General features: G+C 72.1%; 51 protein-coding genes (2 of these 51 running past the window's edge). 29 read left to right on the top strand and 22 right to left on the bottom strand.

All coding sequences use genetic code 11. From position 1 onward, the window contains the following. The 4 genes from RF644_RS04630 to dnaA all read right to left on the bottom strand — a co-directional run. On the bottom strand, window positions 1–455 hold the 5' portion of the coding sequence (locus tag RF644_RS04630) for a DUF721 domain-containing protein (protein WP_368795584.1). 211 nt of this gene lie to the left of the window's left edge; the window shows 455 of its 666 coding nt (coding positions 1–455); it begins with the start codon at window positions 453–455; its stop codon lies off the left edge, out of view. Further along, on the bottom strand, window positions 452–1672 hold the full coding sequence (gene recF / locus RF644_RS04625) for a DNA replication/repair protein RecF (protein WP_017835074.1): 1221 nt from the start codon (window positions 1670–1672) through the stop codon (window positions 452–454). Before recF ends, RF644_RS04630 begins: the two co-directional genes overlap by 4 nt. Before the next feature lie 36 nt (window positions 1673–1708). Then, window positions 1709–2833 carry a DNA polymerase III subunit beta gene (gene dnaN, locus RF644_RS04620; RefSeq protein ID WP_035924354.1) on the bottom strand — a complete coding sequence of 375 codons (1125 nt, stop codon included), beginning with the start codon at window positions 2831–2833 and terminating at the stop codon, window positions 1709–1711. A gap of 629 nt (window positions 2834–3462) precedes the next feature. After that, window positions 3463–5055, bottom strand: a complete 1593-nt coding sequence (dnaA, locus tag RF644_RS04615; RefSeq protein WP_368795803.1) for a chromosomal replication initiator protein DnaA — start codon at window positions 5053–5055, stop codon at window positions 3463–3465. 660 nt (window positions 5056–5715) lie between these two features. On the opposite strand from dnaA, the gene rpmH reads away from it, so the two are divergent. From rpmH to RF644_RS04575, 8 genes are all read left to right on the top strand, one after another. Next, on the top strand, window positions 5716–5853 hold the full coding sequence (gene rpmH, locus RF644_RS04610; protein WP_019181680.1) for a 50S ribosomal protein L34: 138 nt from the start codon (window positions 5716–5718) through the stop codon (window positions 5851–5853). A 102-nt stretch (window positions 5854–5955) separates the two neighbouring features. Further along, entirely contained in the window at window positions 5956–6369 is a 414-nt protein-coding gene (gene rnpA / locus RF644_RS04605; RefSeq protein ID WP_095650041.1) for a ribonuclease P protein component, read from the top strand. Further along, window positions 6366–6806, top strand: a complete 441-nt coding sequence (yidD, locus tag RF644_RS04600) for a membrane protein insertion efficiency factor YidD (protein ID WP_035924359.1) — start codon at window positions 6366–6368, stop codon at window positions 6804–6806. The genes rnpA and yidD overlap by 4 nt, the downstream gene beginning before the upstream one ends. After that, window positions 6803–7789: a membrane protein insertase YidC gene (yidC, locus tag RF644_RS04595; protein ID WP_095650042.1), complete on the top strand. Its 987-nt coding sequence runs from the start codon at window positions 6803–6805 to the stop codon at window positions 7787–7789. Before yidD ends, yidC begins: the two co-directional genes overlap by 4 nt. Window positions 7790–7874: 85 nt before the next feature. Beyond that, entirely contained in the window at window positions 7875–8540 is a 666-nt protein-coding gene (locus RF644_RS04590; protein ID WP_368795583.1) for a protein jag, read from the top strand. Beyond that, window positions 8540–9211, top strand: coding sequence for a 16S rRNA (guanine(527)-N(7))-methyltransferase RsmG (gene rsmG, locus RF644_RS04585; protein WP_368795582.1), 672 nt, complete (start codon window positions 8540–8542; stop codon window positions 9209–9211). The genes RF644_RS04590 and rsmG overlap by 1 nt, the downstream gene beginning before the upstream one ends. A gap of 323 nt (window positions 9212–9534) precedes the next feature. Continuing rightward, window positions 9535–10431 (top strand): ParA family protein, encoded by an 897-nt coding sequence (locus RF644_RS04580; protein ID WP_244915827.1) that lies wholly within the window; start codon window positions 9535–9537, stop codon window positions 10429–10431. Window positions 10432–11083: 652 nt separating this feature from the next. Continuing rightward, window positions 11084–12349, top strand: a complete 1266-nt coding sequence (locus RF644_RS04575; protein ID WP_368795802.1) for a ParB/RepB/Spo0J family partition protein — start codon at window positions 11084–11086, stop codon at window positions 12347–12349. Window positions 12350–12433: 84 nt separating this feature from the next. Here RF644_RS04575 and RF644_RS04570 read toward each other — a convergent pair whose 3' ends face one another. The 6 genes from RF644_RS04570 to RF644_RS04545 form a co-directional block, all read right to left on the bottom strand. After that, window positions 12434–13642, bottom strand: coding sequence for a peptidoglycan-binding protein (locus tag RF644_RS04570; protein ID WP_368795581.1), 1209 nt, complete (start codon window positions 13640–13642; stop codon window positions 12434–12436). 114 nt (window positions 13643–13756) lie between these two features. Next, a complete protein-coding gene (gene trxA, locus RF644_RS04565) occupies window positions 13757–14092 on the bottom strand; it encodes a thioredoxin (protein ID WP_058873284.1) in 336 nt (111 codons plus the stop codon). 135 nt (window positions 14093–14227) lie between these two features. Further along, the gene (trxB, locus tag RF644_RS04560; protein ID WP_229586515.1) at window positions 14228–15238 is read right to left on the bottom strand and encodes a thioredoxin-disulfide reductase; all 1011 of its coding nucleotides are present in this window, start codon (window positions 15236–15238) and stop codon (window positions 14228–14230) included. A 154-nt stretch (window positions 15239–15392) separates the two neighbouring features. Then, a complete protein-coding gene (locus RF644_RS04555) occupies window positions 15393–16844 on the bottom strand; it encodes a hypothetical protein (RefSeq protein ID WP_368795580.1) in 1452 nt (483 codons plus the stop codon). Window positions 16845–17046: 202 nt separating this feature from the next. Further along, complete coding sequence (gene murJ, locus RF644_RS04550) at window positions 17047–18669, bottom strand: murein biosynthesis integral membrane protein MurJ (protein ID WP_368795801.1); 1623 nt, start codon at window positions 18667–18669, stop codon at window positions 17047–17049. A gap of 82 nt (window positions 18670–18751) precedes the next feature. Beyond that, window positions 18752–19252 carry an NUDIX domain-containing protein gene (locus RF644_RS04545; RefSeq protein WP_017835060.1) on the bottom strand — a complete coding sequence of 167 codons (501 nt, stop codon included), beginning with the start codon at window positions 19250–19252 and terminating at the stop codon, window positions 18752–18754. Between the two features lie 124 nt (window positions 19253–19376). Between RF644_RS04545 and RF644_RS04540 the strand changes: the two genes are divergently transcribed. The 5 genes from RF644_RS04540 to RF644_RS04520 all read left to right on the top strand — a co-directional run bounded on the left by RF644_RS04540 (window position 19377) and on the right by RF644_RS04520 (window position 25532). Beyond that, window positions 19377–20789 carry a CCA tRNA nucleotidyltransferase gene (locus RF644_RS04540; protein WP_251355496.1) on the top strand — a complete coding sequence of 471 codons (1413 nt, stop codon included), beginning with the start codon at window positions 19377–19379 and terminating at the stop codon, window positions 20787–20789. Window positions 20790–20940: 151 nt separating this feature from the next. Further along, window positions 20941–22176 carry a glycosyltransferase 87 family protein gene (locus RF644_RS04535; protein WP_368795579.1) on the top strand — a complete coding sequence of 412 codons (1236 nt, stop codon included), beginning with the start codon at window positions 20941–20943 and terminating at the stop codon, window positions 22174–22176. A gap of 140 nt (window positions 22177–22316) precedes the next feature. After that, on the top strand, window positions 22317–23282 hold the full coding sequence (locus tag RF644_RS04530; RefSeq protein ID WP_115163287.1) for an ABC transporter ATP-binding protein: 966 nt from the start codon (window positions 22317–22319) through the stop codon (window positions 23280–23282). Continuing rightward, window positions 23279–24295, top strand: a complete 1017-nt coding sequence (locus RF644_RS04525; protein ID WP_368795578.1) for an ABC transporter permease subunit — start codon at window positions 23279–23281, stop codon at window positions 24293–24295. The genes RF644_RS04530 and RF644_RS04525 overlap by 4 nt, the downstream gene beginning before the upstream one ends. A gap of 121 nt (window positions 24296–24416) precedes the next feature. After that, window positions 24417–25532, top strand: a complete 1116-nt coding sequence (locus RF644_RS04520; RefSeq protein WP_368795576.1) for a hypothetical protein — start codon at window positions 24417–24419, stop codon at window positions 25530–25532. Here the strand turns inward: RF644_RS04520 and RF644_RS04515 are convergent. From RF644_RS04515 to RF644_RS04500, 4 genes are all read right to left on the bottom strand, one after another. Beyond that, a complete protein-coding gene (locus tag RF644_RS04515) occupies window positions 25513–28056 on the bottom strand; it encodes an AMP-binding protein (protein ID WP_368795575.1) in 2544 nt (847 codons plus the stop codon). The two genes, RF644_RS04520 and RF644_RS04515, sit on opposite strands and share 20 nt — an antisense overlap. Window positions 28057–28079: 23 nt before the next feature. Then, the gene (locus RF644_RS04510; protein WP_368795574.1) at window positions 28080–29264 is read right to left on the bottom strand and encodes an ABC transporter ATP-binding protein; all 1185 of its coding nucleotides are present in this window, start codon (window positions 29262–29264) and stop codon (window positions 28080–28082) included. Further along, window positions 29261–30859: an ABC transporter permease gene (locus RF644_RS04505; protein ID WP_368795573.1), complete on the bottom strand. Its 1599-nt coding sequence runs from the start codon at window positions 30857–30859 to the stop codon at window positions 29261–29263. Before RF644_RS04505 ends, RF644_RS04510 begins: the two co-directional genes overlap by 4 nt. 89 nt (window positions 30860–30948) lie before the next feature. Next, the gene (locus RF644_RS04500; protein WP_035924383.1) at window positions 30949–31977 is read right to left on the bottom strand and encodes an extracellular solute-binding protein; all 1029 of its coding nucleotides are present in this window, start codon (window positions 31975–31977) and stop codon (window positions 30949–30951) included. 257 nt (window positions 31978–32234) lie between these two features. Here RF644_RS04500 and RF644_RS04495 point away from each other — a divergent pair, with 257 nt between their 5' ends. The 5 genes from RF644_RS04495 (at window position 32235) to rplI (ending at window position 34695) form a co-directional block, all read left to right on the top strand. After that, window positions 32235–32657 (top strand): TM2 domain-containing protein, encoded by a 423-nt coding sequence (locus tag RF644_RS04495; protein ID WP_133409643.1) that lies wholly within the window; start codon window positions 32235–32237, stop codon window positions 32655–32657. A gap of 186 nt (window positions 32658–32843) precedes the next feature. Further along, window positions 32844–33149, top strand: coding sequence for a 30S ribosomal protein S6 (rpsF, locus tag RF644_RS04490; protein ID WP_035924389.1), 306 nt, complete (start codon window positions 32844–32846; stop codon window positions 33147–33149). A gap of 111 nt (window positions 33150–33260) precedes the next feature. Further along, window positions 33261–33911, top strand: a complete 651-nt coding sequence (locus tag RF644_RS04485) for a single-stranded DNA-binding protein (RefSeq protein WP_017835049.1) — start codon at window positions 33261–33263, stop codon at window positions 33909–33911. A 78-nt stretch (window positions 33912–33989) separates the two neighbouring features. Next, window positions 33990–34226, top strand: coding sequence for a 30S ribosomal protein S18 (rpsR, locus tag RF644_RS04480; RefSeq protein ID WP_017835048.1), 237 nt, complete (start codon window positions 33990–33992; stop codon window positions 34224–34226). Window positions 34227–34245: 19 nt separating this feature from the next. Next, on the top strand, window positions 34246–34695 hold the full coding sequence (gene rplI, locus RF644_RS04475) for a 50S ribosomal protein L9 (RefSeq protein ID WP_095650056.1): 450 nt from the start codon (window positions 34246–34248) through the stop codon (window positions 34693–34695). A gap of 105 nt (window positions 34696–34800) precedes the next feature. Here rplI and RF644_RS04470 read toward each other — a convergent pair whose 3' ends face one another. After that, the gene (locus RF644_RS04470) at window positions 34801–35418 is read right to left on the bottom strand and encodes a class I SAM-dependent methyltransferase (RefSeq protein ID WP_368795572.1); all 618 of its coding nucleotides are present in this window, start codon (window positions 35416–35418) and stop codon (window positions 34801–34803) included. A 98-nt stretch (window positions 35419–35516) separates the two neighbouring features. Between RF644_RS04470 and RF644_RS04465 the strand changes: the two genes are divergently transcribed. Both RF644_RS04465 and RF644_RS04460 read left to right on the top strand, forming a co-directional pair. Continuing rightward, window positions 35517–35825, top strand: a complete 309-nt coding sequence (locus RF644_RS04465) for a hypothetical protein (protein ID WP_017835045.1) — start codon at window positions 35517–35519, stop codon at window positions 35823–35825. A 470-nt stretch (window positions 35826–36295) separates the two neighbouring features. After that, a complete protein-coding gene (locus tag RF644_RS04460) occupies window positions 36296–37387 on the top strand; it encodes a patatin-like phospholipase family protein (protein WP_368795571.1) in 1092 nt (363 codons plus the stop codon). On the opposite strand, the gene RF644_RS04455 is transcribed toward RF644_RS04460, so the two are convergent. Both RF644_RS04455 and RF644_RS04450 read right to left on the bottom strand, forming a co-directional pair. After that, window positions 37384–38358 (bottom strand): ABC transporter substrate-binding protein, encoded by a 975-nt coding sequence (locus RF644_RS04455; protein WP_309055741.1) that lies wholly within the window; start codon window positions 38356–38358, stop codon window positions 37384–37386. The two genes, RF644_RS04460 and RF644_RS04455, sit on opposite strands and share 4 nt — an antisense overlap. A gap of 166 nt (window positions 38359–38524) precedes the next feature. Next, the gene (locus tag RF644_RS04450; RefSeq protein ID WP_368795570.1) at window positions 38525–39955 is read right to left on the bottom strand and encodes an amidase family protein; all 1431 of its coding nucleotides are present in this window, start codon (window positions 39953–39955) and stop codon (window positions 38525–38527) included. Window positions 39956–40105: 150 nt separating this feature from the next. Here RF644_RS04450 and dnaB point away from each other — a divergent pair, with 150 nt between their 5' ends. The 3 genes from dnaB to RF644_RS04435 all read left to right on the top strand — a co-directional run bounded on the left by dnaB (window position 40106) and on the right by RF644_RS04435 (window position 44756). Continuing rightward, complete coding sequence (gene dnaB / locus RF644_RS04445) at window positions 40106–42706, top strand: replicative DNA helicase (protein ID WP_368795800.1); 2601 nt, start codon at window positions 40106–40108, stop codon at window positions 42704–42706. Window positions 42707–42878: 172 nt separating this feature from the next. Then, window positions 42879–43619, top strand: coding sequence for an alpha/beta fold hydrolase (locus tag RF644_RS04440; protein ID WP_368795568.1), 741 nt, complete (start codon window positions 42879–42881; stop codon window positions 43617–43619). A 189-nt stretch (window positions 43620–43808) separates the two neighbouring features. Beyond that, on the top strand, window positions 43809–44756 hold the full coding sequence (locus tag RF644_RS04435; protein ID WP_368795567.1) for a helix-turn-helix transcriptional regulator: 948 nt from the start codon (window positions 43809–43811) through the stop codon (window positions 44754–44756). A gap of 192 nt (window positions 44757–44948) precedes the next feature. Here the strand turns inward: RF644_RS04435 and RF644_RS04430 are convergent, their stop codons facing one another. Together RF644_RS04430 and RF644_RS04425 are read right to left on the bottom strand one after the other, a co-directional pair. Next, window positions 44949–45155, bottom strand: a complete 207-nt coding sequence (locus RF644_RS04430) for a tautomerase family protein (protein ID WP_368795566.1) — start codon at window positions 45153–45155, stop codon at window positions 44949–44951. 66 nt (window positions 45156–45221) lie between these two features. After that, window positions 45222–46256 carry a LacI family DNA-binding transcriptional regulator gene (locus RF644_RS04425; protein ID WP_368795565.1) on the bottom strand — a complete coding sequence of 345 codons (1035 nt, stop codon included), beginning with the start codon at window positions 46254–46256 and terminating at the stop codon, window positions 45222–45224. Between the two features lie 188 nt (window positions 46257–46444). On the opposite strand from RF644_RS04425, the gene RF644_RS04420 reads away from it, so the two are divergent. The 3 genes from RF644_RS04420 to RF644_RS04410 all read left to right on the top strand — a co-directional run bounded on the left by RF644_RS04420 (window position 46445) and on the right by RF644_RS04410 (window position 49661). After that, window positions 46445–47413: a dihydrodipicolinate synthase family protein gene (locus RF644_RS04420; protein ID WP_368795564.1), complete on the top strand. Its 969-nt coding sequence runs from the start codon at window positions 46445–46447 to the stop codon at window positions 47411–47413. A 29-nt stretch (window positions 47414–47442) separates the two neighbouring features. After that, a complete protein-coding gene (locus RF644_RS04415) occupies window positions 47443–48756 on the top strand; it encodes an Nramp family divalent metal transporter (protein WP_368795563.1) in 1314 nt (437 codons plus the stop codon). Window positions 48757–48947: 191 nt separating this feature from the next. Next, window positions 48948–49661 carry a sulfite exporter TauE/SafE family protein gene (locus RF644_RS04410; RefSeq protein WP_368795562.1) on the top strand — a complete coding sequence of 238 codons (714 nt, stop codon included), beginning with the start codon at window positions 48948–48950 and terminating at the stop codon, window positions 49659–49661. Window positions 49662–49810: 149 nt separating this feature from the next. Here RF644_RS04410 and RF644_RS04405 read toward each other — a convergent pair whose 3' ends face one another. Next, entirely contained in the window at window positions 49811–50269 is a 459-nt protein-coding gene (locus tag RF644_RS04405; RefSeq protein WP_126346734.1) for a hypothetical protein, read from the bottom strand. A gap of 253 nt (window positions 50270–50522) precedes the next feature. Between RF644_RS04405 and RF644_RS04400 the strand changes: the two genes are divergently transcribed. Then, window positions 50523–51560 carry an alcohol dehydrogenase catalytic domain-containing protein gene (locus tag RF644_RS04400; RefSeq protein WP_368795561.1) on the top strand — a complete coding sequence of 346 codons (1038 nt, stop codon included), beginning with the start codon at window positions 50523–50525 and terminating at the stop codon, window positions 51558–51560. Window positions 51561–52052: 492 nt separating this feature from the next. Further along, window positions 52053–52799 (top strand): gamma-glutamyl-gamma-aminobutyrate hydrolase family protein, encoded by a 747-nt coding sequence (locus RF644_RS04395; RefSeq protein ID WP_368795560.1) that lies wholly within the window; start codon window positions 52053–52055, stop codon window positions 52797–52799. Between the two features lie 117 nt (window positions 52800–52916). On the opposite strand, the gene RF644_RS04390 is transcribed toward RF644_RS04395, so the two are convergent. Continuing rightward, entirely contained in the window at window positions 52917–53636 is a 720-nt protein-coding gene (locus RF644_RS04390; RefSeq protein ID WP_368795559.1) for an alpha/beta hydrolase, read from the bottom strand. A gap of 226 nt (window positions 53637–53862) precedes the next feature. Here RF644_RS04390 and RF644_RS04385 point away from each other — a divergent pair, with 226 nt between their 5' ends. Continuing rightward, window positions 53863–54957, top strand: coding sequence for a DUF808 domain-containing protein (locus RF644_RS04385; protein WP_368795558.1), 1095 nt, complete (start codon window positions 53863–53865; stop codon window positions 54955–54957). Window positions 54958–54978: 21 nt separating this feature from the next. Here the strand turns inward: RF644_RS04385 and RF644_RS04380 are convergent, their stop codons facing one another. Next, a protein-coding gene (locus RF644_RS04380) for a VWA domain-containing protein (RefSeq protein WP_368795557.1) crosses the window boundary here: on the bottom strand, window positions 54979–56963 show its 3' portion. It continues 4 nt past the right edge of the window; the window shows 1985 of its 1989 coding nt (coding positions 5–1989); the start codon falls outside the window, past its right edge — the gene reads right to left on this strand; it ends in the stop codon at window positions 54979–54981.

Below are 56963 nucleotides of genomic sequence, written 5' to 3'. Positions count from 1 at the left end.
CTCTCCGGCCGGCAGTGCCCGGCGATGCCCGGGCCCACGAGGTCGTCCCAGCGGGCCAGCACCGAGCCCACGGCGACCGGCGCCTTCCAGCCGCGCCCGGACACGAGCCCGTCCAGCACCGTGCCGACCCCCCGGGGGTCACGGGCGGAGCGGCCTGCCCCGGAGTACCCGCCGAGCGCCCGCGGGTCGACGTCGTTGCCGCGGCGGCCCAGGCGCTCGGCGGCCGACGCGGTGGCCGCCTCCATGGCGGCGCCGAAGCCCGTGAGGTTGCGCCGGGCGGCCGCGCCGTAGAGCCGCCCGTCCCCGCGCGCCTCCGCCGCGTGGCGCATCCGGGTGAGCAGCGCCGCCGGCGCGTCGATCTCGTCCTCGATCCGCACGACGTTCGCCTCGGGGACAGGGGGCTCCTGGGGCTCCCCGGCGGGGAGCGGGCCGTCCTCGCGCCGCGGCCCGGTCACGACGACGACGCCTCCTCCGGCTCCGGACCGGTCCCGGCGGGCGCCTGCTCGTCGTCCCGGACGGCGGTGCCCGGACCCACCCGCACCACGTCGTGCGGACCGGCCACGAGCTCGGCAGGGAGGTCCTCCTCGACCGCGGCGGTCACGAGCACCTGCTCCGCGGAGGCCACGATCGCGGCGAGACGGCTGCGGCGGCGGGCGTCGAGCTCCGCGAACACGTCGTCCAGGACGAGGATCGGCGCGGCGCCCTCCGTGGGGTCGTCCGCCAGGTGGACGTACCAGGAGCCGAGGCGGAGCGCGAGGGCGTAGGACCAGGTCTCGCCGTGGGAGGCGTAGCCCCGGGCCGGCGCCGTCCCGAGCAGCAGCTCGAGCTCGTCGCGGTGCGGGCCCACGAGGGTCAGTCCCCGCTCGAGCTCCCGCTGCTCCGAGGCCTCGCACGCGTCGAGGATCAGCTGGTGCAGGTCCGCGGGCGTGAACCCGCGCAGCCGCTCGGCGTCCCCGGCCGCGCTCTCGGGCAGCACCGAGGACACGTAGCGCAGGGTCGTCTCCTTGGTCCCGTCCGTGAGCTGGCCGTAGGCGGTCGCCACCTGGGGCGCCAGGGCGTCGATGAGCTGCAGGCGCGCGTGCAGGATGCCGGCGCCGGCGCGGGCGAACTGGTCGTTCCACGCCGCCAGGGTCGACCGGTGGGTGTCCGTGAACCGGCCGCTCCGGCGGGCCGACTTCAGCAGCGCGTTGCGCTGCCGGAGCACCTTCTCGTAGTCGGCCAGGGTGCCCGCGAGGACGGGGCGCATGGACTTCGCGAGGTCGTCGAGGAAGCGCCGCCGGTGGGAGGGGTCCCCCTTCACCAGCGCCAGGTCCTCCGGCGAGAACAGGACGGTCCGCACGATGCCGAGTGCGTCCCGGGCCCGCACCGGGGAGGCCCGGTTGATGCGCACCCGGTTGGCGCGGCCGTCGTTGAGCTCGAGCTCCAGGACGGTCTGCTGCCCGCCCCGCCGCACCCGGACGCGGACGATCGCGCGGTCGGCGCCGAAGCGGATCAGCGGGCCGTCGGAGGACACCCGGTGCGAGGACAGGCCCGCCGTGTAGTCGAGGGCCTCGACGATGTTCGTCTTGCCCACGCCGTTCGGCCCGAGGAACACGGTGGTCCCGGGAGCGAGACGTATGTCCAGATGGGCATACGTCCGGTAGTCGAGCAGGGAGAGGTGGTCGACGAACACGCCGGGATCAGCAGCTTCCGGTTCCGGGCCGGCCGGTCACTGGCTGGGGAGCCGCACCGGCATCAGCAGGTACTTGTAGTCGTCCTTGTCCTCGCCCTCGGGCTCGGCCTGGGCGGAGAGCACGGCCGGCTTGGGCGGGGCGGTGAAGGAGAACCGGACGTAGTCGGAGGCGAAGGCGTGCAGGCCCTCGGAGAGGTACGTCGGGTTGAAGGCCACCGTGATGTCGTCGCCGGTGAGGTGCGCGTCGAGGACTTCGGAGGCCTGGGCGTCCTCGCCGGTCCCGGCGTCCAGGGCCACCTGCCCCTGGGTGAAGGCCAGGCGCACGGGGGTGTTGCGCTCGGCCACGAGCGAGACGCGCCGGACGGCCTCGACGAGTTCGGTGGTCCGCACCGCCGCGGTGATCGGCGTGTGCTCCGGGAACAGCGACCGGATCTTGGGGTACTCGCCGTCGATGAGCAGGCTCGTGGTGCGGCGGCCGCCGGACTCGAAGCCGACGAGCTCTGCGGAGTCGGACAGGGCGATGTTGATGTCACCGGCCGGGCCGAGGGTCTTGGCGATGTCGTTGAGGGTGCGCGCCTTGATCAGCGCGGCCGTGGAGATGTCCTGGGTGCTGGGCCGCCAGGTGAGCTCGCGCATCGCGAGCCGGTAGCGGTCCGTGGCGAGCAGCGTCATCTTCTCGCCCTCGATCTCCACGCGGACGCCGGTGAGGATGGGCAGGGTGTCGTCCTTGCTCGCGGCGATGTTCACCTGCGCCACGGCGTGGGCGAACTCGTCGCCGGCCACCACGCCGGAGACGTCCGGCAGCGCGGGCAGCTCCGGGTAGTCGCCGACCGGCATGGCCGCGAGGTTGAAGCGCGAGGAGCGGCAGGTCAGGGTGACCTTCCCCTCGTCGGCGTGCACCTCGACCGGGGCGGAGGGCAGGGAGCGGCAGATGTCCGCGAGCAGACGGCCGGAGACGAGGGTGGTGCCCTCCTCCTGGACGTCGGCGCTGATCGACAGCCGCGCGGAGATCTCGTAGTCGAAGCTCGCGATGGACAGCTGACCGCCCTCCGCACGGATGAGCAGACCGGACAGCACGGGGACCGGGGGCCGAGGAGAGAGGGACCGAGCGGTCCAGGTGACGGCCTCGGCGAGAACATCGCGTTCGACGGAGAACTTCACGAGAGGTTGCTGCCTTTCAGTCTGAGCAAGGACGGCGGAGCCACGGTCCCGGACAGGGTCCGGTGCGGGCCGCGCCGCGGGGTGCAGCGGTGCGAACAGGGTCTTCGCCCTCTGCATCGTATCGGTCCGTTTCACGGGACGGCCATTCGGCCGCTCCGTGGCGGCGTCCGGGTGATCCGGGGCCGTGAGGGCCCGGACGGGGTCGGCGCTCCAGGATTCTTGTTGTTTGGCCAGATGTCTTTTTAAGGATGGGAGTGTTAATAACCGCTGTGGAATCTGTGGATAACTGCCCCTCGGCCAGCACCCGGGCGGTGGCGGCCTGTTGAGTTCCTGTGGTTCGGGGTCCACCGGAACGCATGCTGCCGGTGGACGAGATCCGCGTGGTTCCGCGGGTTCCACAGCCCTCCGCCGAGTTGTACCGAGGTTCTCCACCGGTCGGACGGAGAATTCCACAATTTTATCCACAGGTGTGGGTTCTGTCCTGTGCACAGGCGCTCCACAAGCGCCGACATCCTGTGCAGGAGGGCCCCTCCGGGCCCGGGATCCCGCGGGCGGAGCCTGTGGACGAACTACACGAAAAGGCCCCGGCGGAGCACCGCCGGGGCCTTCGAGGAGGGGTGGGGCCGGGCTCAGCCCTCGCGCTGCTGCTGCTTGATCCGGTTGGTGAGCTCCGTGACCTGGTTGAAGATCTGCCGGCGCTCGGCCATCAGCGTGCGGATCTTGCGGTCCGCGTGCATCACCGTGGTGTGGTCGCGGCCGCCGAGCTCCTGGCCGATCTTCGGCAGGGACATGTCGGTGAGCTCGCGCAGCAGGTACATCGCGATCTGCCGGGCGGTGACCAGGGTGCGCGTGCGGGACTTGCTCTTGAGCTCCTCGAGGCTGATGTCGAAGTAGACCGCGGTCTGGGCGAGGATCGAGGCCGCGGTGATCTCCTGCGCGCCGTCGTCGGTGATGAGGTCCTTGAGCACCAGCTCGGCCAGGGGCAGGTCCACCGACTGCTTGTTCAGGGAGGCGAACGCGGTGACCCGGATCAGGGCGCCCTCGAGCTCGCGGATGTTGGTGGAGATGTGGGAGGCGATGTACTCCAGCACGTCGTCGGGGGCGTCCATGCCCTCGCTCGTGGCCTTCTTGCGCAGGATCGCGATGCGCGTCTCCAGCTCCGGCGGCTGCACGTCGGTGATCAGACCCCACTCGAAGCGGGAGCGCATCCGCTCGGCGAAGCCGGTCAGCTGCTTGGGCGGCATGTCGGAGGTGATCACGATCTGCTTCTCGTGGTTGTGCAGCGCGTTGAAGGTGTGGAAGAACTCCTCCTGCGTGTGCTCCTTGCCCGCCAGGAACTGGATGTCGTCGATCAGCAGCATGTCCACGTTGCGGTAGATCTCCTTGAAGGAGGAGCCCTCGTCGTCGCGGATCGAGTTGATGAAGTCGTTGGTGAACTCCTCCGAGTTCACGTAGCGCACCCGCACCTGGGGGTAGAGACGCTTGGCGTAGTGGCCGATCGCGTGCAGCAGGTGCGTCTTGCCCAGCCCGGACTCCCCGTAGATGAACAGGGGGTTGTAGGCCTTGGCCGGGGTCTCGGCCACCGCGAAGGCCGCGGCGTGGGCGAACCGGTTGGACTGGCCGATCACGAAGGAGTCGAAGACGTACTTGGGGTTCAGCCGCGCGGAGCTGTCCCACTCCCCCACCACGGCGGGAGCGGTGCCGGTGTCCTGGACGGGGCGGCGGGGCGGGGCGGCCTGGGGGTCCCGCGGCGGCGGGAGGGTCCGGTCGGCCCCGCCCATCCCGGAGCGGTGCGCCGGCTCCGGGGGCGGCGCCATGAGCCCGGCGGACTGCCGGTCGAGGCCGGTCGTCCGCCGGTCGACCTCCACCGCGTCGGCGGTGTCGGCGTGGTCGACCCGCGCGGGCAGGTCGGTGCGGTTGCGCTCCGCCTCGAGCTCGCTGATCGGGGGCAGGGCCGCGGTGGGCGTCGAGGCCCCGGCCTCCGGTGCGGGAGCGGTCTCGAGGTCGGCGTCCACCACGAACGCCACGAGCGTCTCGGGGCTGAAGGCCCGGCCCACGGAGGACCGGAGCACGGACGCCATCTGGTTCTGGAAGAACTCGCGGGTGAGCTCGTTCGGGACCGCGACGAGCAGCGTGGTGCCGATGAGGCCCTGGGGCTGGGCCAGGGAGATGAACCCCCGGTAGCGCCCCGTGGTCATGGGGTCCTCGTACATGTACTGCACGCATTCGGCCCACTGCGCGCTGAGCGCCTGATTGTCCTGCGTGCCCACGCGTACTCCTGCTGTCGTCGAGATGTCATCGAGCTGTCGTCGGGATGACGAGGCGGTGGACGGATCGTCCCGGCCCCTCGCCGGGGATCTTGTCCACAGCGTTGTTCACAACGGTGGAAAAGCTGTCGGGGGCCAGCCGCGAGTGCCAGCCTAGAACATGCGCCGAACGTGTTCATAGCCGTTTTCCGGGGGCTCCGGGAACTACAGACGTGTAGTTCGACCCCCGATCCGCGTGGTTCCGCGGCTCCGGCCGGGCCGGTTTTCCACAGGATGTGATGAAGATCCGTGCACAGCTGTGGGTAGGATGTGAACTGCACAGCGGCACCGGGTCTCCCGGTGCCCGATCCAGCACTCGACCACCGTTCGACCCGGTTCCGCCCCGGCCGCCCCGCTCCCGCGCCGGCGGCACCGGGGCCCGCGGCCACCCGTCGCTGATTTGACCGTCCCCTGCCCGTTGTCTAGGGTGAAGTAGTCTTTTGTGTCCACTGTCATGCCCATCCGCATGCTCGGACGCATCCACCAGCACCGCTGTGACCGTCCCTCTCCGCCGCGCCGAACCCGGTGCGGTGAGCCCGAGGACGGGCGCACACCCTGACGCCTTTGGAGTAACCAGTGAGCAAGCGGACTTTTCAGCCGAATAACCGCCGTCGCGCCAAGAAGCACGGCTTCCGTGCCCGGATGCGCACCCGCGCCGGCCGCGCCATCCTCGCCGCCCGCCGCAGCAAGGGCCGCACCGAGCTCTCCGCCTGAGCCGGTCCGTGTCGGCGCCGGCGCTTCCGACGACCGCCCCGCGACGGGCGCTCGTCGTCGTGCCGGAGCCGCCCGAGCCGCCGACCGTGCAGGAGCGGGACCGTGCTGCCTGAACAGCACCGGATCCGGACCTCGGCCCAGTTCTCGGCCACCACGCGTTCCGGCGCCCGCAACGGGCGCCGGAACGTCGTCGTCTATGTGCGTCCCACCGGCGAAGAGCACCCGGCCCGGTTCGGCTTCGTCGTCTCGAAGGCCGTGGGCAACGCCGTGCGCCGCAACAAGGTGAAGCGACGCCTCCGGGAGCTCGCCCAGACCACGGTCAGGCAGGCCCCGTACGGTTACGACGTCGTGGTGCGCGCGCTGCCGCCCGCCTCCCGCGCGGACTGGACGGAGCTGGCCGCCGACTACGCGAAGGCGTGGCGGACGGCGTCCGCGCGGGCCGGGGCTCCCGGGACCGCCGGGACGACGACCACCGCAGCAGACCGACGACCCGCACGGGAGGAGCCGGAGTCATGAGCGAGCACGCTCACGCGCCCGAGGACCTCCTCGCGGCGGCTCCCCACGAGTTCGTCCGCCCGGCGTCCGCGTGGCAGGTCCTGTGGTTCCTGCCCCAGAACGCGCTCATCGCGGGTCTCAAGCTCTACCGGACCATCGTCTCCCCCCTGTACGGGGACGTCTGCCGGTACTTCCCCTCCTGCTCGGCCTACGCCCTCGAGTCCGTCACGGTGCACGGCGCCGTGCGCGGCCTGGGCCTCAGCGTCCGCAGGCTCCTCCGCTGCCACCCCTGGGCGGCGGGTGGGATCGACAGGGTCCCGGACGGGGGCCGGGTCTTCCCCGACTTCGCGTCCCTTCCCCGGATCGTCCTGCTGAACCATCCCACCCTTGCTGAGCGCCACCAGCACCACCCCGCCGGGGCCACCGGTCCCGCGGCCCAAGGAGAGCCTTCCCCATGAACCTGTTCGAAATGATCCTCTTCCCCTTCAGGTGGGTCGTCTCCGCCGTGCTGTGGGTGTTCCACGAGATGCTGACGGCCATCGGGATGGACCCCGCCGCGGGCATCACCTGGGTGCTGTGCATCGTGGGCCTGACCCTGGTCATGCGCACGCTGACCATCCCGCTGTTCCTCAAGCAGATCAAGTCCATGCGCGGCATGCAGGAGCTGCAGCCGGAGATGGCCAAGCTCCAGGCCAAGTACAAGGGCAAGAAGGACCAGCTGTCCCGGCAGGCCATGGCCCAGGAGCAGATGGAGCTGTACAAGAGCCACGGCTCCAACCCGTTCTCCGCCTGCCTGCCCATCCTGGTGCAGATGCCCATCTTCTTCGGGCTGTTCCAGGTCCTCAACGGCGTGCCCGGGTCCGCGGCCGCCGGCGAGGGCGTGCACGTCCTGAACGCAGCCACCGTGCAGTCCTTCAACGAGGCCACGTTCTTCGGCGCCCCGCTGTTCTCCACGCTGCTCAACCCCGGCGACGGCAACCACGTGGCCACGATCCTCCTGGCGATCGTGATGATCGTCGCGATGTCCGCCTCGCAGTTCTTCACCCAGAAGCAGCTGACGGCCAAGAACATGAGCGAGGCCGCGAAGGCCTCCCCCATGTACCGCCAGCAGCAGATGATGCTGTACCTGTTCCCCCTGGTCTTCGCGATCGGCGGCATCAACTTCCCCATCGGCGTCCTCATCTACTGGACCGTCTCCAACGTCTGGTCCATGGGCCAGCAGTGGTGGGTCATCCGCAACAACCCGACCCCGGGCTCGCAGGCCGAGCAGGAGCTCAACGAGCGCCGCGCCGCCAAGGGGCTCCCCCCGCTCGGCAAGACCGTGGAGGAGCACGAGGCCGACATCGAGGAGCAGCGTGCCCGCGCCGCCGCCGGGCAGCGTCAGCAGCCGGTCGGCAAGAAGCGCCAGAGGCAGCAGGCGAAGCGGAAACAGGCGCGATGACCGCGGCCGGCCGACCCGGCTCGACCCCCTCCCCGCACGGGGCCGGCGCGCCCGGCCCCGTGCTTCCACGGCCCCAGGAGACGACATGACCGACATCCGGCATACCACCCAGGACGCCGACGACGTGCAGCCCCCCGCGCCCCGCGCCGACGCCGACCGCGGTGCCGGGGGGGGAGTCCCCGCCGCGGAGATCCCGGCCGCGGAGACCCCGGCCGCGGAGATCCCGGCCGCGGAGACCCCGGCCGCGGAGACCCCGGCCGCGGAGACGGCCGCCGTCGATCCGCTCGAGGAGGAGGGCGAGATCGCGGCCGACTACCTCGAGGAGCTCCTGGACACGGCGGACCTCGACGGCGACATCGACATCGAGGTCCGCGACGGTCGCACCTACCTGTCGGTCGTCGCCGACGGGGACGACGTCGAAGGCCTGTCGGCGCTGGTCGGCGAGGACGGTGAGGTCCTGGAGGCCCTCCAGGAGCTCCTGCGCCTCTCCGTGCTGGCCGCCACCGACCGGCGCTCCCGCCTGGTGCTCGACATCGGGGGCTACCGGCTCCGCCGGGCCGGTGAGCTCCGGGAGCTGGCGCTGGCGGCCGTGCGCGAGGCCCAGGAGACCGGGGAGCGCGTGCACCTCGATCCCCTGTCCGCCTACGAGCGCAAGATCGTGCACGACGTGGTCGCCGAGCAGGGTCTCGTCAGCGAGTCCGAGGGCGAAGGGGCGGCACGGCACATCGTCGTGTCCGTTCCGCAGGGCTGATGGCCGAGGAGCCGCGCCCCTCCCCCGCTCCGCAGGACCCGCCGGTCCCGGACGAGCAGGAGCGGCGCGCCGCCGAGCGGCTGTTCGGCGACCGGCTGCCGCTGGCGGAGCGCTACGTGGCGCACCTGGCGTCATCCGGCATCGTCCGGGGGCTCATCGGCCCGCGGGAGGTGCCCCGGCTGTGGAGCCGGCACGTGCTCAACTGCGCCGTGGTCGAGGAGCTCATCGCGACCGGCGCCCGCGTGGCCGACGTCGGATCGGGCGCGGGTCTGCCCGGGCTGTGCCTCGCCCTGGCCCGGCCCGACCTGCGGATCACGCTCATCGAGCCGCTGGAGCGGCGCGTGCAGTGGCTGGACGAGGTCGTGGCCGACCTCGGGCTCACGAACGTGCGCGTGCTGCGGGCCCGGGCGGAGCAGGCCCGGGACGAGGTCGGCGAGGTGGACGTGGTCACCGCGCGGGCGGTCTCGGCCCTGGTGGGCCTCGTGGACATCACCCTGCCGCTGCTGCGCGGCACCGGAGTGCTGCTCGCCCTCAAGGGCCGTTCCGCGGCGGACGAGGTGCGCAAGGCGCAGAAGAAGCTGGACCGGCTCGGCGCCCGGTCCACCGAGGTCGTTCCGGCCGGGGCGGACCTGCTCGAGGAGCCCACCACGGTGGTGCGGGTCCGGCTCTGAGCACCGCCGCCTGCTCCGCGCAGTGTCGGCGGTAGGCTGGGAGGAGTGTGCCACGGTCGGTGCGCCGAGATCGGCCACGGGTCGACGGCGACCTGACCTGCGGCGCGGTCCCAGGCACTCCTCCCCCGCGGGAGGCGTGCTCCGACGGAACGAGTTCGAGACGAACCGGGAAGGTGCGCAGTCAGATGCCGATCGACGACGGCGCGGGAAGTCCGCGAGGCTTCGACGCCGAGTTCCCCCCCGATCCGCTTGATCAATCGATCAAGGTTGTTCCTGATCGGGGCACTCGTGTTTCACGTGAAACGGACGGACAGCTGCCCAAGATGACCACAACGATGGCGGAGGACACGCCGCTGGGGAGGAAGCTCGTGGAGGAGACCAGGCGACGCGCCAGGCTGAAGAAGGTCCAGCTGGAGAAGCCCGCCGCAACGCGGATCTTCACGATCAGCAACCAGAAGGGCGGCGTGGGCAAGACGAGCACGTCGGTGAACATCGCGGTGGCCCTCGCCCGACAGGGGCAGAACGTCCTCGTCATCGACAACGATCCTCAGGGCAATGCGTCAACGGCCCTCGGCGTGGAGCACCACTCCGAGGTCGACAGCACCTACGACGTGCTCATCGACGAGATGCCCATCGCCGACGCGGTGAAGCCGTCCGCCGAGGCGGACAACCTCTGGGTCGTCCCGGCCACCATCGACCTGGCCGGCGCGGAGATCGAGCTCGTGTCCATGGTGGCGCGCGAGCACCGGCTCCGCCGGGCGCTCGAGGCGTACGCGAAGCAGCGCGAGGCCGACGGGATGGAGCGGCTCGACTACGTCTTCATCGACTGCCCGCCGAGTCTCGGGCTGCTGACCCTCAACGCGTTCGTCGCGGCCACCGAGGTGCTGATCCCCATTCAGTGCGAGTACTACGCGCTCGAGGGGCTCAGCCAGCTGCTCAAGAACATCGAGATGATCCAGAAGCACCTGAACCCCGAGCTGTCGGTGTCGACGATCCTGCTCACCATGTACGACGGTCGCACCAACCTCGCGTCGCAGGTGGCCGAAGAGGTGCGCAACCACTTCCCCGCCGAGGTCCTGGAGACCATGATCCCCCGCTCGGTGCGCATCTCGGAGGCGCCGAGCTACCAGCAGAGCGTCATCAGCTATGACCCCAGTTCCACGGGGGCGCTGTCCTACCTGGAGGCGGCGGCCGAGATCGCCCAGCGCGCCCAGCGCTGACGGAGCGGCCCCGGGCCATTTCCCGGCCACTCCCCCGCCCGACGCCCGTCTCCCTCTGGAGGCGGGCGTCCTGCTGTTCCCGTCCCGCGTCGCGCGCAAGGGACCCACCGTTCCACGTGAAACGGCACGTCGGAACGCGTGGCTCGGCTAGAATTGTCCGGATTGCCGGGCGAGGGAGAGGAACATCGTGAGCGAACGACGACGTGGACTGGGCCGGGGTCTGGGAGCACTCATTCCGAGTGCACCCGCTGCCGAGGCCCCGGTGAACGAAGAACAGGGCGCGGACGTCGGCCCGGCTCCGGTGCCGTCGACGAGCGCGGAGGACACGTCCCGGAAGGACGCGGCCCGCACGGATGTTTCACGTGAAACGACGTCCGCCGAAGCCGCACCCGCACGTGCTGAGAATTCGATCGACCAGCCGGACGCAGCAACTGGTACTTCGACGCAGCGGCCCTCAACCGGCGGAGAGCCAGCCACCAGGACCCGGACCACGTCGAAGGCCGCTGCGCGTCCCGCTGGCGGGACCGCAGACGCAGATGATGTTCCCGAGCAGCCCGGGTCCGCCGAGCCGGCGAAGCGGTCGGCCGCCGGGGGGCGGAGCCGGACTGTCAGCCCTGCCGCACGGCAGAAGGCCATGAAAGCGCGGATGGACATGGGCGAGGCCCTGCGCAACACCACACTTGTCAGCCGGCCCTCCGACATGTTCTTCCTGCCATCGGCCGGTGCCCCGGACGCCGCGCCGGCGGCTGACTCCGGGGAGGCGTCCTCCAAGACGACGGAACCCGGTCCGGGGAACCGGGCCGGTGTTTCACGTGAAACAGCGAGTTCGAAGAAGACCCGCCCGTCCGCGGAGGACGTTGAGGCCCCGTCGGAGGAAGATCACGACGAGATGACCGCACCGGAGCAGCAGCGTCTCGATGTGGTCGCGACCGATGCCGCCGCCGCGGGCGATGCGCCGGAGGCGACAGATGATGCCGGCGCGGGAGAGGCGCCGGAGGCGACCGAGGCGACCGCCGTAACGGACGGTCCCCCATCCGGTGCGTCCGCGGGAGATGTTTCACGTGGAACGGACGCGGATGTTGAGGAGCTGGCGGCGGTGCCCGGTGCCACGTTCGCCGAGATCCCGGTCGCGGCCATCCACCCCAACCGCAAGCAGCCCCGTCAGGTGTTCGACGAGGAGGAGCTCGCGGAGCTCGCGTACTCGATCGGCGAGCTCGGTGTGCTGCAGCCGATCGTGGTGCGCCCCACCCGCGAGGACGGCGAAAAGGCGTACGAGCTGGTCATGGGCGAGCGGCGGTGGCGCGCGACCCAGCGCGCCGGGCTGCCGACCATCCCGGCGATCGTTCGCGAGACCGCGGACGACGACCTGCTCCGGGACGCCCTGCTCGAAAACCTGCACCGCAGCCAGCTGAACCCGCTCGAGGAGGCCGCGGCCTACCAGCAGCTGCTGGAGGAGTTCGGCGCCACCCAGGAGGAGCTGTCCCGGCGCATCGGCCGCTCCCGCCCGCAGATCAGCAACACGATCCGCCTGCTCCGCCTTCCGCCGCTCGTCCAGCGACGCGTGGCCGCCGGCGTGCTGTCCTCGGGGCACGCCCGCGCCCTGCTGTCCCTGGCCGACCCCGCGCAGATGGAACGACTCGCGCAGCGGATCGTGGCGGAGGGCCTCTCGGTCCGGGCCACTGAGGAGGCCGTGCAGCTGACGGAGACGGGGGAGCGCAAGCCGCAACGGGCGGCCGCCCCGGCCGGGCGCAACAAGGAGCGGCTCGACTACATCGCGGAGGCGTTCTCCGACCGCCTGGACACCAGCGTGCGGATCGCACTGGGGGCCCGCAAGGGCAAGATGACCATCGAGTTCGCCTCGGTGGAGGACCTCAACCGCATCATCGAGGTGCTGGACCCCGGGATGGATCGCACCTAGACGACCGATCGCACGGAAGAGCCCCGGTGTTTCACGTGAAACACCGGGGCTCTTCCGTGCACCGGGTCAGCCCGGCGGGGCGGTTCAGCGTCCGTTGTACTCGGCGACATCGTCGACGCTCATGGTGCCCGTGGGCACGTCGTCCTCCGCGAGCAGGAACATGCGCTGCAGACCGAAGACGACGGCCTCGGCCAGGTGGTTCCGGTGCTCGGGATCGGCGAGGGCGGCCCGGTCGCCAGGGCTGGACAGGTAGCCGAGGTCGAGCCAGATGGTCGGGGCGTCCTGGGAGCGCAGCAGGTCCCACTGCCGGGCGTGGGTGCCGAGGTCGAGCGCCCCGGTCCGGGCGACCATCTCCTTGAGCACGAGCACCGCGGCCCGTTCGCCGATGGGGGAGTAGATCTCCGAGCGGTCCTGCTCGCCCCAGTAGTAGGAGGCGACACCGCCGGCGGCGGGGGAGGCGTTCCAGTCGCAGTGCAGGGTGACCACCACGGAGTCCGTCCGGCTCCCGGTGACGGCCTCCCGGGTGGAGTCGGCGGTCCGCACGGGCATGCCGCGGCGGTCGTGGAGCTCCCGCCCGGGCGAGACCACCGAGGGGTCGGCGCCGATCTCGTGCAGCAGCTCGAAGGCGCGGACGGCGACGTCCCGGGTCACCTCGTCGGCGCGGTCGCGGAAGTCCGGCGCCGCCGAGGCCGGCGGCTGCTGACCTGCTGCCCCGGACGGGACCAGCACCACGGAGCGGCCGCGCAGGGCCGAGGTGGCCCGCTCCAGGCGGTGGTACTCGCGCAGCGAGAAGGCCTTGGAGGACGTGATGTTCTTGTTGATCCGGGCGAGCGCGGCGATGGTCTCGCGGTCCACCACTCCGGTGGCCCCGAGACCCAGACTCTGCTGAAGCTCCATGACCGCGTGGTGCGTGCTGCTGCCGAACACCCCGTTCAGGTGTCCGTAGTAGAAACCCAACCGGGAGAGGTTGTGCTGCAGCATGCTGACGTCGTCGCCCCGGAGCGGGTGGTCGTCGTCGGCGTAGAGCGGGCGGTCACCGAGGGCGTACTGCGCCTCGTTGAGGCACCGGTCCGTCTCCGGCCCCACCAGGCCGTCCACGATGAGCCCGCGCTCCTGCTGGAAGGCGCGCACGGCGGCGTCGACGTGGTCGTCGAAGTAGGAGGGGTTGTTGACGTCCTGCGGGGCGAGGTAGGCCACGGTGACGCCGGCCCGGAGCAGCCGCTCCCGCAGGCTGACCACCCGCCGGCTCGTCATGGTCCGGCGCAGCATCGGTTCGGTGTCGTCGTTGTTCACGGGTGTCCCACGGGTCGGAGGGGTCGGCGTGGTGCCAGGACAGCGGCTCGTCCGCCCCTCCCCGGCGGGGGAGGGGCGGACGAGCCCGGGGTGTCGCGGATGTCGGGGGTCCGCTCAGTTCCCGGCGACGAGGTAGTCGGCGAACTCCTTCTCGAGGGCGCTCTTCGGCTTCGCGCCGATGGCCTTCTTGACCACCTCGCCGCCGGAGAAGAGGTAGATGGCCGGGATGGACGTGATGCCGTACTGGGACGCCACGGCGGGGTTCTCGTCCACGTTCAGCTTCACGACCTCGACGGCGTCGGCGTGCTCGGCGGCGATCGCGTCGAGGACCGGGCCGACCATGCGGCAGGGGCCGCACCACTCGGCCCAGAAGTCCACGATGACGGGCTTGTCCGATTCGAGGACCTCGGTGCGGAAGTCGGCGTCGGTGACGTTCTTGGCGGCGCTCATGTTTCTCCTTGTCCGGGTGCCGGGCACGCGGTCGGCGTGCCCGGACCGCTCTGGGTGACGTGGTGCGGAAGGCGGATCTGGTTCGATTATGGCCCATGCCGGTCCGGGCGCCGGCGGCGCCCGGACCGGGACGGCTCAGCTGTGCAGGACCGAGCGGTCGTGCAGGGCGGCGAGGTAGTGCTCGGTGTCGACGGCGGCGACGCATCCGGAGCCCGCCGCCGTGATGGCCTGGCGGTAGGTGGCGTCCACGACGTCGCCCGCCGCGAAGACCCCGGCGAGGCTCGTGGTGGAGCTGCGGCCGTCCACGGCGATGGTGCCGTCCACGGTGAGTTCGAGCTGGTCCTTCACCAGGGCGGTGCGGGGGTCGGAGCCGATGGCGACGAACAGCCCCGTCACGGGCAGCTCCGAGGTCTGGTGGGACTCCGTGTCACGGACGGTGACGGAGCGGACCTTGTCCTCGCCGTTGATGCCCACGACCTCGGCGTTCCACAGCACCTCGATCTTGGGGTCGTCGAAGGCGCGCTGCTGCATAATCTCGGAGGCGCGGAAGCTGTCCCGCCGGTGGATGATCGTGACCTTGGAGGCGAAGCGGGAGAGGAACGTGGCCTCCTCGAGGGCGGAGTCGCCGCCGCCGACCACCGCGATGTGCTGCTCCTTGAAGAAGAAGCCGTCGCAGGTGGCGCACCAGCTCACCCCGTGGCCGGAGAGCCGCTTCTCGTCCGGCAGGCCGAGCTCCCGGTACGCGGAGCCGGTCGCGAGGATCACGGCGTGGGCGCGGTGCACGGAGCCGTCCTCGAGGGTCACGGTCTTCACCTCGCCCTCGAGCTCGAGGGCGACGACGTCCTCGTAGCGGATGTCGGCGCCGAAGCGCTCCGCCTGCTGCTGCATGTTGGACATCAGCTCCGGGCCCTGGATCCCGTCGATGAACCCGGGGTAGTTCTCCACCTCGGTCGTGTTCATCAGCTCACCGCCCGCGGTCACGGACCCGGCGAAGACGATGGGGTGGAGGTTGGCGCGCGCCGCGTAGACGGCCGCGGTGTACCCGGCGGGGCCGGATCCCACGATGATCACCTCGTGGACGGTCTCGTCGTCCGCGCCGGCCTTCGGCTCGCCGGTCGAGGGGACGAGGTTGAGGGCATTGATCACGGGACCGAAGTCGGGGCTCACTGTTCTGCAGACCTTCCGTACAGGGAGCGGCCGGGCACGCCGACCGCAGGGACCACTGGCACAACGGGGCGCGCGCGGCGGATATTCCGGTGCCGGACCCGCCCCGGCGGGCCCGGCGGGGGGAGCGGGGCCCTCAGTCGAGCTGGATCTCGCCGATCCGCAGGCCGTGGTTGAACCCGGCGATGGGGTTCGTCAGCTGCGGCAGCTGCGTCCAGTTCACGATCACGTACTGCTGGTCCTCGTCCTGGGCGGCCGCGGCGAGCGGAACCGTGATCTCCGGGCCCGTGAAGGAGCCGGAGGCCACCTGGTCGGCGCCGTCCAGGCTCGGGGCGTCGTTGACGTACACGTCGAACATCCCGCCCGAGCCGGCCGACTGGCTGAGCCTGAGCGTGTCCACGGGCGCGGGCTCCTCGAGCTGCACGGCGAGGCCGACGCTCGGCGTCCGGTTGCCGAAGTTCGGGTCGGAGAACCCGTAGCTGATCCAGTAGGTGGACGGGTTGCCGTCGACGATCTGGCTCAGCTGCGCGTCCTGGTCGGCCATGAAGCCCGGGTCGGTGGGCACCACCCGGGTGACGGCGCGGGGCTCCGGCTCGGCGGCCGGGGCCTCCGGCTCGGGGCTGGGCTGCACCTGCTCCGCCCCGGCCTGCTCCTCGGCCGGCGCGCTCACGGCGGGCTCCGGGCTCTCCGATCCGGCGAAGAGTCCGCCCAGCCGGTCGAAGCTGAACACCACGGCACCGATCAGCAGGGCCAGCAGCAGGAGCAGGAGCAGCAGCAGGCCCCGGCCGCCCTTCTGCGGCCGGTCCGCGGTCGTCTCCCGGCGCGGCGGCGCGGCCGCGGCCGCCTCCTCCGGCCCGTGGGGCGTGTCCGGGTGCCCGTCGTCGTAGTCGTCGTAGCTGTCGTAGCTGTCGTAGCGGTTGTCGCCGTCGTAGCCCGGGTCGATGTCCGTCCCGGCCGTGCGGACGGCCGAGGCCGCCGTGCCGCTCGCCGCCGCGCGGTCGAAGAGGGTCGAGCGGGTCGAGGTGGCGCTGACCCGCACCGGCCGGCCGAGACGGGTGCGCACCGAGGGGGCGGGCGCGGCGTCGTCGTACGAGTCGTCGTCCCGCCACCGGGTGACCTTGGGCTGGGGGGCCGCGCCGCCGAGGTCGTCGGAGGCCTCGGTCGCGACCACGGGGGTCGGGCTGGTGGGGTCCGGCTCGTCGTACACGTACGACCCGGGGCCGCTGCCGCGCGGGGCGCCGAAGATGTCGTCACTGAGGGACTCGTCCTCGACGTCGTCCGGCTCCACGAGCAGGGAGTCCAGCATGTCCGCGGCCGGGGTGTGCGAGGTCACGAGGTAGGTGTGCGCCTCCGCCTGGCCCAGGTCCAGGATCTGGAAGGGGGCGCCGATGCTGCCGTTGGCCATGGAGCGGGCGTTCTCCACGAGCAGGGACGTGTGCCGCTCCGCGGGCAGCAGGATCGACACGCGGCGGCCGAGGATCTGGTCCTGTCCCTCGAGCACGCGGTCGCCCTCGGCGGTGGCCAGCACGTCGGTGACGACCTTGTAGCGGCCGCCGAGGACGGAACCGAGCTTCATCGGTGCGGGCACTTTGGCTCCCTGGGGGTCGGGAATCCGCGGCGGGGGCCGGAATTCGCGGGCGGGGGTGGCCGGCGGGGCAGAAGGGGTGTTCCTGACCCACGTCACCGACCACTCAGCACTTTACCGGTCCCGGCCTCCGGCGGCCGAGAGCCTCGTCACACGGCCGGTCCGCGAGCCCGGTCCGGGCGCCCGGTCCGCCCGGTCGGCGCGGTCAGCGGCCGAGGCGGGCGAGGAGCGGGCGCACGAGGCTGTCGAGCTCCCGGACGCGGCAGAGCTTGAGGGCGCCCAGGTAGGCGATCCCCATGACGGTCCCGCCCGCGGCGACGGTCGCGATCGCCGTCAGCTGGTTGGTCCAGGGGAAGCCGGCGGGTTCGTACCCGCCGAGCAGGAACAGGGCCACGGCGCCCACCGCGCCGGCGAGCAGGGACGCCACGAGGATCCGGGCGTGGGAGTCCACGATCCGGGCCACGTCGTAGTCCCCGATCCGGCGGACCAGGACCACGTGGTAGATCAGCGCGCTCAGGACGTTCTGGGCCGCGTAGCACGCGGCGACCGCGAAGACGATGAGGTCCGGCGGGACGAACGACCAGATCAGCAGCGCCGAGACCACGGTGAAGAGGGCGACGCCGACCTGCACGAGGAACGGGGTGCGGGCGTCCTCCTGCGCGTAGAACGCCCGGCCGAGCATGAAGGACACCGACATGAAGGGCGCGCCGATCGCGATCACCGTGATCACCTGGCCGACCACGGCTCCCGCGGAGGGGACGCCGCCGCTGAAGAGCATGCCGAGGGGGCCGGCGAAGACCACGAGGGCGACGGTGGCGAAGACCGTCGCCACACCGGTGATGCGCAGGCTCGAGGACAGGGACGCGACCATCCCGGCCCGGTCCCCGTCCGTCGAGGCGGCGGCCATCCGGTTGAACAGCACCGTGGCGATGGACAGCCCGATCACCCCGTGCGGGAGGGAGTACAGCATCGAGGCCTGGTTGAGGGCGGCCACGCCCGCGATTTGCTGCGGCGGGTCCATCGCGAGGTACTCCGGGCGGTAGCCGGTGGGGATCGCAGCGACCTTGGTCAGGGTCAGGAACGCGAGGTTGGCGAGGACCCCGGTGGCGAGGGTCCAGCCCGCGAGCCGCGCCGCGGTGGAGAGGCCGATGCCGCGCCAGCCGAACTTCGGGCGCAGTCCCAGCCCGAGCCGGCGCAGCGGCCAGAACAGCACGAGGGCCTGGGCCGCGACGCCCACCGTGGCCATGGCCGCCAGCCAGAAGGTCTTGGCCGGGGACCAGTTCTCGAGGCTGTGCACCGTCTCGGCGTACGCCCCGAACTGCTGGACGAACACGAGCAGCGCGGCGATGGCCACCACGTTGTTGACCACCGGCGCCCACATGTACCAGCCGAAGGCGCCGCGGGCGTTCAGGACCTGTCCCACCACGGTGTAGAGGCCGTAGAAGAAGATCTGCGGGAACGTGAACAGCGCGAACGTCAGCCCGAGCGAGAGCTGCTCCTCGGTCCAGGCGGTGCCCATGGTCCGGATGATGGGTCCCGCCAGCAGCACCACGACCGCCGTGACCCCCAGCAGGGCGAGCACGGCGAGGGTGAGCAGGCGGGCGATGTAGTCGGCCCCGCCGTCGTCGGCGGTCCTGGAGGCCTTGATGATCTGCGGCACCAGGACGGCGTTGAAGATGCCGCCCGCCACGAGGACGTAGATCAGGTTCGGCAGCGTGTTCGCGAGCTCGAAGACGTCGGAGACGGTCGTGATGGAGCCGATCGCCACCGTGATGAGGACCGTCTTGACGAATCCCAGCGCGCGGGAGACGAGCGTGCCCGAGGCCATGATGGCGCTGGAGGCCGCGCCCGAGCGGCGGGCCGGGGCCGCCGGGGTGCCCTTCCCGGCCGGCTCGGAGGGCTCCGCGGTCTCAGAGCTGGTGGATGATGTATTCACGGGCGATGTCGGCGATGCGCCGTTCGTTGGGGAAGGACAGCTTCCGGCCGAGGTCGTCGATGTTCACCCAGGCGACGTCCACGGCCTCGTGGTCGGGGTCGTTGTCCGTGGTGAGGTGACCGCCCGTGGCGCGCAGCAGGAAGTGGTGCACCGTCTTGTGCACGCGGTGCCCGGAGACCGTGAACCAGTAGTCGATGCTGCCCAGCGGGCTCAGCACCTCACCGGCGATGCCGGTCTCCTCCTCGATCTCGCGGATCGCGGCTTCCTCGTTGGACTCCTCGCCCTCGGGGTGGCCCTTGGGCAGGCACCACTCGAGGCGCCCGCCGCGGTTGATCCGGGCGATGATGGCCACCGGGTGGGAGGGTGCGCCGAGGTCGACGACGATCCCGCCGGCGGAGACTTCCTCGACCGTGGGCAGCGCAGCGGCCGGCGCGGTCGGCCGCTTCTTCGGTGCGCTGGGTACGGGGAAAGCCATGTCTCCTACCTTGCCACAATCGCCCGGGCTCCCGCCGGAGCGGGGGAGGGGCTCCGGCGGCCGGTTCCGGCGGGGCCGCGGCGGCCGGGTCCGCGCCCCGGGGTCTGGAACAATGGGCGGCACCATGACGCAGCTCCCCGACGCCCACGCGATCCACCCCGCCGCCCTCGACCTGGGGCGGCGGTTCTCCGCCGCCGGCCACGAGCTCTCCCTCGTGGGCGGGCCCGTGCGGGACCTCTTCCTCGGCCGGCCCGCCCTGGACCTGGACTTCACCACCGACGCGACGCCCGAGGAGACGCTCGCGGTGGTCTCGGGGTGGGCGGACGCGGTGTGGGAGATCGGCCGCGCCTTCGGGACCATCGGGATGCGCCGGGGCGACGTCCAGCTGGAGGTGACCACGTACCGGGCCGAGGCCTACGACGCGGACTCCCGCAAGCCGCAGGTGGCCTTCGGCGACTCCCTCGAGGACGACCTGTTCCGCCGCGACTTCACCATCAACGCCATGGCGCTGCGGCTGCCCGGCTTGGAGCTCGTGGACCCGCACGGCGGGATCAAGGACCTGCACGCCCGGGCGCTGCGCACCCCGGGCGCCCCGGAGGACTCCTTCTCGGACGACCCCCTGCGCATGATGCGCGCCGCCCGCTTCGCGTCCCAGCTCGACGTCGAGGTGGCGCCCGAGGTGCGCGCGGCCATGACCGGCATGGCGGAGCGCATCGCGATCGTCTCGGCCGAGCGCGTGCGGGAGGAGCTCGTCAAGCTGGTCTGCGGGCGCCGGCCCCGCCGCGGCATCGACCTCCTGGTGAGCACGGGGCTCGCCGAGGTCGTGCTGCCCGAGGTGCCCGCGCTCCAGCTCGAGACGGACGAACACCACCGGCACAAGGACGTCTACCAGCACTCCCTGACCGTCATGGAGCAGGCCGCGGCACTGGAGTCCGGTCCGGACGGCCCCGTGCCCGGGCCCGACTTCGCGCTGCGCTTCGCCGCGCTCATGCACGACGTCGGCAAGCCCGCGACCCGGCGCTTCGAGGAGTCCGGTGCCGTGAGCTTCCGCCACCACGAGGTGGTGGGCGCGAAGCTCACGGCCAAGCGGATGCGGGCCCTGCGCTTCGACAACGACACGATCAGGACGGTGGGCCGGCTGGTCGAGCTGCACATGCGCTTCTACGGCTACGGGGACGCCGAGTGGACCGACTCCGCCGTGCGCCGCTACGTCCGGGACGCCGGGGAGTGCCTGGAGCGGCTGCACCGGCTCACGCGGGCGGACGTGACCTCCCGGAACCGGCGGAAGGTGGCACGGCTCGCCGCCGCCTACGACGACCTCGAGGCGCGGATCGAGGAGCTCTCCGCGCGCGAGGAGCTCGACGCCGTGCGGCCGGAGCTGGACGGCGAGCGGATCATGGCGGTGCTCGGCATCCCGCCGGGGCCGGCGGTGGGCCGGGCCTACAAGTTCCTGCTGGACCTGCGCCTGGACGAGGGGGAGCTGGGGCCGGAGGAGGCCGAGCGGCGGCTGCGGGCCTGGGCCGCGGACACCCTGTGAGCCCCCGGTCCGGCGCCGGCGCCGCGGGGAACGCCCTCTGCTGCTCCTGGAGTGCATATATCGGTGAAGGCATATCTTCCGACCTCGCCGCGGTCCTCCTGGCCGGGGTCGGGGTCGGGGCGGGCGTGCTGCGCGGACGGCGGGAGGGGCCGTGAGCCTCCTGGGCGGGTCCCGGGGCGGCCACCGGGCGCTGCTCGTCGGCCTGAGCCTCTACGCGGTCATGACGGCATGGCTGCTGCGGCTGCCCTGCCGGGTGCCCGGCTGGGGCGCCGCGGAGAGCCTGCCCGCGCTGTGCGCCTCCGAGATCGCGCCCGGCGAGGCGTCCGGGGCGGGCGGGTTCTTCACGGGCGGGCCCGCGGGGGACCAGCCCGCCCTGGTCGGGATGATCACCACGGTGGTCGGCTGGCTCGCGGCCCGCCTCTCCGCGCTGTTCGGGACGGACGTGGACCGGGGCGTGTTCGCCGACCTCTCCGTGCTGCTGCTGGCCCTGGTGTGGATCGGCACGGTGGCCGCGGTCTCCGCGCTCTCCGGCAAGCGCGGCGCGGACGCGTTCGTGCTGGCGCTCGCACCGGTGGCGGTCCTGGTGGGCTTCGGGACGTGGGACCTGTGGGCCGTGCTGCTCATGATGCTGGCGCTGCTCTTCCACGTCCGGGGCAGCCCCGTGCCGGCGGGGATCCTGCTGGGGCTCGCGGCGTCCGTGGCGCTGTTCCCCCTGGTGGTCCTCCTGGCCGTGCTGCTCCTGGCCGTGCGGTACCGGCAGCTCCGGGACTTCGCAGTGGTCCTGGCCGGGACGCTGCTCACCTGGGCGCTGGTCAACGGGCCGTTCCTGCTCTCCGCCCCGGACCGGTGGGTCCGGCAGCTCCGCCTGCCCTGGGACGGGCCCGTGGAGGGCTCCTCCTCCTGGGGCGTCTGGGCCCGGGTGGAGCAGGCGCGCACGGGTGCGGTCCCGGACCCGGCGGGGGCGGGGCAGTGGGTGCTTCTGGCCCTCGTGCTGGGCCTCGTGGCGGTGCTCGTGCTGACCCTGCTCACCCGGCAGGAGCCCAGCGTCGTCCAGATCGCGTTCCTCCTGCTGGCCGTGCTCGTGCTCTCCGGCCCCGCCTACTCCCTCGTCCACGTCCTCTGGCTGGCGCCCCTCGTGGTGCTCAGCCGGCGCAACTGGCTCGAGTTCGCCGCCTGGCAGCTCGTCGAGGTCCTGTGGTGGACCACCCTGGTCCTGCCCGAGCCGACCTGGCCGGTGCTGCCCGGGCTCGGCCTGATCGGCTGGGACGCGCAGGACATGCTCGCGGCGGTGCGCGTGCTGCTCCTCGTCCTCCTGGTGGTCGCGGTCGCGGTCGACGTCCTGCGGGGCGGTCAGGCGCGGCGGATCGGGCTCTCCGAGGCCGGCTGAGCGTCCCGGCTCCGCCGGGAGGGGGAGGCCGGCGGCCGCCACGCCCGCACGGGTTCATCCTGACGGCGGTGCCGTCCCGCGCCGGCTCTCCCGTAGGTTGGTGGCGGAGAAGAACCGACGAGTGCTCGGAAGGAGCGCCGGTGATCGAGATCGAGAACCTGACGAAGACCTACGGCGGCAAGACGGCGGTGGACGACGTCAGCTTCACCGTCCGCCCCGGCCGGGTGACCGGGTTCCTGGGGCCCAACGGGGCCGGCAAGTCGACCACGATGCGCCTCGTCGTCGGGCTGGAGTCCGCGACCCGGGGCCACACCCGCGTCAACGGCAGGCCGTACGCCCAGCACCGGGCGCCGCTCGCGGAGGTCGGGGTGCTGCTGGACGCGAAGGCGGTCCACCCCCGGCGCACCGCGCGCGCGCACCTCTCGGCGCTCGCCGCGACCCACGGCATCGCCAAGTCCCGCGTCCAGGAGGTCGTGGACCTCACGGGGCTCGGGGCCGCGGCCGACAAGCGGGTGGGAGGCTTCTCCCTCGGCATGGGCCAGCGCCTCGGGATCGCCGCGGCGCTGATCGGCGACCCGCACACCGTGATCCTCGACGAGCCCGTCAACGGACTGGACCCCGAGGGCGTGGTGTGGGTGCGCCACCTCGCCAAGTTCCTCGCCTCGGAGGGCCGCACGGTCTTCCTGTCCTCCCACCTCATGTCCGAGATGGCGCAGACCGCCGACCACCTCGTGGTGATCGGCCGGGGCCGGATCCTCGCGGACGCGCCGATCCAGCAGATCCTCGCCGGGGGCCGCACGCGCACCCGGCTGCGCGCCACCGACCGGGAGGCGATGCGCCGCGCCCTGCAGGGCACGGACGCCGGCATCACGGAGTTCGACGACGACGGGCTCCTGGTCACGGGGCCGGAGCCGCGGCGCATCGCCGAGGCCGCCCTCTCCCACGGGGTGCTGGTCCACGAGCTCACCCCCCTCACGGAGACCCTCGAGGACGTGTACATGGCCATGACCCAGAACGAGGTCGAGTACCGCTCCGGCGGCGCTCCCGCACCGACCGACCCGGCGCCCTGGGCGGGCGCCGACGCACGAACCGGAGACCGAGCATGAGCACCAGCACCTCGACCGCCCCCCACCCGCAGACCGGCGCACCGGAGCGCACCGGGCCGTCCGACCCCGCGTCCCGGGTGCGGCTGGGCTTCGGCCGGGTCCTGCGCTCGGAGTGGATCAAGTTCCGCTCCCTGCGCTCGCACTGGATCCTGCTCGGCGTCGCCCTGCTGCTCTCCGTCGGATTCGCAGCGCTGGGCGCCTGGAGCACCACGTCGCTGCAGAGCTTCAACGAGCAGGCCGCGCAGGAGCAGGTCGACGAGTCGCTGGACGGACGGTCCCCGGAGGAGCTCGGGCTCACCGAGGAGGAGGTCCAGCAGCAACAGGACTCGTTCGCCGCCGAGTCGGACCGGCAGATCGCCGCGCAGTCCGACATTGCCCTGCCGGACGGAATGGGCTTCAGCGAGTACCTGGCCATGACCAGCGCCAACAGCGGCCTGCAGCTCGTCATGCTGCTCCTGGGAGCGCTGGCCGTGCTGTTCATCGGCTCCGAGTACGCCACCGGCGCCATCCGCACCACCATGACGGCGGTGCCGCGGCGCACCCCGGTGATGCTCGCCAAGACCGTGGTGCTCTCCGTGGTCGCGTTCCTCTTCGGGGTGCTCAGCGGGCTCCTGTGCCACCTCGTCGTCCAGCCGGTCCTGGCGGGCGGGGACCTCGGCTACGACGTGTGGCAGGAGCCCGTCCTGCTCAACGTCCTGGCGGTGGGCGTCTTCTACATGGTCACCGCGTGGCTGGGCTTCGGGCTCGGGGCCCTGCTGAAGTCCACGACGTGGGGGATCGTGGTGCTCGTGGTGCTGGTGATGGTCCTGGAGATCGTGCTGTTCGCGCTGTCCTTCGAGTGGCTCGAGGACGTCAAGCCGTACTCCCCGGGGGCGGCCGGCACCCAGCTGACCACGATGTACCAGTCCGCCGACCCGGTGCTCACCCACGTGGAGTCCGGCCTCGTCTACGGCGCCTGGGGCCTGGTGCTCGTGGCGGCCGGGATCCTGGCCACCCGGAGGCGCGCGCTCTAGCGGTTCTTCCGTCCCGGCGGCGACGCCGGCCCTACCATGTGAGCTGGTGGGCCGGGACGCGGCCCGCACCGTCCGGGCCGAGTGCCGGACGGACCCCTGGGGAACGGGAGCTGCGGTGTCGGTGTCACGGGAGCGAGAGGCCGGAGAGGCCCTCTCCGCGGTCGACGCCCGGGGCCTGCGGCGGACGCTGCTGCACTGGCTGACGGTCGTGGTGGTCCTCGTGACCGTGTTCAGCTCCGTGGTCAACTGGGTCTTCGTGGACCGGGAGCCGCAGGATCCGGTGGCCACGTGGCTCGGCGGGCTCGAGAACGGGCGCTCGCGGCAGCTGCTGTCCCGCACCGAGGCCGTCGTGGCGGACCCCACCCTGAACATCTTCTCCAACCGCGTGTACCGCGAGGCCGCGGGGCGGATCGACGGCTACGAGATCCTGGGCGTGGACCGCCGCGGGAGCCGCGCCGAGATCCGGGCGCGCGTGTGGTGGGACGGGCCCGACGGCGCCCGGGACCGGGAAGAGGTCCACGTCTACGGGGTGCACCAGGTGCGGCGCAGCGGTCCCTTCAACGACCAGTGGCAGCTCGACTCCCCGGACGCGGCCCCCTTCTCGATCCACCTGCCCGCCCCCCTCGACGAGCTCTCCGTCAACGGGGAGACCGTGCGCCCGGACCCGGACGACCGGGTGCCCGACCCCGAGGGCCCCGGCGGCACCTGGCGCTTCGAGGCCCTGCCCGGGGACTACGCGATCGGGCTGCCCGGGAACTCCTACTACACGGCGGACCCGCCCCTGGAGCCGCACACCGTGGCGTTCCGGGATCCGGCACCGGCCTCGGTGGCGCTGCGGATCGAGCCCTCGCCGAGGATGTGGCAGGAGGTCGACGACCGGATCGAGGAGTGGCTGGAGAGCTGCACCGCCTCGGACGAGCTGTCCCCCGAGGACTGCCCCTCGTCCCGGCGCTGGGCGGCCCCGCAGGAGCCGCTCGAGCCGTCCGCGGCGGCGACCGGGGCGCCGGACCCGGAGATCACCGGCGTCCGGTGGCGGCTGGTCTCCCGGCCCGCCCTGGTCCTGGTCCCGGACCCGGCGGACCCGCTGCGCTGGACGGCGGACGCGCACCGGCCCGCGGAGGCGCGGCTGAGCTACGAGGAGGACGGGGAGACCGTCACGGAGCGGATCGAGTTCCCGGTCCGCGCCGCCGTGCGCTCCACCGGCCAGAGCGCCGAGATCAGCGTGGGCCTGGAGTAGTCGCGGGCGGCGCCGCCTCGACGGGCGCCGCCGTGCGCGCGGGCGCGCGCCGGAGACCTCCCAGCACCCGGTCGGCCAGCACCCAGTAGGCCACCCCTGCCACGAGGGAGACGACCACGGCCAGGACGGGCGAGACCGGCTGCAGGGCGGGATAGACCAGCCAGTGGGTGAGGTAGATGTACAGGGAGGCCGCGGCCAGCCATCCCGTGACGCGCCGCAGGCCGGCCGGAACGGGCAGCGCGGTCACCCACAGCAGCAGGAGGACACCGGTGATCACCGTGACCTCCCGGACGGTGCTGTCGAAGTACCCCGGCACCGTCAGGAGGGTCAGGAGAGTGACGAGGGACCGCTCCAGGACCGTCCGTGTCCGGGCGGCGGCCCAGCCGAGCGCGAAGAGCCAGAAGACCGGGGCTGGCTTCGGCAGTCCCGGGTCCACGATGTCGTAGCGGCTGATCAGCCCGATCGCGAGCAGCGCGAGCGGGAACGCCAGCGGGAAGCGCCGTTCGGCGCGGTCCGCCCACGGCAGCGCCATGAGCGCCGTGACGGCCACGAGCACGTAGACGAGCATCTCCACGAACCAGAAGTGCCACTGCGTCGTCAGGTGCTGCGGCCCCACGATGCCGTTGAGCAGGAAGACGTTCGCCCAGGTGTAGTCGTCGGTGAGCAGGTGCGCCAGGGCGATGAACGCCGCGGAGGGCAGCACGATCCGTCCGAGGCTGCGCAGCTGACGCCGCAGGCGCGGGAGCCGTTCGCCGTGGAGCTGGAACCGGGCGAAGTTGTAGCCGGCCACGGCGAAGAGCACATGGGCGGTCTGGAGCGTGAAGAGCTCCACGTGCGTCATCACGATCAGCACGATGGCCACGGCCCGCAGCACGATGCCGGTCTCCAGGAACGACACGAGCCGCCGCCGCCGGGGGGCGGCCCGGGCCGCCAGGTCGCGGACGGAGGTGAGGTGCCAGTCCGTGGGGAGGTGCCCCAGGGCCTGCTCGAGACGGACGGAGGCCGCCACGTATGACAGCGAGTCCCCGTCGAGGGAGACGAACGTGTCGTCGTCGCCGACGTCGGGGCGGTCGAGCACGTCGGCGAAGATCCGCCGGACGTCCTCGGGTCCCTCCGCCCGGCGCGGCACCGCCTCGGCGACGGGGGGCGGTGTGCCGAGCGCCAGGACCGCCGGGTAGTCCACCTTGCCCGTGCCCAGCCGGGGCAGCTCCTCCACGGGGTGCACCTCGACGGCAGGGCGGGGCAGACCGATGCTCCCGGCCACGACCTTGGCGAGCAGGGCCGTGTCCTGCTCGCCCTCGGCGGCCACGACCACGCGCTCGTCGGAGCCCGCGGCGGCCGCGCTCACGCCGAGCTCGGCGAGGATCCGTTCGACCTGCCCGAGGTCCACGCGCAGGCCCACGATCTTGACGAACCGGCTGCGCCGCCCCACCACCTCGTAGAGCCCGTCGGGGTGGCGGCGGGCGAGGTCCCCGGTGCGCAGGTCCTCGACCGCGCGCCCTGTGGCGAGATCCTCCGGGCGCTCCGCGTAGCCGAGCATGACGTTGGGCCCGCTGTACACGAGCTCGCCGTCCGGCAGTCCGTCCACGGGCTCGATGCGGAACTCCCCGCCCGGGATCGGCACCCCGATCGTCCCGGCCCGCTCGGCCGCCAGCCCGGGGGGCAGGTAGGCCATCCGGGCGGTGGCCTCCGTGGCCCCGTACATCACGACCAGGTCCCAGCCGGCCCGCTCGCCGGCTCCGGCCCAGTGGCGGACCTTCTCCGGGGCGAGCCGTCCACCCGCCTGCGTGACGTAGCGCAGGTGCGGCAGGTCCATCTCCGCGAAGCCGACGCGCTCCAGCAGCTCGAAGGTGTAGGGCACGGCCGCGAAGGACGTGGCCCGGTGGGCGCGGACGAGATCCCAGAAGCAGGGATCGACCACGGAGAGGTCCGTCAGCACCACCGCGGCGCCACGGCAGAGGTGGCTGTTGAGCACCGACAGCCCGTAGCAGTAGGACATCGGCAGCGTGGTCGCGGCGCGGTCGTCGGGGCCGATGCCGAGGTACTCGGCGATCGCCTCGGCGTTGGCCGCCAGGTTCTCGTGCGAGAGCCGCACGAGCTTCGGGGAGCCCGTCGAGCCGGAGGTGCTCAGCAGCAGGGCGAGGTCGGGGTGCAGCTCGTGCCGGGTGCCCGGGCGCCGTTCCTCGACGACCGGGGTCCCGTTCCCGGCGCTCCGCAGCAGGACGTCGGGGTCGTAGGCCGCCACCAGCGCCTCGACGGCTGCCGGCTTGTCCGCCGGGACCAGCAGGAGCGGGTGACCGGCCGTGAGGGCCGCGAGGTAGGCCACGAGGGAGTCGACGTCGTTGGACGCGGCGAGCACGGCCAGCCGGCGCTCCGTGCCGAGACGCGCGGCCAGGTCCTCGACCCGGGCCGCCAGTTCCCGGTAGCTCAGGACGTGCTCGCCCGTGAGGACGGCGGGGCGGTCCCCGTGGCGGGCGAGATCGGCGGCGAAGGCGACCCGGGCGAGGTCAGGTTGAAGGCTCACCCGCACTACGGTAGAGAAGATCTTTAGCGAAGGAAAGTATTGCCTAATTCGTCCGACATGCGGGATCGCCGGTTCGACGTCCCGTCGGCGGACCGCGGGGGCGGGGCGGTGACGGCCCGGTCGTCGACGAGCAGCGTGGGGGTGGTCCCGGGCGTGACCGTCACGGCGACGGGGGTCCCCATGGGGTGGCGCACGTTGTGCGGCTGCCAGGAGCGCAGCGTGCGGCCGGAGGCCAGCCGGACGTGGTGCAGCACGAACGCGCCGTGGTACTCGACCGCACTGACCCGCGCCGGGGACTCGGGGTCCGGCTCCAGCGCCACCTCGTGGGGGCGCAGCACGACGTCGACGTCGACGTCACTGTTGGCCCATCCCGGCACGGTGGAGACGATGCCGATCTCGCACGTGAGCAGCGCACGGTGGACGCGGGCGGGCAGGAAGTCGGCGTCCCCCATGAAGGACGCCACGAACCGGGTGGCGGGCTGCTCGAAGACCTGCTCCGGGGTGTCGGACTGCTCGATCACCCCGTCGTGCATGACCACCACGCGGTGGCCGACCGAGAGGGCCTCCGTCTGGTCGTGGGTGACCAGCACGGCGGTGGTCCCGGTCTCGCGCAGCGTGGCCACGGTGTCCCGGCGCACCTGCGCACGCAGCGACTCGTCCAGGCTGGAGAACGGCTCGTCGAGGAGCACGACGGCGGGGCGGGGGGCCAGCGCCCGGGCCAGGGCCACGCGCTGCTGCTCGCCGCCGGAGAGCTCGTGGGGATAGCGGTGGGCGAGGTGTCCCAGCCGCACGAGCTCGAGGACCTCACCCACACGGGCCTGCCGTCCGGCGCGCGGGAGCCGGTCCAGGCCGAAGGCCACGTTCTTGGCGACCGTCAGATGCGGGAACAGGGCGTGGTCCTGGAAGACGAGACCCACCCTGCGCCGCTCGGGCTCCTGGAAGCGGTGCCGGCCCGCCACCACGTCCCCGGCGATCCGGATCGTGCCCTCGTCCGGCCGTTCCAGGCCCGCCACGAGGCGCAGCGTGGTGGACTTGCCGCAGCCGGAGGGGCCGATGAGCGTCACCAGCTCGCCGGGCGGGACCGTCAGCTCCAGTCCGCTGACGCCCACGGAGGACCCGTAGTGCTTGCTCAGCGCCTCCAGGACCAGGGCGGGCACGGCGCCGTCGCTGCCGGACGCGGTCCGAGGGCTCGTGGTCTGCACGGTCATGAGGACACCTTTCCGTGGCGGTCCGCCCGGTGGGCCTGCCGGACGAGGAAGAACACGGGCACCACCGCCGCCGCCACGATCACGAGCGCCGGCAGGGCGGCCTTCTCCCAGAAGTTCTCGCGCGCCAGCTCGTAGACCCACACGGAGGCCGTCGTGAAGCCGAACGGGCGCAGCAGCAGCACGATGGGCAGCTCCTTGACGGCGTCGATCATCACGAGGACGAGGGCCGTGGCGACCCCTGGGCGGGCGATGGGCAGGTGCACGCGGGTGAGGACGCGGAGCGGGGACGCGCCGAGGCTCTGCGCGGAGAAGGTGACGGTGGGGGAGATCTTGGCGAGGCTCGCGTCCACGGCCTGGTAGGCCGGGGCGAGGAAGCGGATCACGTAGGCGTAGAGGATGCCGAGCACCGAACCCGTCACCAGCAGACCCGTGCCCCCGGGCACGCCCGCCCGTTCCAGCGCGGTGTCCAGCCCGGCGAAGGCGATGAGGACGCCGATGCCCACCACGGCCCCGGGAACGGCGTAGCCGAAGGTCGTGAGCTGCGCCGCGAGGGCCACCGCCCGGCCGCCGCCCATCCGCACCCCGTGGGCGACGGTGAGCGAGAGCGCCACGCAGGCCACGGCGGCGATCCCGGCGACCACGAGGCTGTTGCCGAGGTACTGCGCGAAGCGCGGGTCCGAGAGGGAGGCGGGGTTGCCGACGGCCTCCCCGACGGCCCAGACCAGCAGCTGTAGCACGGGGACGAGGAATCCGGCGGAGAGGGCGGCGAGGGCGAGCAGGGTGGCGCCCCACGCGCGCCACCCGGTGAGCCGCTGCGGCTGCAGGCCCTGGCCGCGGCCGCCCCGCTGGTGGAACCGGGCCCTTCCCCGGAGCAGCCGCTCGCCGGTCAGCACGGCCACGGCGAACAACAGCACGAGCACGGCGAGCTGGGTGGCGGAGTGGAAGTCGAAGGTGCCCTTCCAGACCAGGTAGACCCCCACGGAGACCGTCTGCACGTTGAAGTACTGCACCGTGGCGAAGTCGGTGAGCGTCTCCATCATCACGAGCGCCAGCCCGGCCGCGAGCGAGGGCCGGGCCAGGGGGATCAGGACCCGCCGGAGCGCGCGCCCCCGGCCCGCACCCAGGGTCCGTGCGGCGTCGTAGGTCCCGGTCGTCTGCTCGACCAGTGCGGAGCGCGCCAGGAGGTAGACGTACGGGTAGAGGGTCAGGGACATCACGAGCACGGCGGCGGGCAGCGAGCGGACCTCGGGCACCCACACGTCCGGCCCCAGGACGGAGCGCAGGGCCCCCTGCACCGGTCCGGCCACGTCGAAGACGGAGAGGAACACGAAGCCGAGGATGTAGGCCGGCATGGCCAGGGGCAGGACCAGCAGCCAGACCAGGACGTCCCGCAGGGGGAAGCGGAAGGCCGTCACGAGCCAGGCGAGCCCGCCGCCCACCACGAGGGTGCCCGCGCCCACGCCCAGCATCAGCAGGAGCGTGGTGAGCACCATCCGGCCCAGGTCGCGGGGCGGGGCGGCGGAGCCCAGGCTTCCCAGGCCGTCCACGACCACCGCCAGGACCGGGGTGGCCACCACCACGGCGACGAGGACCACGAGCGCCGACCACGCCGGGCGCCCCGAACCGGGCGCCCGGCGTGGTCGGCGGGCCGATGTCCTCGTCGGTGCGAGGACGGCGGGTTCGGTCACTGATACCCGGCTTCGGCCAGCAGGTCGACGGCCTCGGCGTTGAGGTCCCCGTAGGCCTCGGCGTTCAGGGGCATCCGCTCGAACTCGCCGAAGGCCGCGATGCTGGGCGCGGGCTCCACGGAGGGGTTGACCGGGAACTCGTGGTTCGCGTCCACGAACGCGTTCTGGCCGTCGGTCGCGAGCCACTCGATCAGCCGCTGGGCGTCCTCGGCGTTGTCGGAGCCCTCGACCACGCCGGCCCCGGAGATGTTCACGTGCGTCCCGGCACCCTCCTGGCTGGCCCAGAAGAGGTCGACCTTCAGGTCCGGGTTCTCCTCGAGGGTGCGCGCCAGGTAGTAGTGGTTGTTGATGCCCACGTCGCAGGTCCCGGCGTCGATCGCCTCGAGCAGGAGGATGTCGTTGCTCATGATCTGCACGCCGTTGTCGACCCAGCCCTCGACGATCTCGAGCGCCCGCTCCCGGCCGTGCAGGTCGATCAGACTCGCCACGAGGGACTGGGTGTAGGCCGAGGTGGCGTCCCGCATGCACAGCCGGTCCTGCCACTTCGGGTCGGCCAGTCCCGCGTAGGTCTCCTCGGGGTCGAACTCCGCGGTGTCGACGTTGTCCGGGTTGTAGGTCACGGTGCGCGCGCGCATCGCCAGGCCGTACCACCTGCCCTGGGGATCGCGCAGGTCCTCCGGGACCGCCTCGTCGAGGGTCGCGGAGTCCAGTGCGGCCAGCTCGTCCTGCCGGGCGGCGTTCCAGAGGTTGCCCGCGTCCACGGTCATGAACACGTCCGCGGGGCTGTCGTCGCCCTCGGCCTTGAGGCGTTCGAGGAGCTCGGCGTCGTCACCGGTGATGAACTCGACGCTGATGCCGGTCTCGTCGGTGAAATCGCCGAAGGCGCCCTCGAGGTCGTAGTGGCGTGCCGAGTAGATCTGCAGGTCGGCGGGCTGCTCACCCAGACCGAGCGTGCCGCACCCCGTGACCAGGGTCGTCAGTGCGGTCAGGATGCCGGTGGTGACGTACAGGGAACGACGACGCATCGGGGCCTCTTCCGGAGGGCGCGGCGCTCGGGAACCGCGCGACGATCATTTGGCAACGAAAGCGTATCCTAATCGGACCCCTCGGGTCGCTCCCGGTGGGCGGGGCACCGCTGCCGCGGCACCCTGTGCAGCTCGCCGCCCGTGGCGGCCCGCACCGGAATAGCCGTCCCGGACGGGCCGTTGCACTGGTCAGGCCGTTGACCGTGGACGGCACCCGTCGAGACCCCTCCGCCCCGAACCGCCCCGAAAGGATCCGCGTGGCTCCCGAGCCCGAGTACTACCGCCCCGTCCCGCTGAACAACGACCCCGGCCGCGCCGGGTACTCCCGGGCGCCCCACGGGCAGCCGTTCGGCGGGCAGCCCTTCGGCGGGGGCGGGCGCGGCGCCCCGTACCCCGGGCCGCCCGTGGTCAACGTGGTGGGCGGGAAGTCCGTGGTCCTGGCCTACGTCCTGTGGCTCTTCCTGGGCTGGCTGGGCATCCACAAGTTCTATCTGCGCCAGCCGGTCTGGGGCCTGATCTACCTGTTCCTCGGTGGCCTGGGCTGGACCCTCGCGGGGGTCGGCGTCGGGATCCTGTTCCTGATCCCGTGGATGCTGCTGATGTTCGTGGACGTCTTCACCATGCCGTTCCGCACGGCCCTCGTGAACGCCTCGATCGCCCGCAGCGCCTACCGGTACTGAGCCCGCGTTCCCTGACCACCGCGGTGACCGCGCCCGCCCCGTTGGGCGCGGGGCCGCGGGTGTAGTAGTGTTGTGAGGTCTGTGTGCCCGCCGCCCGACGTGCGGTGCCGGCGCGCGGACGACGCTACAGAACCTCCTGCTGCGGAAGGACCGCAGCCGCTCAGCCCGAAGGAGGTGGGTTCGAACATGCGTGAGTACGAACTGATGGTGATCATCAACCCCGAGGTCGAGGATCGTGCCGTGGAGCCGACTCTCAAGAAGTTCCTCGAGGTCGTCACCAAGGACAACGGGACCGTCGACAACGTCGACATCTGGGGCCGTCGTCGCCTCGCCTACGAGATCCAGAAGAAGACCGAGGGCATCTACGCGGTCGTCCGCTTCACCGCGACCCCGCAGACCACCCAGGAGCTCGACCGCGTCCTGAACCTCAACGAGGCCATCATGCGCACCAAGATCATCCGCCCGGAAGAGCAGAAGATCTCCGCCGAGTAAGGACTTCACAACTGATCACCGAGGGCGCCCCGACCGGGCCCCCGGTGAGATGCTTGAGAGATCCCAGCACGTCCCGCACGACCGCGAACATCCTCGACCCGGGAGGTCCACATGGCTGGTGACACCGTCATCACCGTAATCGGCAACCTGACCGCTGACCCCGAGCTGCGCTTCACCCCGTCGGGTGCGGCGGTGGCCAACTTCACCGTTGCGTCCACGCCCCGCACCTTCGACCGCCAGTCCAACGAGTGGAAGGACGGGGAGACCCTGTTCCTCCGCTGCTCCGTGTGGCGCGAGGCGGCCGAGAACGTGGCGGAGTCGCTGCAGAAGGGCATGCGCGTCATCGTCCAGGGTCGGCTCAAGTCGCGGTCCTACGACACCAAGGAAGGCGAGCGGCGCACCGTCACCGAGCTCGACGTCGACGAGGTCGGTCCTTCCCTGCGCTACGCGTCCGCGAAGGTCAACCGCAACGCCCGCTCCGGCGGGCAGGGCGGCGGCTTCGGCGGCCAGCAGGGCGGCGGTCAGCAGGGCGGCGGCTTCGGCGCCGGCGCCCCGGCCGGCGGCGGATTCGGGGGCGACTCCGGGTTCGGCGGCGGTGGCGGCGGCCAGCAGGGCGGCGGCTCCGGCTTCGGCCAGGGCGGCCGCTCCGGCGGCGGACGCCAGCCCGCTCCGCAGGCCGCACCCCAGAGCGACCCCTGGAGCCAGTCCTCCGGCGGGAACTACGACTGGGGCAGCGGCCAGGACGACGAACCGCCGTTCTAGACCTTTCGCACTTTTCCCATCCACCCCATCCCGCGGTGACAAGCCGCGGGCTCCACTCGAAGAACAAGGAGCACCACGATGGCCAAGGCTGAACTCCGTAAGCCCAAACCAAAGCAGAACCCGCTCAAGGCTGCCAAAGTCACTGAGATCGACTACAAGGACGTTGCGCTGCTGCGCAAGTTCATCTCCGATCGCGGCAAGATCCGCGCCCGCCGCGTCACCGGTGTGACCGTGCAGGAGCAGCGCAAGATCGCCCTGGCGATCAAGAACGCCCGCGAGGTCGCGCTGCTGCCCTACTCCGGCGCCGGCCGCTGATCAGAGAGGACAGACACTCATGGCAAAGATCATCCTGACGACCGAGGTCACGGGTCTCGGCGCTGCCGGTGACGTGGTCGAGGTCAAGAACGGGTACGCCCGCAACTACCTCTTCCCGCGCGGCTTCGCGACCCCGTGGTCGCGCGGCGGACAGAAGCAGATCGAGAGCATCAAGGCCGCCCGCGCCGCGCGCGAGGTCGCCTCGCTCGAGGACGCCCAGGTCCTGGCGCAGAAGCTGACCTCCGCCACCGTGACCATCCCGGTCAAGGCCGGCTCCGAGGGTCGCCTCTTCGGCACCGTCAAGGCCGAGGACGTGGCCAAGGCCGTCGAGGCCGCCGGCCTCGGCTCCGTGGACAAGCGCAAGGTCGAGCTCAACCAGCACATCAAGACCACCGGTGTGTACCAGGCCTCCGTGCGTCTGCACGAGGACGTCAACGCGAACGTCGAGTTCGAGGTCGTCCCCGCCTGATCGGTTCCTCCGGTCCGTGCAAGCACGGAAAGGGCCCCCGCGGTGCGCCGCGGGGGCCCTTTCCGCATGCCCGGCGTCTCCAGCGGGATCGGCCGGCCGGATCGCTCAGCGGGGCCGGAGGGCCTCGACGACGACGTCGAGCGCGGTGTCGGTGGTGCGCACCTGCTCGGCGCGCAGCAGGTCCAGTCCCTTGCCCTCGAGCACGGCGACCGTCTCCTGGAGGGTCGGCCGGGGAACGGTCGGGGGCGGGCCCTCGACGCTGCCGGGGGCGTGGGTGATCCACAGCAGCCGGCCCCCGGGGACGAGCCACTCGGCGGCGCGGCGCAGCAGCGCCAGGTCATGCTGGAAGTACGCGGCGACGATCAGGTCGAACTGCGGGGGCACGGCGTCGGGCCCGGAGCGCTGCTCCTGCTCGGGCGTCCAGGTCCGCAGGTCGGCGACCAGGGCGCGGCCCGGCAGGCCGCGCTCCGCCAGCGCCCCGGTGATCGTCCGCACGGCACTGGGGGAGAAGTCCACGGCGGTGGGGTCGTAGCCGGCCGCCGCCAGGGCCAGGGTGTGGCGGCCGGTGCCCGCGCCGAGGTCAAGGGCGGTCGGCGGGCCGCCCGTGCGCTCCTGGGCCGCCCGGTCCAGGAGGGCGGCCACCTCGGGGTGCGGCTGGGCGCCGTCGGGAGAGGACCCCCCGGAGGCGTACCGGTCCTCCCACATGCGCTGGTTGTCGTCCACGGGGATCTCCTGGAGGGGTCGGGTGCGTCGGCCGGGCGTTCGGGCACCCGCGGGCCGGTGCGGCGGTGCCGTCGGGTTCCCCAGGGGACAATGGGTGCATGCCGTCCCTGATCTCCCGTGTCTCGCCGTCCGCCCTGTACTGGTTCGGCGTGGGATGCCTGCTATTCACCGTACTGGCTTTTGTCGTGGCGTTCCTGGGCGGGAACTCCGCAGGGCCCGAGACCTCCATGGCGTTCTTCGTGATCGGCTTCGTCGCGGCGGCGGTGGGGGCCACCGTGACGGCGGTGGTGGCTCTCGCGGGGGCCATCGGGTTCGCGTCCGACCGGGTCCGGTTCCTGGTGCTGCTGGGGCTGTCGGTGCTCTGCCACCCGCTGCTGTGGCTGGCGCTGCTCGCCTCGGTCTCCTGAGGGCGGGCGAAGGCCTCCTCCGGCTCCAGGAACAGGGCGTGCCGGTCCGCCGCGCCCACGTGGTGCTCGGGGTGGTCCGGGGTGCGCGGTGCTCCTGACGGACCGGCCTCCGACGTGGGCCGGAACACGAGTCGGAGAACACGGTGCTGTGGACGGCACCGGTGGTGTCCGGGTCCGCTCTGCACAGGGTGTGCATCGCCACCGCTCCTGGTCAGAGGAGGATTTGTGGAACCCTGTGCATAACTTTCCACAGGGTTCTCCCCAACCTGTGCACAGCCGTCCACGGCGTTTTCCACCGGTTGTCCACAGGGTGGAAAACCCCGCCTGCTGATAGGGTCTTCCGTCCTTCCCGAGCTGGTCCGGCCACTGGTCCGGCACCCGGTCGGGGAGTCGCCCTCGGCGGCCGGCGGGCTAGGCTCGGGGCACCCGGCCGGTCCAGTGGCCGGTCCCCTGCGGGAGAGGAGCGGCGGATGTCCCCACGCACGCGCGTGGCCCTGGCGCTGGGCAGCGGCGGTGCCCGCGGCTACGCCCACATCGGCGTGATCGAGGTGCTCGAGGAGCGCGGCTACGACATCGTGACCGTGGCGGGGAGCTCGATGGGGGCGCTCGTGGGCGGCCTCCACGCCGCCGGGCAGCTGGAGGCGTACGCGCAGTGGGTGCTGGGTCTGAGCCAGCGGGACGTGCTGCGGCTGCTGGACCCGTCCCCCTCGGCGCCCGGGGTGATCCGCGCGGAGAAGATCATGGCGAAGGTGCGCGAGCTGCTCGCCGGCCGGCTCATCGAGGACCTGCCCATCCCCTTCACGGCGGTGGCCACGGACCTGCTCGCCCGCAAGGAGGTCTGGTTCCAGGAGGGCCCGGTGGACGTGGCCGTCCGCGCGTCGATCGCCCTGCCGAGCATCATCACCCCCGTCATGCTCAACGGCCGGCTGCTCGCCGACGGGGGGATCATGAACCCCGTGCCCATCGCCGCGACCGTCGCCACCCGCGCGGACGTGACGGTGGCGGTCTCCCTGTCCGGGGGGCAGCAGTCCGGGGAGGGCAGGGTCCCGGCCCACGAGACGTCCGCCGTGCGGCCGTCCGAGGAGTGGGCGGAGCGGTTCCGGCGCAGCGCCTCCCACGTCCTGGACCGCGAGCTGACGCGCAGCGTCCTGGAGCGCTTCGCGGAGACGCGCGGCCGCAGCACCCCGTCCCGGTTCCTGCGCCCCGCCGGGTCGGCCCCGGTGGGCGCCGCCGAGGCCCTCGTCCAGGACGCCGTCCGGGACGCGCTCGTGGATGCCGCCGAGGAGACCGCGGAGGAGCTCGCCCAGGACGGCTTCGGCGCCCTGCCGGCGGGGCTGCGCACGCTCGACGTCATGCAGCTCTCCCTCGAGGTGCTGCAGTCCATGGTGCTGCGCTATCGGCTGGCCGGCTACCCGCCCGACCTGCTCATCACCGTGCCGAAGAGCGCCGGGCGGCTGCTGGACTTCCACCGCGCCGGGGAGCTCATCGAGCTCGGCCGGCGGATGACCGAGGAGGCCATCGACCGCGCCGACGAGTTCCCGCCGGCGCGGCCGCGGTCCTAGTCGGCCTGGACGATCTCGTCCAGGTTCGCCTCGGTCTCGATCACGTCGTACTTGAGCATCAGCTCGGCGAGCGTCTCGAGCTCGTCGCGGTCCACCTCCGCGTCGAACTCCTCCAGCCGCAGGTCGGTGGCGACCTCCTCCGGCATGTTGAGGAAGCTCACGATGGTCTCGCGCACCCGGTCGGGGTTCTCCTGGGCGAACTGGAGCGCCTCGTCGATCGCGGCGTTGTAGTCCTCGAGGACCTCCGGGTTCTCCTCGGTGAACGCCGTGCTGCTGAAGGTGACCATGGTGTCCAGGCCCGGGACGGTGTCCTGGTAGTTGTAGCCGACCAGGGCGGTCTGCTCGCCGTTGATCAGCTGGGTCAGGAACGGCTCCGGGACCCAGGCGGCGTCGATCTCCCCGCGCTCCAGCTGGGCCGGCATGTCCTGGAAGGGCATCTCCACGAAGTTCACGGCGTCGGGATCGCCGCCGGCCTTGCTCACGGCCTCCTTGATGGTGAGGTCGCCCTGGCCGTTGATCGTGTTCACCGCGACCCGCTTGCCGGCCAGGTCGGCCCAGGACGCGATGCCGGCGTCCTGGTTGGCGGCCACGCCGGTGATGTCCTCGCCCTCGGCCATGGAGCTGCTGTAGCCGCTGAGGATCTTCATGTCGAGGCCCTGGTCCTTGGCGAGGATGACCGAGAGCGGGTTGCCCACGCCGATGTCCATGGAGCCGCCCGAGACGGCCGGGAGCATGGCGGCGCCGCCCTGGGCGGTCTCGATCGTGACGTCCAGGCCGTGCTTCTCGAAGATGCCCTCGTCGAGGGCGAGCTGCACGGGCGCGGAGGGTGCGATGGGGATGACGCCGATGGTGAGCGGCTGCAGCTCCTCGCCGTCCCCGCCGCCGCCGGTGGTCCCCCCGCCGCCGCAGGCGGTCAGGGCGAACGTCAGGACGGTTCCGACGGCGGCTGCTCTGGCGAACGGGTGCTTCATGGGGGTCCTCTTCCTCGGGTCGGTCCTGCCGGCGCCCGGCACCGGCGAATCCGCTGTGAGATGCATCACGCACATCGGTGACCTCACCGTAGAGGGCGACCGTTGGATTCGTCAACGGTTGTAGCTCTGAATCGTTGCGCTGTCCCCCGAAAAGCACCACGGCGGCTCACTGGTCGCGCAGCAGCGCCTCCACGGTGCGGGCGAGGTCCAGCAGCACGGCGTCCGCCCCCGGCCCCGCCGCGAGCTCCAGGGCCACCGGCAGGCCCTCCGCGGTGCGTCCGGCGGGGAGGCTGATCCCGGGGGTGCCGATGATGCCGGCGAGGTCGGAGTGGCGGGTGAAGGTGTCGAAGGTGGGCACGCGCCGGCCGTTGAGCTCCACGGTCTCGTCGTCGCCGATCGGCCGGGCCGTCAGCGGGCACGTCGGCTGCACCAGGGCCGTCACTCCCTGGGCCTGCATCGCCCCGGTGTACAGCCGCAGGGCGAGCCGGCGCTCCTCCTGGGCCGCGCGGTAGTCGTCGTCGGCGGCGCGGAACACCTGCGCCAGCTCCCAGATCCGCCGCACGTCCGGGCTGCCGATCCCGTCCCGCACCTCGTCGAGGGAGCGCCCCGTGCCGCGCGCCTCCAGATAGGCCTGGAGGTCGGGCAGGAACTCGTGGAGGGCGATCGTCATGCCGGCCGTGGCGGCCAGCTCGCGGGCGGGGCGGACGTCGACCGGCACGAGCTCCGCGCCGGCCGCCTCCAGCGCTCGCAGGCCCGCGCCGAAGACCGTGTCCACGCCCGGCTCCAGGTCCTCGAGGAACAGCTCGGGCACGCCGAGCCGGACGCCGTGGAGCGGGCCGGGGCCCTCGTCGTCGAACTCCAGGTGCCGTGCGCCGGGTGCGCCCAGCGGGTGCTCGCCCGCGAGCAGGGCGTCCAGCAGCACGATGTCGTCCACGGTCCGGGCCATGGGGCCGATCGTGTCCCGCGAGTGGGCGATCGGGAGGACGCCCGACGACGGGTAGCGGCCCAGTGTGGGCCGGAAGCCCACGATCCCGCACAGGGCGGCGGGGATGCGGGCCGAGCCCCCGGTGTCCGCGGCGACAGCGGCCGGGACCAGGCCCACCGCCACGGCCACCGCCGAGCCCCCGCTGCTGCCGCCGGGGCTCAGCGCCGGGTCGGCCGGGTGGCGCACCGGCCCGTACGCGCCGTTGTTGGAGGTGATGCCGAAGGACAGCTCGTGCAGGTTGGTCTTCAGGGCGAACAGGGCCCCGGCCTCGCGCAGGCGGGCCACCGCGGGGGCGTCCCGCGCCACCACGTCGTGCTCGAGCGACCGGGTCCCGCCGGTGGTGGGGAACCCCGCGACGTCCACGATGTCCTTGACCGCCAGCGGGATCCCCGTCAGCGGGCCCCGCGTCTCCCGGCGGTCCAGCGCGTGGGCGAAGGCCCGGGCCAGTTCCGGGTCCGCGCTGATCACCGCGCCCAGCCGCTGCGCCGTGGGCAGGCGCTCCAGCAGGGCGTCGAGGTGCTCCACGTGGCTGATCCGGCCCGCGGCCAGCTCCGCCCGGGTGGTCCTGATGTCCCACGAACAGGGGCCGCTGAGGTCTGTGGTGAGCGTCATGATCCATGGTGTCCACGGACGGGCCCGGGCGGCAAGCGGTGTCCGCGGTCGGTGCGAGAATGGAGGGGCTGCCCGGAAGATCGGGGTGGCGTCGTCGTGTGCGCGCTCCGCTGTCCGCGGGGTGCGCGGGGAGAGGTGGACCAGGTGTCGATGGTGTCGGAGCGCTCGTCCGGGAGCGACCGGGAGTACGGCCGGACCCCGCCGCAGGACAACGTCGCGGAGCAGTCCGTGCTCGGCGGGATGATGCTGTCCAAGGACGCGATCGCGGATGTGGTGGAGGTCCTGCGCGGCGTCGACTTCTACAAGCCCGCCCACGAGTCCATCTACGAGGCCGTGATCTCCCTGTACGGGCGCGGCGAGCCCGCGGACGCCATCACCGTGGCGGACGAGCTGACCAAGCGCGGCGAGATCGAGCGCGTCGGCGGTCCCGCGTACCTGCACACCCTCATCTCCTCCGTGCCCACCGCGGCCAACGCGGGCTTCTACGCCGAGATCGTGCGCGAGCGCGGCGTGCTGCGCCGGCTCGTGGAGGCCGGCACCAAGATCGTGCAGCTCGGCTACAGCTCCGACGGCGAGGTCGACGACATCGTCAACGCCGCCCAGGCCGAGATCTACCAGGTGGCCGAGCGCCGCTCCTCCGAGGACTACACGGTGCTCAAGGAGGTCATCGAGTCCACGGTCGACGAGATCGAGGCCGCCGGCTCCCGCGGCGAGGGCATGCGCGGCGTGCCCACCGGCTTCATCGAGCTCGACGAGCTGACCCAGGGCTTCCAGGGCGGCCAGATGATCGTCATCGCGGCGAGGCCGGCCATGGGCAAGGCGCTCGCGCTGGACACTGCGATTCCCACTCCCACGGGGTGGACCACCATGGGCGAGGTCCAGGTGGGGGACGAAGTCATCGCCGCGGACGGCACGCCGTCCCGTGTGGTCGCGGCCACCGAGGTCATGACCGAACGTCCCTGCTACCGCGTGAGCTTCGACGACGGCTCCGAGATCGTCGCCGACGAGCAGCACCAGTGGCTGACCGATACACGCTCGTCCCGGAGATCGGCCCAGGCCGCAATCGCCAATTACGGCCGGGCGAAGAACCAGCAGACCTTTGCCGCGATCCGGACGACGGCTGACATTCGTTCGACATTGCGATGCACCACCAAGGAAGCCAGGCTCAACCACAGCGTAAGGAACGCCACGGCATTGCAGTTGGCTCCACAGGAGTTGGCTGTTGGGCCGTACACGCTCGGCGCGTGGCTCGGTGACGGTCACTCGAGGGCGGCACGTATCACCAGCGCCGATGAGGAGATCCTCATGCGTGTCTCTGCGGAGGGGTACGAGCTTCATCCTGTTGCAGGGATAACTCATGCCATCGGCCTTCCTCCGGAAGAGCGGGTTCTGCATGGTCGGTGCGAAATCTGCGATCAGCCCTTCACTCACACGGACAGGAACGTCCGAACGTGCTCCAAGACTTGCGGCGGCAAGCTCAAGGGCGAGCTGGCGACCAAGGTGCGAGCCACGTGCATTGACTGCGGTGGTACCTGTACCGGAGGTCTGCGGTGCATGGTCTGTCACCAGGAAAAGGCATCTTTCCAAGGCCGCCTGCGTGCTCTGGGCGTGCTCGGCGACAAGCACATCCCCATGTCGTACCTGCGAGCCAGTGAAACTCAGCGCCGAGAACTGCTTGCTGGATTGTTGGACACCGACGGGACCGTGACCAATGCAGGATGCGTACAGTTCGCGGTGACAAACCGACGGCTGGCACAGGACGTGCGTGAACTGGTCCATTCGCTGGGGTACCGATCAGGTTGGGCCGAGAAGAGAGTCAATGGGCGAAGCGAGGCCTCATCCACCGCCTATCTTCTGACGTTCTCGACGTCCGATCAGGTGTTCGGCCTGAGTCGTAAACAAATCATGCACAAGGAGCGAGACGCGCGGGCTACGCCGAAACGCTCTCAGCGCTTCATCACCTCGGTCGAGCCGATCGACTCCGTGCCGGTGCGGTGCATCGAGATCGACCATCCCTCGCACCTGTATCTGGCCGGCCGGACGTTCATCCCCACGCACAACTCGACGCTGGCCCTCGACGTCGCGCGGTCCGCGGCGATCAAGCACAACCAGACCACGGTGATCTTCTCCCTCGAGATGAGCCGCAACGAGATCGCCATGCGCCTGCTCTCCGCCGAGGCCACGCTGAACATGCAGGACCTGCGCAAGGGCCGGCTGCAGGACGAGCAGTGGGCCAAGATCGCCACCACGATGGGCAAGATGGACTCCGCTCCGCTGTTCATCGACGACTCCCCGAACATGTCCCTCATGGAGATCCGGGCGAAGTGCCGCCGGCTCAAGCAGAAGCACGATCTCAAGCTCGTGGTGCTCGACTACCTCCAGCTCATGAGCTCCGGCAAGAAGGTCGAGTCCCGCCAGCAGGAGGTCTCGGAGTTCTCCCGTGCCCTGAAGCTGCTGGCCAAGGAGCTCGAGGTCCCGGTCATCGCGCTGTCGCAGCTGAACCGTGGCTCCGAGCAGCGCCAGGACAAGAAGCCGATGGTGTCCGATCTTCGTGAAAGTGGATCCATCGAGCAGGACGCGGACATGGTGATCCTGCTGCACCGCGACGACGTCTACGACAAGGAGTCGCCGCGTGCCGGTGAGGCCGACGTGATCGTGGCCAAGCACCGCAACGGTCCCACCAAGACGATCGTGGTGGCGTTCCAGGGCCACTACTCCCGGTTCGCGAACATGGCGCACGAGGGGCTCTGACCCGCACACAGGCCGAGGAGTGCTCCCGGCTGCTCGCCTCGGGGTGCCCGCGGAGCGGCGCGGCCGTGCTGCTCCGCGGGATCGGTCCCCAACGATCGCCCAACGGACGTTGTCGGGGCTGCCGGCCGGGGGGACCATAGTGGTGTCGGATCTCGGAGACGAGGAGCCTGCCATGCCGAGCATCCACGTCGAGCACTGGGGCGCCGGTCCGCCCGTGCTGCTGGTCCACGGCAGTGTTACCGGCGGGGCGATGACCTGGGACGCCCAGCGTCCCCTGGCCCAGCACTGGCATCTGATCGTGGTGGACCGGCGCGGCTACTTCCCCAACCCGCCGGCCGAGGTCGAGGACTTCGAGGTCGACGCCGGGGACGTCGCCGAGCTGCTCACCGAGCCCATGCACCTGGTCGGGCACTCCTACGGCGGCGTCGTGGCCCTGCTGGCGGCGGCTCAGCGCCCCGGGATGGTCCGGTCCCTGACCGTCAACGAACCGCCGGCCTTCGGCCTGCTGCCCGACGACCCGATCGTGCGCGACTATGCCCGGGGGCTGCGGGAGCTGTGGGACCAGGGCCCGGCCGACCCCACTGCGTTCCTGCACGCGTTCATCGGCTACGTCGGCAGCGCCGTCACCCCGCCGAACCCGCTGCCGCCCGCGCTGCTGCAGAACGCGCAGATCCTCCGGCGCGAACGCCTCACCGCCGAGGCCCAAATCCCGCTGGGTGCTCTGCGTGAGGCGCCCTTTCCGAAGCTGGTCGTCTCCGGCGGTCACAGCCCGGTCTTCGACGCCGTCTGCGATGTCCTCGAGCGCGAGCTCGAGGCCGAGCGGGCTGTCGTGCCCGGTGCCGGCCACAGCGTTCAGCGCACCGGGGCGCCCTACAACGACGTGCTCCACCGCATCCTCACCGCAGCGCGCTGACGCGAGAAGCAGGCACCCCGGAGGCCGGCTCCTCGGCGTTGTCCGGGGCGAACCGGGAGGCGCCCTTTCCGAAGCGGGTCGTCGAAGTGTCGGGTCACAATGGTGCGAGCCCTCCGGCAGAGCTGGAGAATGGTTCTTCGGAGCAGAGCCCCCGTGGGGTGGGCCCTGGGCGGGAGGCGGTGCTGACTCATGGGTGAGGTGTTCCGCCACGAGCTCACGATCCTGGATCCCGAGGTGCTGCCCGCGCTCGGCGAGCGGACCGGCATGCGCTTCGGCTACAGCTCCACCGATCCGGGGTTCTCCTACCGGTTGTCGAGGGCCGGGGACGGCCAGGTCGCCATGTCGGCGGTGCACGTGGGCGGAACGATGTCCCTCTGGGGGGACACCGAGGTCTTCACGGTGGCCCACGTGCGAGGGGTCAGGTACGACTGGCAGATCCGCGCGGAGACCGGCGCTGCGGCTGCGGGCTCATCGGTGCTGTTCCGCCCCGAGCACCCGTCCCTGGTGGTGGCGCAGGACGTCGACGTGACCTTGGCGCACCTGCCGGTGGACCTGGTGCAGGCCACGGCCGACACCGTCTACGGCCAGGGGACCCCGGTGGATTTCAGCTCGTCCGCCCCGGTCAGCGTCCGGCTCGGCGAGTACTGGGCGGGCCTGGTGCGCCGTGGTGCCGACATGCTGGGGTCGACGGCCTTCGAGGAGCCCATGGTGCGCGCCGACCTGACCCGCCACCTGGCCGTGGGTCTGCTGGAGTGCTTCCCGCTGCTCGGGGACCGGGAGGAGCGGTACCTGTCCATGGAGGCCCAGTCCCGCCGCTACCGGATCGCGGCACAGTTCTTCGACGACCACGCCTCGGACCCGATCACCGTGGAGGACGCCGCCCGCGCCGCCCGGACGACCACGAAGGTCCTGGTGCGGGCGTTCCGGGCCAACCATCCCCTGGGCCTGACCCCGGCCCAGTACCTGCGCCGGACGCGGATGGACGCCGCCCACCGGGACCTGCAGGACGGCGACCCGGCTCGCGGGGACACCGTGAAGGGGATCGCGGCCCGATGGGGCTTCACCCATGCGGGACGCTTCGCGCAGTACTACCAGCAGGTCTACGGGACGACGCCGAGCCGCACCCTGGACCGCTGAGGACCGCCGTCGGAACGATGGGCCCGCACCCGGCATCCGGGCTGGGAGGCGCCGTGCCGCGAGGTCACGAGTAGGCGGGCGGGCTCGTGACCGAAGCGGACGTCCACGGGCGGTGCCGTGGGATCATGCCCAGCCACCATGGGCGAGATAATTCGCCAGTGCGAGCACTGCACGAGGGACATCAGCTGCGGCTCAGGACGCAGGGGCGGAGGGTCGCTCGTCGCTCTTGAGGGTGGCCCCGACCGTCCACAGTTCCGGGTCGACCTCGTTGACCAGCACCCGGACGGAGGACAGCGGGGTGTCCAAGGTGCGCGACACCGTCCTGGCGACCTCGCGCAGGCAGTCCTGGACCACGGCGCGGTCTCGACCCGCAACCATGTTGATGGTGACGATGGGCATGCTGTCTCCGTTCTGCAGGCTCCTGAGAGCCGGCGGTGGTGGGTCGTGCTGCCGGCCGGAGCGGTCTCAGACAGTGCGTGAGGAAGGGGGCCGGGCGGTGGACTGGCGCGGAATGAGAGTCGGGGTGACCACTCGGCGCGGCTCGCCGAGGGCGCCGGTGCGCTGCTGGGTGAGCAACTCCACGGCGTTGGCGGCGATCTGGTCGAAGGGCACCCGCACGGTGGTCAGGGCCACGGGCAGGCGGGCCGAGACGGGGATGTCGTTGTAGCCGACCACCGATAGATCGCCGGGCACGGACAGCCCGGCGGCCTGGGCGGCGGCCAGCACGCCGATGGCGGTGTTGTCGTTGACGGCGAAGATCGCGGTGGGCCGGTGCGCGCCGGCCAGGATGGCCCGGGCGACGGTCTCCCCGGAGTCCATGCCGAAGGTCGATTCGTGGACGAGGTGGTCGACGTCGGTCAGGCCGGCCTCGGACATGGCGCGGCGGTAGCCGGCCTGCCGGGCCACGGCGGTGGAGGCGTAGAAGGGCCCGGCGACCAGGGCGATGTCGCGGTGGCCCAGGTCCAGCAGGTGGCGGGTGGCCAGGTATCCGCCGAGCTCGTCGTCGCCGGTGGCCGAGGGGCTGATGTGATCGGTGCGCAGCGCCAGGACGTGCGGCACCCCCTGGGCGCGCAGCTGGGCGGCAACAGGATCGTCCAGGCGGGCGGTGGTCAGGATCAGCCCGTCCACGCGCTGGCGCAGCAGGGTCTCCACGGTGGCCTTTTCGGCCTCGGGGCGGTCCTCGGTGGTGGCGACCATGGCGAATCCGGCCTGACGGGCACAGGCCCGGGCGACCTCTTCGAAGAACACCGCCATCACCGTGTCCGACAGCCGCGGCACCAGGACTCCGACGGTGCCGGTGTGCTGGCGGCGCAACCCGGAGGCGTAGGCATCAGGGCGATAGCCCAGCTCGGCCGCGGCAGCCCGGACGCGTTCGGCCGAAGGGGACTTCGAGGGCGGGTGGCGGTCGTCGAGCACCCTCGAGACCGTGGAGATGCTCACCCCGGCGACCCGGGCGACGTCACGGATCGTCACGGTGCGTGAGCCCGCCTGCTCAGTCATGCCCGTCCTGGTCCATGGCTCGGACGATACCAAAGCCCTTGGCACGCCAGGCCCTGAGGCCGGTCCGAGTGGTGAGGTCCCATGAGCTCGGTCACAGAAAGTTTCGGCGGAGGTGTTGACAGGTGTCATGAGTCACATCATAGTTGAAAACGTTCCCGCAAACGTTCTCAACCCAGGAGGAACCTCACATGTCTCTCGATCTCCGCGGTCTCGTTCCCGCCCCCGTCACCCCGTTCACCGCCGACATGGAGGTCGACCACGACGCCGTGGCGAACCTGACCCGCTGGCTCGCCTCCGTGCCGGGCGTGAAGGGCCTGGTCTGCCTCGGTCACGCCGGTGAGGGCACCTACCTCACCGCCGAGGAGCAGGTCGACGTCATCCGCACCATGGTCGACGCCGCCGGCGAGGTGCCGATCATCGCCGGCATCACCGGCGAGGGCGACAAGGTCGCCGGTCTCGAGGCCGCCCGGGCCGCCGAGGCCGGGGCCAAGGCCGGACTGGTCTACCCCTCCCACGGCTGGCTGCGCTTCGGCTACCAGGACGGCGCCCCGCAGCAGCGCTACCGGATCATCCACGAGGAGTCCGACCTGCCGCTGATCCTCTTCCAGTACCCCGACGCCACCAAGGCCACCTACAATCTCAGGACCCAGCTCGAGATCGCCGCCCAGCCCGGGGTCTTCGCCACCAAGAACGGGGTGCGCAACATGCGCCGCTGGGACACCGAGATCCCCGTGCTCCGCCGCGAGAACCCGGAGCTGCAGATCCTCACCTGCCACGACGAGTACCTGCTGCACACCATGTTCGACGTCGACGGCGCCCTGGTCGGCTACGGCGGACTCGCCCCCGAGCCGCTGATCGAGCTGATCGCCGCGGGCAAGGCCAAGGACTACGCCGCCGCCCGGGCGCTGCACGACAAGCTCCTGCCGGTCACCAAGGCCGTCTACCACCGCGGTTCCCACATGGAGGGCACCGTGGCGCTGAAGATGGGCCTGGTCGAGCGCGGGGTGCTGCCCAACGCCGTGGTCCGCCCGCCGCTGCTGCCCCTGGCCGAGGGCGCGCGCGAGGAGATCTCCGCCGCCCTGACCTCCGCCGGGCTCATCGGTGACAACGCCCAGTACACGACGACCCGCGGCTTCCAGGCCACCAGCGTGGTGTGATTTCCCAACCAGGACGGTGGAGAACGACGATGACCAGCATGACTGCTCGATCCAAGAAGTCCGCGCACTCGGCCACTCACGAGGTGACCGACTCCGAGACCCCCGCACTCGGCACTGAACCCCTCGCCCGACCCAACCGCCGATCCCGGCTGCTGGGCGCGCTGGCCCTGATGGGCCCGGGGTTCATCGTCGGGGCCTGGCAGTTCGGCCCGGGCAACCTGACCTCGGCAGTCCAGGCCGGCAGCCTCTACGGCTACGACCTGATCTGGGTCATCGCCGTCTCCACCCTCCTGATGCTCGGCTTCACCGACATGAGCGTGCGGATCGCCCTGGCCTCCGACCGCTCCCTGATCCAGATGATCAAGATGCACCTCGGCAAGATCACCGGGGTGGCCGCCGGCATCGGGGTCTTCCTGATCACCCTGATGTTCTCCGTGGGCAACGCGGTGGGCTCCGGGCTGGGGATGTCCATGGTCTTCGGCGGCTCCCCGACCCTGTGGACCCTGGCCTGCACCGTGCTCGTGGGCGTGGTGGCCTGGGCACCGAACTACTACAAGCTCTTCGAACGGGGACTGCTGGCGATCATCGCCCTGATGGCCGCCGGGTTCCTCGCCTCGGCGCTGCTCACCCAGCCCGACTGGGTCGAGGTGTCCGACGGATTCATCCCGTCCCTGCCCCCCGGAGCCGGGATGCTGCTGGTGGCCCTGGTCGGCACCAACTTCTCGATCAACGCCGCCTTCTACACCGGCTACGCCTCGAGGGAACGGGGCCTGCGCCCCGAGCAGTACAAGGCCACCACCCTGGCCGACACCATCCCCGGCATCGTCGCCCCGGGCATCATGACCATCCTGGTCATCGTGGTCGCGGCCACCGCCCTGCAGGCCACCGGCGGCACCGCCGCCACCCTGGGGGACCTGTCCAAGGTCCTGGAGCCGTTGGCCGGGCCGATCGGCACGACCGTCTTCGGCCTCGGGTTCACCGGGGCGGCGTTCTCCTCGATGATCGCCAACGCCACCGCCGGAGGCACCCTCATCTCGGACACGCTGGGCTGGGGCAACAAACTGGACCGCCACCGGGTGAAGGCCATGATCTGCGTGGTCCTGGCCTTCGGCCTGGCCGTCACCCTGCTCGCCCAGGGCTCCCCGATCCAGCTGATCATCACCGCCCAGGCGCTGACCGTGATCGTCGCCCCGCTGCTGGGGATCCTGCTGCTGATCATGGCCACCCGCCGCGACGTGATGGGCCGCTATGCCAACCGCTGGTGGCAGACCGCCCTGGGACTGCTCGGCCTGGCCGCGATCCTGGCCACCTGCTACCGGCTCCTCACCACGCTGATCGGCTGAGCCACACCTCCAGCCCATAGGGAACGCACAGGGCGGGAACCACACCAGTGATTCCCGCCCTCTGCCATCGGTTCCGCACGGCTGAGGCTGATCGCCGGACAAGGCCCCGGTGAGACACGGTCCGCCGTGATGGCCTTGTTCCACCCGGGAAGATCCGACCCGCCAGACCCGAACCGCGAGAAGGTGCAGACATGAGTGGTGTGGAGCTCGTCATCATTGCCGTGGTCATCGTCGCGGCGGCCTGCCTGCAGGGGGCGATCGGATTCGGACTGGGGATGCTGGCGGCCCCGGCGATCGCTCTGGTCGATCCCTCGCTGCTGCCGGGGTCCATCGTGCTGCTCGCAGCCGGCGTCACCGTGCTCGGGGTGCTCCGGGACCGCACGGCCATCGACCTGTCCGGGACAGGGTGGGCCCTGCTCGGACGGGTCCCCGGCACGGTGATCGGTGCTGCCCTGGTGGCATTCCTGCCCGCCCGCGGGCTGGCGTTGACGCTGGCCGGCACGGTGCTGCTGGGTGTCCTGCTGAGCATCTGGGGTTGGCGCCCAGCGCCCCGTCCCGTCACCGTCGCCGTCGCCGGGGCGGCCTCCGGGGTGCTCGGGACCGCCACGGCCATCGGGGGCCCGCCCATGGCCCTGGTGTGGCAGGGCTCCTCCACCGCACAGCTGCGCGGCACCATGAGCGCCTTCTTCCTCGTGGGAGCCCTCATGTCCCTGGTCGGCCTCGCCGCGGTCGGAGCCCTGGATCAGCACATCCTGCAGTTCGCCGCGATCCTCACCCCGGCGATGATCCTGGGGTTCGCCCTGTCAGGGCTGGTCAACAAGCGCCTGGACCGGCAACGAGTGCGCCGCGTGGCGCTGTCGGTCTCCACGCTGGGCGCGGCTCTGGTGCTGTGGAACTCCCTGTAGCGCCTGGAACGCCCACTGCTCCGCCCCGGGGGCCTCGGTGACCGGCATCGTGCCCGTGCTGCGCGCAACGGGCCGCCGGGCCGCGGACGGGCACCGATGCCGCCCCGCGCGAGGTGACGATCAGAGGACGGGGCGGGAGAAGGCCTTCGTCAGCGGTCGCTCCCGAGAGCCGGGGCTTCGATGTCGAGCAGGAGCAGGTCCCACCCGCCACCGCGGTGACCGAGCCGGGCGACCATGCTCCGGTCGTCGTTCCTCCACCGCAGGGCTCCACCGGCGGTGTCCACGCGGTACCCGCACTGATCGGCGATCCACACCGACTCCTCGACGGCGCGCGCGCGACTGGCCGACCACCGTCCACGGTCGATCTCGGCCAGGGACGCCAGGGCCACGCCGGAGATCGCGACCAGGAGTCCCGACAGCGCCGGCAGGGCGGGGGTGGTGAAGGAGAGGGCCGCGCCGATCACCGCGACGAACATGATCGTCACCGGGTGGTTCCACCACGTCGGGGCCGGGGTGCGCGGGGTGTCCGCCACGCCGGCGAAGACCCGTACCGAGGGGGAGGCGGTCCGGCTCCGGCCGTAGGCGTCCAAGAACTGCTTCACACTCAACGGGGCTCCTCCGGGCACGGGCTGATGGGGAAGGCGAACAGCGAGGAGAGCGGCGGCGCGCTCCCCGGGCGGAGCCGGGATCGCTGTCACGGGCCCGACGGGGGCAGAATGCCCCAGCAGGTCGCGCCGCACGGTCAGCACACGGTGTCTCCAACGACCGGTCTACCACCACGGCGCCGAGTGACGCATCGACGAGCGCTGTCTCCTTGCTCACACCCCTGCCGGTGCCGCACGGGCGTGGGAGAGTGGGGGCATGCGCGCAGTGGTGATCGATGCTGTCCGGGGCCGGCCGGAGGTCCGTGACGTCGCCGAGCCCACGGCACCGCCCGACGGGGTGGTCGTCCGGGTCGAGGCCACGGGCCTGTGCCGCAGCGACTGGCACGCCTGGGCCGGGCACGACGAGATCGCGCTGCCCCACGTCCCCGGGCACGAGCTGGCCGGGGTGGTCGTCGCGGTGGGGGCGGGCGTGCGCCGCTGGAGCACCGGGGACCGGGTGACCGTCCCCTTCGTCTGCGGCTGCGGCCGGTGCGAGTGGTGCCGTTCCGGCAACGCGCAGGTCTGCCCCGATCAGCAGCAGCCGGGGTTCACCCACTGGGGGTCCTTCGCCGAGTACGTCGCCCTGCACGGGGCCGACACGAACCTCGTGGCCGTCCCCGAGCACGTCGACCTCGCCACCGCGGCCGCGCTGGGGTGCCGGTTCGCCACGGCGTACCGGGCCCTGGCCGACCGGGCGCGCCTCGCCGAGGGGGAGTGGGTCACCGTGGTCGGCGCCGGCGGGGTGGGGCTGAGCGCGGTGATGATCGCCCGGGCACTGGGTGGACGCGTGATCGCGGTCGACCGCAACCCGGAGGCGCTCGCCCTCGCCCGTGAGCTCGGCGCGGAGCACACGCTGCGCGCGGACGGGTGCGACGTCCCCGCGGCGGTCGCCGCCCTCACCGGCGGGGGCGGCCACGTCGCCGTCGACGCCGTGGGCAGCGAGCAGACCTGCGCCGACGCGGTCCTCAGCCTGCGCCGGCGGGGGCGGCACGTCCAGATCGGCCTGCTGCCGCCGGTCGAGGGCCACCCGCGGGTGCCGATGGCGCGGGTCATCGCCTGGGAGCTGGACCTGCTCGGCAGCCACGGCATGGCCGCGGCCGACTATCCGGCCATGATGGCGCTCATCGAGCAGGGCGCCCTGCAGCCCCAGAAGCTCATCGAGCGCACCATCGGACTCGACGAGGCGGCGGCGCTGCTGCCGGTGTTCGACACCGCGAGGGTCGCCGGCATGACGATGATCGATCCCGCGCTGTAGACCCGCTCGGAGGCGGCGAGCGGACCGACCCCGGCGCCGGGGACCACCCGCCGCTGCCCGGGCCCGTCCCCGCATCCTGACAGCCGATTTTCGTCGATCGTGAAGAACCGGCAATGTTCTTCCGGAAAAGAGGGGCGCACCCCCTTCCAGCTCGGGCAGAGTGATCTGCACCACTCGGGGAACGCGAACTTCCCCGGTGCATCGCGTGAAGGGCGACCGCCGTTCACCCCGGTGTCCGCCGCTCCCATCCCGGTCGGCTCCACCGCCACCGTCCAGCTCCGCAACAACTCACCAGGTGCCCCCGAAAACGCTTCGGGCCTGAACTCCTCCCTCCGATCGCCCCGGCGGCGCCGCGTGCGCCCGCCACCCGGCACGGAGCGAGGACCTCATGATCGAACAGGAGATGACAGCATGAACCGACAGGCCGTTCATCTGAATGCGCACGAGGTGACTCCCGTAGGACTGTGGAGCCTCCGTGCCAAAGCGCCCACCGTGGCGACCGTGGTGTCGCTGAACTTCCCGGGCCTCACGCCGCAGACCCGGGACCTGATGCGCCGCCGCACCCGCACCGCGCTGCAGTGCCTGGTCAACACCGGAGCCCGGCCGATCCTGGTCGACTCCAGTGCCCGGGAGCTGGCCGACCCCGCCGTCACCGCCTCCGCGGACGCGGTGCTGGTGCTCGGAGGAGGGGACGTCGACCCTGCCCTCTACGGGGCGGACGGGCCCGTGCCCAACGGGTACGGGGTCGACCGGCGCGCCGATCTCTACACCGTGGACCTCCTCGAGCAGAGCCTCGACCGCGACGCCCCGCTGCTGGCGATCGGACGGGGGGCCCAGCTGCTCAACCTGGCCTGCGGGGGAACTCTCGTCCCCGATCTCGGCACCGGCCACGGACGCCGCGGCGCGCCGGGGGACCCGGTGTGCCCCGAGGAGGAGGTCGCCCTGGAGCCCGGGAGCAGGCTCGCCGCCGTCTTCGGCGCCCGGCGGCTCACCGTCCGGTCGGACCACCACCAGGCCATGGGGGTCGTGGCCCCCGAGCTGCGCGTCACCGCCGTGGCCGAGGACGGCGTGGTCGAGGCGACGGAGCACCTGGACCGCACCTGGGCCGTCGGGGTGCAGTGGCACCCGGAGGACTCCCACGGCTCGGCCGCGGACCGGGGGCGGCTGTTCTCCGCGTTCGTGGAGCAGGCCGGGTCCGGGCGGCGCCGCGTCCCCAGGTCGCGAGTGCTGGCCGCGTGAGCCGGTCCGTCTCCGGTCCGCGCCGCGGAGCGCCACGCCGCGGCGCGGACCGGAGGGGCGGCGGCCGGACCTCGGGCGGGTGGACCTGCTCGAGGATGCGTCGTCGGCCGGCGGTCCTCACCGGGCGGCGGGCGGCGTGACGTCCTCCGCCAGGCCGGCCAGCCACGCGGCGCACAGCGCCGGCCAGGCCGCGGGCGCACCGGTGCCGTCGGCCAGTCCGAGACCGTGCGGTCCGCGGGGAAAGACGTGGAGGGCGTGCGGCACGCCCCGGTGCGCCAGCGCCTGGGCCAGCAGGTAGGAGTGCTGCACCGGCACGGACGCGTCGTCGGCGGTGTGCCACACGAAGAAGGGCGGCGCGGCCCGGGTCACCATCCGGTCGAGGGACGTGGCCGCCCGCACCTCGGCGGAGGGCCCCGGGCCCAGGAGCTCCTCCTGCGACCCCCGGTGCGTGTCGAGCTGCATGGACACCACCGGGTAGCCCAGGACCACGGCGTCGACCCGCTCGGGCCCCGAGGCCGGTGCGGTGAGCGCGGCGTGCCCGGCCAGGTGCCCGCCGGCGGAGAACCCCAGCAGGACGACCCGCCCGGCTCCGGCCGCCCTGACCCGGCGCACCTCGGCGCGCACCGCGTCCACGGGGGCGGGGTGCCTGACGTGCACGGGATAGCGGAGGACGCCGGCGGAGAGGCCGAGGCCGCGGAGCCACTCGGCCACGGGCTCGCCCTCGTGGTCCGCGTGCCGGGCGTACCCGCCGCCGGGGAGGACGACGACGTGCGGAGCGGGCGACGGCGCGGGCGGTCGCGCCCCCGCCGGTCCGGCGGCAGGGTGAACGGGGTCCATGCGGGGTGCCTCCTGGTCGGTGCTTCCTGGTCGGTGCTGGACGGTCCGGTGCCGGAGCGCCCCCCGGCGCCGGGCGCAACACCACCGGCTCCGCGGAACGGCAGGACATCGGTGCCTGTTCGTCCCGCGCGGGAGCATCCGGGCGTCCGAGGCCCTACTCTGTCATCATGCTGATCACCACCGCGGCTCCGCCCGCCCCTGTTGAGACCGCGCCGGAGATCCTCCGATGAGCGGCGGTCTGATGGCCCTGCTGGACGACGTCGCCGCCATCGCCCGCGTCACCGCCGCCTCCGTGGACGACATCGGCGCGGCGGCGGGCCGGGCGAGCATGAAGGCCGCCGGTGTCGTCGTCGACGACACCGCCGTGACCCCGCAGTACGTCCGGGACGTCTCCCCGGCCCGCGAGCTGCCCATCATCTGGCGCATCACCAAGGGCTCGCTGCGCAACAAGCTCATCTTCATCCTCCCGGTCATCCTGCTGCTGAGCCAGTTCGCGCCGTGGCTGCTCACCCCGATCCTCATGCTCGGCGGCAGCTACCTGTGCTTCGAGGGGGCCGAGAAGATCTGGTCGAAGATCTCGGGCCACGGGGCCAAGACCAAGACCCCCGTGGTCGAGAAGGGCAAGGACGCGGAGGACACGATGGTCGGGGGCGCGGTGCGCACCGACCTGATCCTCTCGGCCGAGATCATGGTCATCTCCCTCAACGAGGTGGCCGGCGAGCCCCTGCTCTCGCGGGCGGCCATCCTGGTGGTCGTGGCCATCGGCATCACCGTCCTGGTCTACGGGGTGGTGGCGCTGATCATCCGGATGGACGACTTCGGCCTGCACCTGGCCGGACGGTCCTCCCCGACCACGCAGAAGATCGGCCACGGCCTGGTGAAGGGCATGCCCGGGCTGCTCACGGTCATCTCGGTCGTGGGCACCGCCGCCATGATCTGGGTGGGCGGGCACATCGTCCTCGTCGGCCTCGACGACCTGGGCTGGCACGCCCCGTACGAGGCGGTCCACCACGTGGAGGTGCTCGTGCACGACGCCGTCCCCGGCGGTCTCGGCGCGGCGCTCGCCTGGCTCACGAACACCTTCTTCTCCGCCGTCCTGGGCCTGGCCTGGGGCGCGGTCCTGGTGCTGGTCTGGGAGCTGCTGCCCTTCGGCAAGGGCGAGCACGAGGCCGAGCACGCCGCCCACGGCGCCCACGAGGCGCAGGAGGAGCACCACGGGAAGCACTCCTCGGCGGCGACCTCGGCGGAGGAGGGTGCGGGACCGTCCGGCCCGTCCGACCCCACCCCGCCGGCCGACGGGGGCTCCACCGCGGCCCGCTGACCGGGCGAGCCAGGAGTCCGCTCAGAGGTCGTCGGGGTCCCCGGCGCGGGCGTTGAGGTACTCGTCCAGGACGGCGGAGCCCAGGTCCCCCGGGTCCGGCGCCACCACGCGCCCGTCGATCCGCTCGGCCATCCGCCGCAGGAACCGCTCCAGCCCCGGGTCGTCGCCGAGCCGGAAGAACGTCGCCTGGGCCCCCATGCGTCCCAGCCGGTCGAGCTCCTCGACCGTGGCGCGCAGGGTCTCCGGCTCCGTGGGCCAGGAGAACCAGCTCTCGCCGTCGGGCAGCAGGTGCGCCGTGGGCTCCCCGTCGGTGACCACGAGCAGGACGGGCTGCATCGAGGGGTGCTTGCGGAAGAACCGCGTGGCGAGCAACAGGGCGTGGTGCAGGTTGGTGCCCTGCTCCCGCACCGGCGGCAGCCCCGTGAGCTCGTCGACCGGCAGGGCGCGGGCGTAGCGGCCGAACGCGACGATCTGCAGCTGGTCCCCCCGGAACCGGGTGGAGACGAGGTGGTGCAGCGCGAGCGCCGTGCGCTTCATGGGCACCCAGCGCCCCTCGGCGGCCATGGAGAACGAGGTGTCCACGAGGAGGACGACGGCGGCCTGCGTGCGCGCCTCGGTCTCGGCGACCTCGATGTCGCGGACGTCGAGGCGCAGCCCGCGCCGGACGTCGCCGCCCTCGGCGGCGGTGCGCCGGATCGCGTTGGTGATGGTGCGGGTGGTGTCCCACGGCTCGGCGTCCCCGAACTGCCACTCCCGGGTGGCGCCGGAGGCCTCGCCGGCCGCACCGGCGAGGCGGGTGTCGCGCTGACCGGTCCGGGAGGACAGGTTCTGCGCGGCGTCCCGCATCAGCGCCTTCCCGATCCGGCGCACGGCGCGGGGCGAGAGCCGCAGGTCCCCGTCGGCGCCGCGCTGCAGGTAGCCGCTGTCCCGCATCGCCCGCTCCAGCTCGGCGAGGGTCCGGGCCGAGACCGCGGCGTCCTCGCCCAGCTGCCGCGCGAGCGCGTCGAGGTCCATGTCGTCCAGGTTGGCGCCCCGGTGGTGCTGCGCCAGCTGCTCGGCGAGGGAGTCGAGCTCGGCGATGTCCTGGAGCACGCCCGTCCCGTCGCCGAGGCCCAGGCCGTCCTGGCCCTCGAAGCCCTCCGACCCGCCCCAGTCCTCGCCGGGGCGCAGCCCCTGCAGGTTGGCGTCGAGCCGGCCGAGCTGGTCCATCAGCTCCGGGGAGCCGAACGCCTGGGCGGAGAGCTGCATCAGCTCCTGGCGCTGCTCGGGGGACATGGAGTTGAGCATCCGCTGGGCCGCGGCGGCGCGCTGGGCCAGGGCGTCGATCAGCTCGTCGACCGACTGCGGGTTCTCGGGGAAGTGGTCCCCGTGCTTCGCCATGAAGTCCTGGAAGTCCTCCTCGGTGTCCTCGCCCCGTCCGTGCTTCTCGAGCAGCTCGTTGAGGTCCCGGAGCATCTCGGCCACGGCCTCCCGGTCGGCGTCCGTGGCGTTCTCCAGGGCCTGCTTCATCCCGGCGAAGCGCTGGTCGAGCAGCTCGCGGCCGAGGAGGTCCTTGATCTGCTCGTAGGCCACCCGGGCGGACTCGGACTGCCAGTCGTAGGACGCGAGCTCGCTGACGGCGGCGGCCGTGGAGCTCGGCAGGCCGTCGAGCTGCATCTCCCGGAAGGAGCGGTCCATCGGGTCCATCCGGGCGTCCCGCAGGAACTGCTCGCGCTCCAGGCGCAGCGCCTTGTCCAGCAGCTTCTTCGCCTCCTCGAGCGTGCCGCCCAGGCCGTGGCGCTTCAGCAGCTCGCGCCGGTGCTGCTGCAGGCGCCGGGACAGGTCGTCCAGGCCGTCGCGGCCGCGGCCGCCCCGCCGGAGGAACTCGCGCAGCGCGTGCTCCGGCGAGTACCCGGCCATGACGTCCTCGGAGACGGCCTCGAGCGCCTCGGAGAGGTCCACCGGCGGGGCCAGCGGATCGGGTCCTCCGGTGTACCGGCCGTACCTCGAGGACCGGTGGTGTGCGG

It is taken from the genome of Kocuria sp. CPCC 205258, from assembly GCF_040981005.1.
GTDB lineage: Bacteria > Actinomycetota > Actinomycetes > Actinomycetales > Micrococcaceae > Kocuria > Kocuria rosea.
This window is presented reverse-complemented; position numbering and strand designations above follow the sequence as displayed.

Excerpts from the sequence above, each read along its gene's own strand:
- RF644_RS04465 (WP_017835045.1), top strand. The coding sequence starts at position 35,517 with ATGCCGTCCCTGATCTCCCGTGTCTCGCCGTCCGCCCTGTACTGGTTC.
- rplI (WP_095650056.1), top strand. The coding sequence starts at position 34,246 with ATGGCAAAGATCATCCTGACGACCGAGGTCACGGGTCTCGGCGCTGCC.
- rpsF (WP_035924389.1), top strand. The coding sequence starts at position 32,844 with ATGCGTGAGTACGAACTGATGGTGATCATCAACCCCGAGGTCGAGGAT.
- dnaB (WP_368795800.1), top strand. The coding sequence starts at position 40,106 with ATGGTGTCGGAGCGCTCGTCCGGGAGCGACCGGGAGTACGGCCGGACC.
- murJ (WP_368795801.1), bottom strand. The coding sequence starts at position 18,669 with ATGGCCTCGGGCACGCTCGTCTCCCGCGCGCTGGGATTCGTCAAGACG.
- RF644_RS04500 (WP_035924383.1), bottom strand. The coding sequence starts at position 31,977 with ATGCGTCGTCGTTCCCTGTACGTCACCACCGGCATCCTGACCGCACTG.
- RF644_RS04385 (WP_368795558.1), top strand. The coding sequence starts at position 53,863 with ATGAGCGGCGGTCTGATGGCCCTGCTGGACGACGTCGCCGCCATCGCC.
- RF644_RS04580 (WP_244915827.1), top strand. The coding sequence starts at position 9,535 with ATGACCACAACGATGGCGGAGGACACGCCGCTGGGGAGGAAGCTCGTG.
- RF644_RS04455 (WP_309055741.1), bottom strand. The coding sequence starts at position 38,358 with ATGAAGCACCCGTTCGCCAGAGCAGCCGCCGTCGGAACCGTCCTGACG.
- RF644_RS04460 (WP_368795571.1), top strand. The coding sequence starts at position 36,296 with ATGTCCCCACGCACGCGCGTGGCCCTGGCGCTGGGCAGCGGCGGTGCC.
- RF644_RS04435 (WP_368795567.1), top strand. The coding sequence starts at position 43,809 with ATGGGTGAGGTGTTCCGCCACGAGCTCACGATCCTGGATCCCGAGGTG.
- RF644_RS04540 (WP_251355496.1), top strand. The coding sequence starts at position 19,377 with ATGACGCAGCTCCCCGACGCCCACGCGATCCACCCCGCCGCCCTCGAC.
- RF644_RS04575 (WP_368795802.1), top strand. The coding sequence starts at position 11,084 with ATGGGCGAGGCCCTGCGCAACACCACACTTGTCAGCCGGCCCTCCGAC.
- rpsR (WP_017835048.1), top strand. The coding sequence starts at position 33,990 with ATGGCCAAGGCTGAACTCCGTAAGCCCAAACCAAAGCAGAACCCGCTC.
- RF644_RS04590 (WP_368795583.1), top strand. The coding sequence starts at position 7,875 with ATGACCGACATCCGGCATACCACCCAGGACGCCGACGACGTGCAGCCC.
- RF644_RS04525 (WP_368795578.1), top strand. The coding sequence starts at position 23,279 with ATGAGCACCAGCACCTCGACCGCCCCCCACCCGCAGACCGGCGCACCG.
- RF644_RS04450 (WP_368795570.1), bottom strand. The coding sequence starts at position 39,955 with ATGACGCTCACCACAGACCTCAGCGGCCCCTGTTCGTGGGACATCAGG.
- rsmG (WP_368795582.1), top strand. The coding sequence starts at position 8,540 with ATGGCCGAGGAGCCGCGCCCCTCCCCCGCTCCGCAGGACCCGCCGGTC.
- yidD (WP_035924359.1), top strand. The coding sequence starts at position 6,366 with ATGAGCGAGCACGCTCACGCGCCCGAGGACCTCCTCGCGGCGGCTCCC.
- RF644_RS04420 (WP_368795564.1), top strand. The coding sequence starts at position 46,445 with ATGTCTCTCGATCTCCGCGGTCTCGTTCCCGCCCCCGTCACCCCGTTC.
- RF644_RS04415 (WP_368795563.1), top strand. The coding sequence starts at position 47,443 with ATGACCAGCATGACTGCTCGATCCAAGAAGTCCGCGCACTCGGCCACT.
- RF644_RS04545 (WP_017835060.1), bottom strand. The coding sequence starts at position 19,252 with ATGGCTTTCCCCGTACCCAGCGCACCGAAGAAGCGGCCGACCGCGCCG.
- RF644_RS04440 (WP_368795568.1), top strand. The coding sequence starts at position 42,879 with ATGCCGAGCATCCACGTCGAGCACTGGGGCGCCGGTCCGCCCGTGCTG.
- RF644_RS04410 (WP_368795562.1), top strand. The coding sequence starts at position 48,948 with ATGAGTGGTGTGGAGCTCGTCATCATTGCCGTGGTCATCGTCGCGGCG.
- trxA (WP_058873284.1), bottom strand. The coding sequence starts at position 14,092 with ATGAGCGCCGCCAAGAACGTCACCGACGCCGACTTCCGCACCGAGGTC.
- RF644_RS04510 (WP_368795574.1), bottom strand. The coding sequence starts at position 29,264 with ATGACCGTGCAGACCACGAGCCCTCGGACCGCGTCCGGCAGCGACGGC.
- RF644_RS04485 (WP_017835049.1), top strand. The coding sequence starts at position 33,261 with ATGGCTGGTGACACCGTCATCACCGTAATCGGCAACCTGACCGCTGAC.
- yidC (WP_095650042.1), top strand. The coding sequence starts at position 6,803 with ATGAACCTGTTCGAAATGATCCTCTTCCCCTTCAGGTGGGTCGTCTCC.
- RF644_RS04430 (WP_368795566.1), bottom strand. The coding sequence starts at position 45,155 with ATGCCCATCGTCACCATCAACATGGTTGCGGGTCGAGACCGCGCCGTG.
- RF644_RS04400 (WP_368795561.1), top strand. The coding sequence starts at position 50,523 with ATGCGCGCAGTGGTGATCGATGCTGTCCGGGGCCGGCCGGAGGTCCGT.
- RF644_RS04390 (WP_368795559.1), bottom strand. The coding sequence starts at position 53,636 with ATGGACCCCGTTCACCCTGCCGCCGGACCGGCGGGGGCGCGACCGCCC.
- RF644_RS04425 (WP_368795565.1), bottom strand. The coding sequence starts at position 46,256 with ATGACTGAGCAGGCGGGCTCACGCACCGTGACGATCCGTGACGTCGCC.